Below are 57,671 nucleotides of genomic sequence, written 5' to 3' on the forward strand. Positions count from 1 at the left end.
CGCCGGCCGAGCGCCGGCCGCCGCGCGCATAGCGCAGCCCGATCTGCCATTCGAACGGGAGTTTCAAGCGATTTCCTTTCAATTCGATACGAACCACGTCGAGCCGCGCATTCTAGCGAACGCGGCGCGAGTGTGTGTAGAGGTCAGGGGGCGGGCGGAGTGGCTACCCGACCGGCCGGTCATTCGCCTGCGTTGCGCGCCGACACACCGATATTTCCATCGTTTCGGCTCTGACCCATAATGTCGGCCAGCATCCGGTCGAACAAAACATTCCAAGCATTTACGGCGCAACCAGGGCCGCGCCGTCACAGACCAATAAATCTCGGGGTACGTCGCCGCAGCCGGCAGCACGTCCTTGACAAGGAAATAACAAAATGGATTTGCTGCGTTTCCTGCTGCTCCTGCCGATTCGCGCGGCGGGCTTCGTCTGGCGCCTGCTCGGCCGCGTGCTGCGGCCGCTGGTCGGCGACGTGTCATGGACGGCGCCCGCGTGGGCGGGCATCACCGCCGCGGCCGTGCGCCGCCGCCCGTGGCATGCCGGCGGCATCGTGCTGCTCGCGGCCGCGCTCGGCTACGGCGGATACTGGTTCAAGCATCGCCCGAAGCCGCCCGAGCCCGAAACCGTCGGCTTTACCGTGAAGGCGCCGGCGATCACGACCTACGAGGTCGACGACAGCGACAAGCCGAAGATCACCGTGCATCCGCTCGAAGTGGCGTTCTCCCGCTCGGCCGCGCCGATCGAACTGGTCGGCAAGCCGGCCGGGCAGGGCATCGAGATGACGCCCGCGCTGAAGGGCGCGTGGGAGTGGGCCGACGACAAGACGCTGCGCTTCACGCCGGCGGCCGACTGGCCGGTCGGCGCGCACGTCGAGGTGCGCTTCGCGGTGCGCCAGGTGTTCGCGCCGCAGGTGGTGATGCAGGACGACCATTTCGCGTTCGACCTGCCGGCCTTCACCGCGCAGTCGGGCGACAACCGGTTCTACCAGAATCCCGACAATCCGGCGGAGAAGCAGGCGCTGCTGCAGTTGCGCTTCAACTATCCGGTCGATCCGGCCGAGTTCGAGAAGCGCGTCGGCCTCGTGCTGGTCGGCCGCGATGGCAAGACCGTGTCGCCGCTGCGCTACACGGTCAACTACGACAAGATGAAGACGAGCGCGTGGGTCTATTCGCAGCCGCTCGAGATTCCGCGCGATCCGCTGTCGGTGCGGCTCGACGTCGACAAGGGCGTGAAGAGCGCGCGCGGCGGCGACGGCACGCCGGCCGTGCTGCACGCGTCGGTCGGCGTGCCGGGGCTCTACAGCCTGACCATCGGCAACGTCGCGCCGACGCTCGTCGACAACGAGCGTTACGAACCCGAGCAGGTGCTCGTCGCGGAAACGTCCGACGGCGTGCGCAGCGCCGATCTCGCCGCGCGCGCGAAGGCGTGGGTGCTGCCGAAGCGCAAGCCGGGCGTCGATCAGTCCGACGACGATCCACCGTACGAATGGACCGTGGCCGACATCAGCGATGCGGTGCTCAAGCAGTCGAAGCCGCTGCCGCTCGCAGCGGTGCCGACCGAGAACGACTTCGCGACGCTGCAAAGCTTCAAGTATCACGCGACGCCGGGCGAGCGCATCGTCGTGCGTTTCGAAGGCGACCTGAAATCGGCTGGCGGCTATCTGCTCGGCGCGCCGGTGACGACCGCGTTCACGGTGCCCGACTACCCGAAGCTGCTGCGCTTCATGGCCGACGGCTCGCTGCTGTCGATGAGCGGCAGCAAGCGGCTGTCGGTCGTGTCGCGCAACCTGCCGGGGATGAAGGTCGAGATCGGCCGCGTGGTGCCCGACCAGCTCCAGCATCTGGTGAGCTTCAACAACGGCACGTACGCGCGGCCCGAGCTGTCGTATTCGTTCAGCGAGGATCACATCGTCGAGCGTTTCGTGCAGAAGCGCGCGTTCCCGGCCGGCGACCCCGGCAAGGCGCATTACGAAGGCATCGATCTCGGCCAGTACCTGAAGGGCGGCAAGCGCGGCGTGTTCCTGCTGCACCTGTCGAAATACGACCCGGCGGCCGAAAAGAAGAAAGCCGACGATGCGAAGGATAACGATGCATCGTCGGGCGACGGCAGCCAGGATCAGTCCGACAACGCCGATTCGGGCGACAGCAACGGCAACGGCGACGACAGCGACAACGCGCTCGGCGACACGCGCCTGATCGTCGTGACCGATCTCGGGATGCTGGTCAAGCGCGGGCTGGACGGCAGCCAGGACGTGTTCGTCCAGTCGATCCGCAACGGCCGCCCGGTTGCGGGCGCAACCGTGTCGGTGCTCGCGGTGAACGGCCAGACGCTGTTCTCGCAGACCACCAGCGCCGACGGCGTCGTGCATTTCCCCGCGTTCAAGGGGCTCGACCGCGAGAAGCGTCCGCAACTGTATGTCGTGAAGAAGGACGGCGACCTGTCGTTCCTGCCGGTGGCCGGCCGCGATCGCCAGCTCGATTTCTCGCGCTTCGACGTCGACGGCGAACGCAACGCGACGGGCCAGGGGCAGCTGTCCGCGTACCTGTTCTCGGATCGCGGCCTGTACCGGCCCGGCGATCCGTTCCACATCGGCCTGATCGTGCGCGCGGCGAGCTGGGCGCGCAGCCCGGCCGGCGTGCCGCTGCAGGCGGAGATCGTCGATCCGCGCGGGATCACCGTCGAGCGCAAGCCGGTGACCGTCGATGCGACGGGCTTCACGGAGCTCGGCTATACGACGGCCGAAACGTCGCCGACCGGCACGTGGACGGTCAACCTGTACATCGTCAAGGATGGCCAGCCGGGCGCCGAGCCGATCGGCAGCACGACGGTGCAGGTGAAGGAATTCCTGCCCGACCGGATGAAGGTCGACGCGAAGCTGTCGCAGCAGGTCGTCGAAGGGTGGGTGAAGCCGAAGGGGCTGAAGGGCATCGTCGATGCGCAGAACCTGTTCGGCACGCCGGCCGAGAAGCGTCGCGTCGCGGCGACGCTGACACTGCGCCCGGTATGGCCGTCGTTCCGCAGCTGGCAGGGCTATCGCTTTTTCGATGCACGCCGCGCGAAGGAAGGCTATACGACGACGCTGCAGGACGGCACGACCGACGACCACGGCCACGCCGAATTCGACCTCGATCTCGACAAGTACGCGGACGCGACCTACCAGCTCTACTTCCAGGCGAAGGCGTATGAAGCGGAAGGCGGGCGCAACGTTGCCGCGAACGCGCAGACGCTCGTGTCGAACAACGACTGGCTCGTCGGCTACAAGTCGGTCGACGATCTCGGCTACGTGAAGCGCGGCAGCCCGCGCACGGTGCGGCTCGTCGCGATCGACCCGGGCGCGAAGGCGATCGACGTGAAGGACCTGCGCGCGCAGCTCGTCGAGGAACGCTACGTGTCGGTGCTGACCAAGCAGGATTCCGGCGCGTACAAATACGATTCGCGGCTGAAGGAAGTGCCGGTCGACGAGAAGCCGCTGACGATTCCGGCGGCCGGGCTCGACTTCGCGCTGCGCACCGACAAGCCGGGCAGCTATGCGCTCGTGATCCGCCGCGCGGACGGCACCGCGGTGAACCGGATCGAGTATTCGGTGGCGGGCGACGCGAACGTCACGCGTTCGCTCGACCGCAACGCCGAGCTGCAGGTAAGCCTCGCGAAGCACGACTACAAGCCGGGCGAGCAGGTCGAGATCGCGATCCGCGCGCCTTACGCGGGCAGCGGCCTGATCACGATCGAGCGTGACAAGGTGTATGCGCACGCATGGTTCCATGCGGACACGACGAGCTCGATCCAGCACATCACGGTGCCGGCCGGCTTCGAAGGCAACGGCTACATCAACGTGCAGTACATCCGCGATCCGTCGTCGGACGAGATCTTCATGAGCCCGCTGAGCTACGGCGTCGTGCCGTTCTCGGTGAACCTCGACGCGCGCCGCAATGCGCTCACCGTCGACGCGCCGGCGCTCGTGAAACCGGGGGAAACCGCCACCTTCACCGTGCATTCGGCGAAACCCGCGAAGGTCGTCGTGTTCGCCGTCGACGAAGGCATCCTGCAGGTCGCGCGCTACAAGCTCGGCGATCCGCTGAAGTTCTTCTTCCGCAAGCGGATGCTCGAAGTCGGCACGTCGCAGATCCTCGACCTGATCCTGCCGGACTTCGAGAAGCTGATGGCGATGGCCGCGCCCGGCGGCGACGCCGACGATGCGATCGGCCGCCAGTTGAACCCGTTCAAGCGCAAGCGCGACAAGCCGGTCGTCTACTGGTCGGGGATCGTCGACGTGAATGGGGACGCTCGTTTGAGCTACACGGTGCCCGATTACTTCAACGGGAAACTGCGTGTGATGGCCGTGTCGGTGTCGCCGGACCTGGTCGGCACGTTCGAAGGCGCGACGACGGTGCGCGGCGATTTCGTGCTGTCGCCGAACGTGCCGACGACGCTCGCACCGGGCGACGAGGCCGACGTCAGCGTCGGCGTCGCGAACAACCTGACGGGCGTCGGCAGCCAGCCGGTGCCGGTCGCGGTCACGCTGAAGACGGGTCCGCAGTTGCAGGTGATCGGGCCGGCGACGCAGAACGTCGCGCTCGCGCCGCAGCACGAGGGCGTCGCGCTGTTCCGCGTGAAGGCGACCGACACGCTCGGCTCGGGCATGCTGTCGTTCGGCGCGCGCTACGGCGCGAAGGGCGCGCAGCAGCGCGTCGACGTGTCGGTGCGGCCGGCCGCCGCGTTCCGCACGCAGCTCGACATCGCGCGGCTCGATCCGGGCAAGAAGGCGAGCGTGCCGAACCTGCGGCCGATGTACGACGCGTATGCATCGCGCGACGCGAGCATCTCGACCGCGCCGCTCGTGCTGTCGGAGGGGTTGTCGTCGTACCTCGTCAACTTCGACCACACCTGCAGCGAGCAGATGGTGAGTTCGGTCGTGCCGCGCGTGTTCGCGTCGAAGTGGTTGTCGGTGCGTGCGCTGACGAGCGCGATGCATGCGCCCGAAGCCGGCGCCGACGCGGCGAATGCGAGCGCGATCGTGCAGTTCCTCGGCGTGCTGCGCAGCCGGCAGAATGCGCAGGGCGGTTTCGGCCTGTGGAGCGCGACGCCCGATGCCGATCCGTTCGTGTCCGCTTATGCGATGCACGTGCTGCTCGACGCGCGCGAGCGCGGCACGGCCGTGCCGAAGGACATGCTCGACGCGGGCAACCAGTATCTGCAGAAGCTTGCGGCGAACGATTCGCTCGGCTCGCTCGACCTGCTGCGGCAGCGCGCGTATGCGGTGTACCTGCTGACGCGCCAGGGCAACGTGACGACCAACAGCCTCGCGGCCGTGCAGAAGCGTCTGCAGGATGCGTATCCGAACGACTGGAAGAGCGATCTCGCGGCCGCATGGCTCGCCGCGTCGTATCAACTGCTGAAGCAGGACAAGGAGGCCGCCGCGCTGATCGCAGGCCCGCAGGCGCTGCTCGAACGCAAGCGTGCTTCCGACGGCGGTTACGCGACCGGCTACTACATCGATCCGCTGACGCGCGACGCGAGCGTGCTGTACCTGCTCGCGAAGCACTTCCCGGAGCGCGTGCGCAAGCTGTCGCCGCGTGCGATGGACAACATCGCCGCGCCGCTGGTCGACAACCGCTACAACACGCTGTCGTCGGCGATGACGATCCTCGCGCTCGATGCGTATGCGGCGTCGAACGCGGGCCAGCTCGATCAGCTCGCGATCAACGAGGCGCGCGGGGGCGCCGTGCCGAAGGACGTGTCGTCGATCCAGGCGAACCTCGTGCGCTCGGGTACGTGGGCGGCCGGCGCGTCGCGCGTCGACTTCGTGAACGGCAGCGCACTGCCCGCGTGGTGGGTCGCGAGCCAGTCGGGCTACGACCGCGGCACGTCGACGAAGGCGATCAAGAACGGGCTCGAGATCGTGCGCGACTACACCGACACGAACGGCAAGCCGCTCGCCAGGATCACGCTCGGCCAGGAGATCGACGTGCACCTGAAGATTCGTGCGACGGGCTCGGCGAACGTCGGCAACGTCGCGATCGTCGACCTGCTGCCCGGCGGCTTCGATCCGGTGCTCGCGCCGCCGCCCGCGACCGACGCGCAGGACGGCGAAGGCAATGGCGACGGCGGCGCGTCGGCGCCTGCGGCCGATGCGCCGTGGCGCTCGCCGATCGGCGTGACGGGTTCGACGTGGCAGCCGCAGTTCGCGGACGTGCGCGAGGATCGCGTGGTGATCTACGGCACCGCGACGACCGACGTGCGCGAGTTCGTCTACCGGATCAAGGCGAGCAACGCGGGCCGTTTCGTCGCGCCGCCTGCGTATGGCGAGTCGATGTACGACCGCCGCGTGCAGGCGCAGGCGCCGGGCGGCACGGCGCTGACGGTGGAGCGCGTGCGATGACGGTGCGCTTGCATTGGCCGTGCCGGGCGGCCGGAGTGCCCGCGCGTGGCTGACGCATCCGTGCTCCGGCGCGCGCTGCACGGCGCCGGTCGCTGGCTGCATCGCTGGCAGAACTGGATCGCCGGCGCGCTGCTCGTGTTCGGCGCGCTGGCCGCGTGCCGGTTGTGGCCGCATCCGCCGCTGCGCGACTGGAAGCCGTCGTCGGTCGCGGTGGTCGACGCGCACGGCCGGCTGCTGCGCCTGACGCTCGCGAAGGACGACCGCTACCGGCTGTGGGTGCCGCTCGACCGGATGTCGCCGCAGCTCGTCGAAGCCGTGATGCTGCACGAGGACCGCTGGTTCCGGTGGCATCCGGGCTTCAACCCGTACGGGCTCGCGCGCGGCGCGTGGATCACGTACGTGCGCGGCGGCAATCCGCAGGGCGGCTCGACACTGACGATGCAGCTCGCGCGCTCGCTGTGGCGGCTGAACACGCGCACGCCGGCCGGCAAGCTCGAGCAGGTCGCGCGCGCGGTGCAGCTCGAACTTTTCTACTCGAAGCGGCAGATCCTCGAAGGCTATCTGAACGATGCGCCATACGGCCGCAACGTCGAAGGCGCGGGCACCGCGAGCGTCGTCTATTTCGACCGGATGCCCGACGCGCTGACGCTGCCCGAGGCGCTCGCGCTCGCGGTGATTCCGCAGGACCCGGCGCGACGCGTGCGCGGCGGGCAGGACGAGATCAACCGCGCGCTGGCCGCGTCGCGCAACCGGCTGTACGCACGCTGGCTGACGAAGCACCCGCGCGATGCGTCGCTCAAGCCGCTGTTCGCGTTGCCGCTCGCGATGCGGCCGCTGTCGGCGCTGCCGTTCGATGCGCCGCACGCGGTCGACCAGGCGCTCGCCGTGCGCAGCGCGTGGCGCACGACATCGGGCAACGCCGACGACACGAACGACGCCGGCGCGCGGCTCGTGACGACGCTCGATTTCGATCTGCAGCGCACGCTCGAACGGCAGATCGCGCGCTACGTCGCTCGCAACGACACGCGCGGCGTGCGCAACGCAGCCGCACTGCTCGTCGATACGCGCGACTTGGGCGTGAAGGCGCTGGTCGGCTCCGCGAACTTCTTCGATCGCACGATCGACGGGCAGGTGAACGGCACGCTCGCGCGGCGCTCGCCGGGCTCGACGCTCAAGCCGTTCATCTACGCGCTCGGCTTCGACCAGGGCGTGCTGCATCCGCAGACCGTGCTGCGCGACGTGCCGACCGCATTCGGCCCGTATGCGCCGGAGAATTTCGATGGCCATTTCCTCGGGCCGATCACCGCGACCGATGCGCTGAACCGCAGCCGCAACGTGCCGGCCGTGTGGGTCGCGTCGCAGCTCAAGTCGCCCGATTTGTACGGCTTCCTGCAGGAAGCCGGCGTGCGCCGGCTCGCGAGCGCGCAGCACTACGGGCTCGCGCTCGTGCTCGGCGGCGGCGAAGTGACGATGCAGGATCTCGCGGCGCTCTACGCGATGCTCGCGAATCGCGGCGAGTTCAGGCCGCTGCGGCTGCGCGCGGACCAACCGGCCGCGCCCGGCCGGCGCCTGCTGAGCGCGGAGGCCAGCTACATGACGATGGACATGCTGCGCCAGCACCTGCGCCCCGACGAGACGAGCGGCGCACAGCCGTCGGGCGTGCCCGTCTACTGGAAGACCGGCACGTCATGGTCGTTCCGCGATGCGTGGACGGCCGGCGTGTTCGGCCCGTATGTGCTGGTCGTGTGGGTCGGCAATTTCGACAACTCGACCAACACGGCCTTCGTCGGCGTCGATGCGGCCGCGCCGCTGTTCTTCCAGATCGTCGACGCGCTGAACGCCGAGCGCACGCTCGTCGAGCCGCCGCGCGCGGTGCCGCCGCACCTGAAGCGCGTGCGGATCTGCCTTGCGAGCGGCGACTTGCCGAACGAATGGTGCCCGCAACAGGGCTGGACGTGGTTCATTCCGGGCACGTCGCCGATCCGCGTGAGCACCGTGCACCGGCCCGTCGTGATCGACGATGCGACGGGGAAGGCCGCGTGCCCTCCGTACGACGGCAAGCGCACGCATACGGAGATCTTCGAGTTCTGGCCGTCGGATTTGCAGCAGGTGTTCGCGCAGGCCGGCATTCCGCGCCGGCGGCCGCCGCAGAATGCGGACTGCCGCGATGCGGGGCAAGTGGACGGCGACCCGCCGCGCATCACGTCGCCGCTGCGCGGCAGTACTTATGCGATGCGCGTGAAGAGCGCGGACGATACGCGTATCGCATTCAACGCGACGGCCGATGCGAGCGCGCATGCGCTGTACTGGTTCGTCAACGATGCGTATGTCGGCCGCAGCGTGCCGGGCGACGCGCTGTTCTGGCAGCCGCGCACGGCCGGCAGCTATGCGGTGCGGGTGGTCGACGATCACGGGCGCAGCGATCAGCGGCCGCTGGCGGTCGGGCTCGAGCAGTAGGGGCGCGCGACGACATCGATCGCGGCGATCTCGCCCATGCGGCAGACGAACGCGGTGAAGCGGGTCGGGGCGCCGGAGCGGGCGGTCGCTGGTGCGATCCGTCCGGGCCGGCGCTCCGTGCGCTGCGCGGGCGGCCCGCTAGCGCCGATTCACGCGCTGTAGCCGATCCTCAGGACACCCCATTGCCGTCCGCCGACAACGATGGGCGCGGAGACGTCCTTCATCAACGCGAAGTTGCCGTTGCCCATGTCGCGCCGATAGGTCTGCAGCAGGAACGGCTTGGTATGCGACACGGAGGTGCGCGCCGTCCGGTCCGTGTAGATCCGGCGGTTCCGGCAGTTCGCCGCGTTCCACGCGGCGTCTGCGCGCTGGGGCAGCGAGAACTTCCGGTTGTGGGTCGGCAGGTAGCACTGCCGGTCGAAGCTGGCGCAATAGACGATGCGTTCGTCGATTTCGAGCACCGGCTCCTGGATGGCAGGCAGCACGCGATCGGTGAAGGCCGTGAAGCGCGTCATGAACTGCTGCGGGTCAGTGCCGGGAATCGGCACGTAGTTCGAATCGAACAGCGCGTCGAGCGCGATATCGCCGCGCGCGACCGCATCGTCGAACAGGTTGCTGATCGCAGCGGCCGTGTTCCGCGCGGTGTCGATGAAACGCGTGTCGGGCGATTCGATGCCGGTCGCGGCCGTGAGTTCGATGAGCGTCTCGGAGACGGAGAGCAGGTTGCCGAGCCGGTCCTTGGCCTGCGAGAAGTTGTCGCTCGAATCCTCGACGCCGGTCGCCATTTCGCCAACCTGTTCCTCGAGACGGTGGCACTGCGTCTCGATCTCGTCCGTCAGCGACGCGATCTGTTCGGCTTCGCCGGCGAGTTCGGTGATCGCGTGCCCCGTCGTGTGCACGACCTCGCCGATCGTGCGCGTGCCCTCGCGGACGCGATGGGCGCGCGCGGCGTTGTCGGTTCCTTCCGCGATCAGGTGTTCGGTCTGCTCGGCCAGGCGCGCGAGGGTCGTCTCGATTTGGGCCGTCGCCTGCCCGGTTTTCGCGGACAGGTTCTTGACCTCGGCCGCGACGACCGCGAAGCTGCGGCCCGACTCGCCGGCGCGCGCGGCCTCGATCGCGGCGTTCAGCGCGAGCAGGTGGGTCTGGCGGGCGATGACGGAGATCTCCTCGGACACGGCCCGCACGTGATCGAGCGCGTCGCGCAGCGCGCCCATCTGGCTGCCGATCGAGGTGACGCCCTCGACGAGGCCGTGGATGTCGGCGAGCGATGCCTCGATCGTCTGTTGCGACTTCTGGACCGCGCTCGACGCATTGGCGCTGACGGCGCGCACCTGCTGCGCGGCCTCGGCGATCCGGTGGTTGCCGCGCAGCGTGACGGCGGCCGATTCACGCAGCGTGTGGCAGACCTCCGCCTGCCTGGCGACGCGGGCGGCGACTTCCTCGACATGGCCCGAGACGTCGCAGATCTCGATGCCGAGCTTGCCGGCCTGCTCGGCGATGTCGCCGACGAGCGCGCGCGATGAACGGCGGCCGCGGCCGATTCCGAAGAGGTTCACGTTGCTGGGTCTCCTTGAGGGCACGCATTCCCGGTCGTTGACGGATGCTGGGTGTGCGCACCTGACTTGACGGCAGCGTGGCCGCCGACTTGAGATCGGGTAAACGTCAGGTTCGGAAATCGGCGGGCCGGCGCCGCGCGTTTCCCGTCTTTGCGGCGACCGTCTTCTGACGCGGGAGCCGGACGAGCGAATGCCGATCGCCCGTCCGGATGGGCCGCGTCAGAACACGTGGTGGATGCCGACGTTGGCGCCGACCGTCGTGCCGGGCAATCCGAACAACGCGCCGCCCGTGATGCCGAGGCCCGTATTCATCGCGCCGTGGTTGTTGACGACGCCGACTTGCGCGTAAAGGCCGGTTCGCTTCGACAGGCTGTAATCGGCGCCGACCGCGGCGAGCAGCGAATGATTGTGCGAATCGTTGCGATCGGTCGTGTACCACGCGCCGGTGTTCAGGTCGAGGGCCGGCGTGACGCGATAGTCGAGGCCGGCGCTATACACGTTGTTGCTGAACGAGCCGGCGACCTTGTAGCTCGTGAACGACGCCTTGCCGGTCACGGGCCCGAACGTATACGCGGTGCCGATCGTGCGGCCGACGAACGCGACCGTGCTCGACACCGGCGTCGGCGACGTGCCGCCGTTGCCGTCGTAGAGCGCCGCGTTGAGCATGAAGCCGCCGTTCGTATAGGTGAGGCTGCCGGAATACTGGCGTCCCGCCTGGAAGTCCCCGGCCTTGCCGCCGAATCCGAACATCGCGCTGCCCGTCAGCCCGCCGATCGTCGGGCTCGTGTACGAAATCGCGTTCGGGTTGAAGAGGCCGGTGACGAGCACGTTGTCGACGTACGGGATCAGTGCGGCGCCGAAGTGCGAGATATTGCGGGGGTCCGAGCCGAGCACCGCGAGCACGAACGGCGAGAATTGGAGGCCGACCTTCGTCTCGCCGAAGTCGCCGCCGAGCCCGACCCACGCCTGGCGGCCGAAGAAGTTGCCGTTCGAATGGCCGAACGCGCCGTCCGTGATGTTGAAGCCGCTCTCCAGCTTGAACTTCGCGTGCAGCCCGCCGCCGAGATCCTCGGTTCCCGTCATGCCGAAGTTGGTCGGCGTCATGCCCGTGTCGGTCAGCGCGAACTGGCGGCCGGCATTGGCGCCGGTCGCCGAGTTGAGCGACCGGCTCGTGTAGAGCAACGCCGCGTCGAGGTCGCCGTACAGCGTGACGCTGCTCTGCGCGAAGCCGTTCGTGCTTGCCGCCGCGCCGAGCAGCGCCGCGCAAATCGTCCATGTCCTGCTCTTCATCGTCTGTCTCCGTTTTTGTCAAGTTTTGTAATACGTACGACTAATCAATGCTGCGACGGCGGAATCGATGCGTGCCGTCTGTCTGCCGTGCTGTCGGGGAACGCACGGCGGTGCGTCGTGCTGCGCCGGAATGCGGCCGCGTGCCCGGCATGGAGAGCAGGCACGCGACCACGCTCCGGCGCCGCGGTGAAGCGGAGCGCCCGGCGGAGCGGGCGGTGTTACATCGAACGGTTCAGTTGATCGAGGATGGCCGGGTTCTCGAGCGTGGACGTGTCCTGCGTGATCGCCTCGCCCTTCGCGAGCGAGCGCAGCAGGCGCCGCATGATCTTGCCCGAGCGTGTCTTCGGCAGGTTGTCGCCGAAGCGGATGTCCTTCGGCTTCGCGATCGGCCCGATCTGCTTGCCGACCCAGTCGCGCAGCGTCTTCGCGAGCGCCGCCGCTTCCTCGCCTTCCGGACGCGAACGCTTCAGCACCACGAATGCAACGACCGCCTCGCCCGTCGTATCGTCCGGCCGGCCGACCACGGCCGCCTCGGCAACGAGCTCGTGCGACACCAGCGCCGACTCGATCTCCATCGTGCCGAGCCGGTGGCCCGACACGTTCAGCACGTCGTCGATCCGGCCCATGATCGTGAAGTAGCCGGTGTCCTTGTCGCGCACGGTGCCGTCGCCGGCCAGATAGAGCGTGCCGCCGAGTTCTTCCGGGTAATAACTCTTCTTGAAACGCTCCGGGTCGCCCCAGATCGTGCGGATCATCGCCGGCCACGGGCGCTTGACGACGAGGATGCCGCCTTGCCCGTTCGGCACGTCCTGGCCCGTCTCGTCGACGACGGCCGCCATGATGCCCGGCAGCGGCAGCGTGCACGAACCGGGCACCGTCGGCGTCGCGCCCGGCAGCGGCGTGATCATGTGGCCGCCCGTCTCGGTCTGCCACCACGTATCGACGATCGGGCAGCGCTCCTGGCCGACGTGCTTGTGGTACCACATCCACGCTTCGGGGTTGATCGGCTCGCCGACCGTGCCGATGATGCGCAGGCTCGACAGGTCATAGCTCTTCGGGTGCACCTTGTCGTCGGCGTCGGCCGCCTTGATCAGCGAGCGGATCGCGGTCGGCGCGGTGTAGAACACGCTGACCCTGTGGTCGCCGATCATCTTCCAGAAGCGCCCGGCGTCCGGGTAGGTCGGCACGCCTTCGAACACGACCTGCGTGCCGCCACATGCGAGCGGGCCGTACGTGATGTACGTGTGGCCAGTCACCCAGCCGATGTCGGCCGTGCACCAGAACACGTCGGTCGGCTTCCAGTCGAAGGTCCACTTCATCGTCTGCGCGGCCCACAGCAGGTAGCCGCCGGTGCTGTGCTGCACGCCCTTCGGCTTGCCGGTCGAGCCCGACGTATACAGGATGAACAGCGGATGCTCGGCGCCGACCCATTCCGGTTCGCAACGATCCGACTCGCCGTCCGCGATCTCATGCATCCACAGGTCGCGGCCCGCATGCCAGTCGATCTTGCCGCCGGTGCGGCGATAGACGATCACGCTCTTAACGGCCTCGCAGCCGCCCATCGCGATCGCTTCATCAGCGATGCTCTTGAGCGGCAGCGTCTTGCCGCCGCGCGCCTGCTCGTCGGCGGTGACGAGCGCAACCGCGCCGACGTCGACGAGCCGCTCGTTCAGCGATTTCGCGGAGAAGCCGCCGAACACGACCGAGTGGGTCGCGCCGATGCGCGCGCAGGCCTGCATCGCGACGATGCCTTCGATCGACATCGGGATATAGATGACGACACGGTCGCCCTTGCCGATCCCGCGTTTTTTCAGCGCATTCGCGAAGCGCGACACGCGCGCGAGCAGATCGGCATAGGTGACGCGCGTGACGGTGCCGTCGTCGGCCTCGAAGATTACCGCGACGCGCTCGCCGTGGCCGGCTTCGACGTGACGGTCGAGGCAGTTGTACGACGCGTTCAGCTCGCCGTCGTCGAACCACTTGTAGAACGGCGCGTTGCTCTCGTCGAGCACCTTGGTGAACGGCTTGTGCCACGCGAGGCCCTCGCGCGCGAGACGCGCCCAGAAGCCTTCGTAATCGCGCTCGGCCTCGGCGACGAGCGCGCGATAGGCCGGCATGCCGGAAATGGCCGCCGCCTGCTCGAGCGCCGCGGGCGGCGCAAACTGGCGGGTTTCGTGAAGAACCGATTCAATCGTGGACAAGAGTGTCTCCATACGTTCTTGTGATACCGGGTTGCGTTCGAGAAAACGCAACATGCATGCCAGCGGCGGCGATCGATGTGCGCATTCGGTGAAAGCCGCGGCAGCCGTGCGTTTTTCTATCGACCGGGGAGAGCGGGCGGGGGCGCGGACAGCGGCGTGATGCAGATCGTCGTTCAGATATGCAGCACGTTGTGTTGCAGTCCTCAACAGCCGGTGTATGGCGGCGAGGGTGGTCGGCCGGCCGATTCGGTTCGCGATCGGGCGGCAGGGCAGCACGGCCGCGTCAGGCAATCAGCGAACGAAGCGCCGGCGCGTGCCTGAATTGCCTGATCCGTTCGAGCGCCGCCGCTTCGATCTGGCGAACGCGTTCGGCTGACAGGTTCAGCTGTCGGCCGATCTCGCGCAGCGAATACTCGCTTTCGACGTCGATGCCATACCTCAAGCGAAGAATCCATGCTTCGCGCGCCGGCAGGTTGTCGATCAGCGTCGCAACCGCGGCGCGAAGCTGGCCGGCGCTCGCGGCTTCTTCCGGGGTCGGCGCATCGTGGTCGATCACGACGTCGCACAACGTGAGGTCGTGATCGGGCGAAACGGGCGTGTCCGCGGAGACCGGCTCGTGCACGATACTCATCAGGTCGCGGACCTTGCCGACGGGGACTTGCAACTGCGCGGCGAGCGCGGGCGCATCGGCGACGCCGCCGGTTCGCTGCCGGTGCGTTCGCGCGAGCCTCGACAGCTTGTTGATCGCGTCGACCGTATGCGCGGGCACCCGTATCGTGCGGCCCTGATCGGCGATCGCATGCGTGATGGCCTGCCGGACCCACCAGGTCGCGTACGTCCCGAACTTGAAGCCGCGCCGGTGGTCGTAGCGCTCGACCGCCTTCATCAGCCCGATATTGCCTTCCTGGATCAGATCGAGGAACTGCAGGCCGCGATCGGGATATCGTTTGGCGATCGACACGACGAGCCGCAGGTTGCTCTGAAACAGCTTCTTCCTCGCGGGCTGCATCGCACGATCGATGCGCGACAGGCGCGCGTCGATCGCGATCGCGATGTCGAGCGGCAGGCCCGGCTGGCCGGCAAGCTGCGCAAGCGCGGTGCGCGCTTCGAGCAGCACCGGTGCGTGCCGGGCGAGCGCGGTGCCGCAGCCGGGATGCGCGGTCGTGCATGCGTCGAGCCATGCGCGGACGTCGTCGCACGGCGCGAACAGGCCGTGGTGCGGCGCATCGGCGAGGATGCCGGCTTCGGCCAACGTTGCCGTGATGCGTTTCTCGAGCCGGCGGGCTTGCGTCGCGCGTTCGCGAATTGCGCTGCCGATGCGCTCGATCGCCCGCGCGGTAAGGCGGATTCCGCCGGTCAGCTCGGCTGCCTCGCGCATCAGCGACCGATAGCCGGCGGATGCGAAGCCTGCGGTGCGCAGCGTTTCGCTCATCCGCGATGCCAGCGCGGCGGCGCGGTCGAGCGATTCGGCGACGGCATCGCGCGATGCGGTGTCGTCCGCCGACTGGTCGGATTCGTCGTCCAGCGGCGACGAATCGAAATCCGGATCGGGTGCCGCGTCGCTCGCGGGCGAGTCCGCGGGCATTTCCGCGTGCGTGTCGGAATCGCGGACGAACCCTGTCACGTAGACCGAAGCTGCTGCCTTGCCCGCGCGGATGTCGGCGGCAATCGACGCGATGGCGCTCAGCGCGGCCGGATCGCGGCTCATCGCTGCGATGCAGGCCGCGCGACCGCTTTCCAGTTGAAGCGCGAGCGTGATCTCTTCTTCGCGTTCGAGCAGCGGCGTTGCACCCATTTCACGCAGATAGATTCGCACGGGATCGTTCGTGCGGCCCGCGAGCAGATCGGCGGTCGCGAGCGGCGGCGATGCATCGGCGAGCGGCGACGTCGCGGCCGTCGCTCGCGCGAAATGACGATCGAGCGTCCATGCGCTTCGCGAGTCGACATGCTCGCGCATCTCGATCCCAAGCTCGCCGAGCATCGACGCGGCCGCGTCGAAATCCGCGTCTTCGGCCGCTTCGTCGGGCAGCGCATCGACGATTTCGCCGCGTGTCACGTAGCCGCGATCGATGCCGAGCGTGATCAGCGCATGCAGATGCGCGGCGCGTTCGGCGTCCGCGCCGCGATGCGGCGCGGCATCGCCAGCGCGATCAGGCACGTTTCGCATAGACGTTGCACCAGCCTTCGGCGGCGACCGTCTTGCCCGCGAACATCGGGCACGTGCCGGAGGAGTCGCCTTCGGCGCCCTTGTAGAAGCGGCAGTTCGCGCACGTCTGGCCTGCCTGATACTTCGGGAACTTGGCCGCGTCGACGGTCGTCGCTTTCGCGCGGTAGCCGAGCGTCTTCGCGGCGGCGTCGTTTTCGTCGACGGGCGGCGCGGCCGCAAATGCGCGGGTTCCGGCCGCGAGCGCGGCACACAGGCCGGCCGTCTGAATCATGAAGGTTCTGCGATTGCGGGAGATCATGTCGTTTTCCTGAATGAAATGAAAAGATAAAATCTGCCCCGCGCGCCGGGAATACTTCCCGGCGCGGCGGGTGGACCGAAACGAAGGGGACGGAAGCGTTACTTGCGCGGCCCGGCGATGAGCGGCGCCTTCGACGCGTTGGCGGCATCGGCGGTCAGCTTGGTTTTCGACGCGTCATAGCCGTTCGAGTAGAGCAGGAACGCCATCAGGTCCGAGTATTCCTGTTCGGTCATCTTGCCGGGGCGATCGGCCGGCATGTTGCTCGACATGTACTGGTAGATGCCGCCGATCGTGATGTGCGACTTGCCTTCGGGAGCAAAGGATTCACCGCTCAGTGCGGGGGCGGTATTGCCTTCGAGCTGGTCGCCGTGGCATTTCGCACAGGCATCGGCATAGATCTTCTTGCCGTGCTGCACCTGCGCCTGCTCGAACGGCGGTACGTCGTTGCCTTCGCTGGTCGAAACCTTGATGAAGCCGCTCCTTACCGGCTGCGCGGATGCGACCGACCCGTCGAGAAATCGGCCGGGTGCATGCGTACCCGTCGCTTGCGCGACCGTTTCCGGAAGTGCCCAGCCGCGCGTGAGCACCGCGAGACGGCCGTTGCCGCTCATTCGCGACAGGGCCGCGTCGATGCGCTTCCGGAGGTCTTCCTTGCCCGGCCCGAATGCGAAAGACAGTTGCCAGTCCGAGTACGGCGACGCCGTCGCCGCGATCCGGAACTGCTGTTGCGGGTGCGCGCGCTTGTACGCGACGACGCTCGGATACCAGACGATGGCGCGCTGCGCTCGGCCGGCGGCGAGCGCGCCGATCGTTTGCTCGCTGGTGTTTTCCAGATCGAAACGGGCGTTGGCCTGTTGCGCGGCGATCAACTGCGAAGGGCTGCCATACGTGGCCGCGATCGTTTCCTTGGCGCCGGACGTTGCTCGCGCGTCGCGCAGCGACACGCTGACGTAGCCGGAGCGCAGATAGCCCTGCGAGAACATCATTCTGGACCCCGATCCATCGGCGATCTCCGAGCGCGGGAAGCCGGCGATCACGTCGCAGTCGCGTTCGAGCGATTTCTTCAGCTCGCTGGCGGAGATGCCGTCGTCGCCGCCGTCGTCGTCGACACCGCGCTTGTTGAACGATGCGGCGATGCCCGCGGTGCGGAACACTTCACGCGCAACGGATTGGTCGAGCGCCGTGGTCGGGCTGCCGGGCAGCGTGCAGATGCGCACGCCGGCCGACGCGGCTGCCGGTGTCAGCGCCACGCCCACGGCGAGCAGACTGGCGACGGTAACGGGAGTGAGGCGAGTATTCATGATCGTGTTTCCGGTTGAAGCAGTTGGGGCGTCGCGCCCGCATCGGGCGCATGCGGGCGCGACCGTGGCTTGCGCCTGATCAGTCGAGTGCGAACACGTAGAGCGTGCCGCCGCGCGGAACGTCCTTCGCGATGTCGGCCATCGGGCCGCCCCAGATCGGGTTCGCGCCGCCGTAGCCGGCGAGCACGGCGACGTACTCCTTGCCGTCGACCTCATACACCGACGGCTGCGAAATGATGCCGCTCGCGAGTTGCGGGCTTTCCCACAGCACCTTGCCGGTCGCGGTGTCGAACGCGTACAGGTGGCCGTCGAGCGAACCGCTGAACGCGAGGCCGCTCGCGGTGGTCGCGACGCCGCCGTTCCACGGCTTCTTCGACCAGTGGCTCCACAGCTTCTTGCCGGTGTTCACGTCGATTGCCGTCAGTTCGCCGTAGCCTTCGCTACCCGGTTCGGGCTTGATCTCGAAGCCTTCGCCGAGATACGGCAGGCCTTCCTGGTAGCTGACCGACTTGCCGGTCAGGCTCATGCACGCGTGCAGCGCAGGCACGACCGCGATGTTGCGATCCTGGTCGTACGAGATCGACCACCAGTTCTTGCCGCCGAGGAAGCTCGGGCACGTTTCGATCGTCGTGCCGGCCTTCGGGAACTTCGATTCGTCCTGGATCGGCTTGCCGTCGGCCGTGTAGCCGGTGACCGAGGTCGCCTTCACGAACGGCGTCGCATAGATCAGCTTGCCGGTCGTGCGATCGATCGCATGGAAGAAGCCGTTGCGGTCCGCGTGAATGATCGCGTCGTAGTCCTTGCCTTTGTAGCGGATGTCCGCGAGGACGGCCGCGTTCACGCCGTCGTAGTCCCACGTGTCGTTGCTCGTGTACTGGTAGTGCCACTTCAGGTTGCCGTTCTTCGCGTCGAGCGCGAGCAGCGAGTCGGAATACAGGTTGTCGCCGGGGCGCAGCGCCGCGAGCCACGGGCCGGGGTTGCCGACGCCCCAGTACAGCGTGCGGGATGCCGCGTCGTAGGTGCCGGTCAGCCACGCGGCGCCGCCGCCGTGGCTCTGCATGCCGTCGGGCCAGGTCTCCGAGCCTTTCTCGCCGGAACCGGGGATCGTGTAGCGTTTCCAGACCTCCGAGCCGTCGTCCGGATTCAGCGCGGCGATGTAGCCGCGAATGCCGTATTCGCCGCCTGACGTACCGACGACGATTGCGCCTTCGAGCGCGAGCGGCGCGAGCGAGAACGCATAGCCGAGGCCCGGCTCGAACATCTGCTTCTTCCAGACGAGATTGCCGGTCTGTGCGTCGAGCGCCGCGACTTCTCCGTTCAGCATCGCGATATAGACGTTCTTGCCGTACAGCGCGACGCCGCGGTTGACCACGTCGCAGCATGCGGTCTTGAACGATGCCGCGCCGAGCTTCGGCTCGTATTTCCACAGTTGCTTGCCCGTCTTCGCATCGAATGCGTAGACGTTGTCCTTCGGCGTTGTCACGAACAGGTAATTGCCGTTGACGATCGGCGTCGCCTCGAAACCCTGCTTCAGTTCGGCTGGGAACTTGTAGGCCCACACCTGTTTGAGCGCCTTCGCATTCGACGTGTCGATCTGCTTGAGCGGCGAATGCGAGCGGCCGTTGTAGGTGCGGTAGTAGGTCAGCCAGCCCGGATCCTGTTGCGCGTCGGTCAGCCGCTGGTAGGTCACGGCCGGGTAGTCCGCGGCCGCTTCGACGAGTCCGGGGTTCAGCGCGACGGCCGCTGCCGCCGCGATGCCGATCGTCGCCAGCCGGCTCGCTGAAGCCGAGAGTTTCTTCATGATTGTCTCCTGAGTCATTGTGATCGCACCGCCGCGAACGGTTCGTCGCGCCGGCACGGGTGGGGTTCCGGGCCGAATGCGATGCCGTTCACGCAAGTCGCATGCCATCGCGGCGCGAGGGCCGCGCGGTGCGGCGTCGGGCCGCAGCGCGCGCTGCGACGGTGTCAACGAAGGTGTTGCATTCAGGTACACCGCCGTGTGCGAGGTGTTGCCAAACATGACAGGTGGCGTGGCACTCGTGACAGATGGGCGACCTCACGCGCGCATGCCGAACGGAGATGGTGCGCGGCCTGCGCTGCGACGCTTGCGCGCGCTGAACCTGCGGTGCTGGCACGGTTATCGCAAGCTCGCTTCGCGACAAACATATCGCCGCTCGGTTGGAGCACGCGCCACGGCGGAACACAAGGACGGAGACAACGGAAATGATCAGGAGGCCAAAGGCGGTCGGGCGAGGTAATGCGATGCGACGCGGCTGGCGCGCGTGGTACGCCGGCGCGATTTTCAGCCCGATTTTTGGCTCGACCCTCGGCGCGATCGCGCTGTTCGGCCTGTCGACGGCGGGCGTGCATGCGCAGCCGAATGCGGACGGCGCGACGGACGGAACGGCGGCGGCGGGTGCCACCGCGCCGCCTGCCGCTGCCGCTGCCGCTGCCGCCGCCGCCGCCGCCGCTGCCGCACCGCCAGCGTCGGCCGACATGCTGCCCGCGATCGTCGTCGTCGGCACGACGCCGCTGCTCGGAATCGGCACGCCGCTGTCGGAGGTGCCGGCGAACGTGCAGACGGTGCGAGCGGCGGACCTTGACGCACAGCATCGCGCGACGCTGACCGACTTCCTCGCCGCGAACCTGCAGAGCGTGACGATCTCGGACGCGCAGGGCAACCCGTACCAGACGGACGTCAACTATCGCGGCTTCACCGCGTCGCCGCTGCTCGGCACGCCGCAGGGGCTGTCGGTGTTCGTCGACGGCGTGCGCGTGAACGAGCCGTTCGGCGACATCGTGAACTGGGACATCCTGCCCGCGCAGGCGATCGACCGGATGCAGCTGATTCCGGGCTCCAACCCGGTGTACGGACGCAATACGCTCGGCGGCGCGCTCGCGATCACGACGAAGAACGGCAAGTCGAATCCGGGCGGCGAAGCGGAAGCGTCGGGCGGCTCGTGGGGCCGCAAGACCGCCGACATCGAGCAGGGCGGCACGCTCGGCTCGAACCTCGACTACTACGCGACCGCGAACGTCGCGAACGACGGCGGCTGGGCCGACCACAACGCGAGCCGCGTGCGGCAGGCGTTCGGCAAGCTGCGCTACACCGACGCGGACACGACGCTGTCGATCGCCGCGGGCGGCGCCGACAACGCGCTGTACGGCACCCAGACGATCCCGCGCTCGTTCCTCGACAACCGGAAGCAGGCGTACACGTATCCGGACCTGAACCGCAACAGTGCCGGGTACCTGACGCTGTCGGGCGACCGCTTCTTCGGCGAGCACGTCGAACTGAGCGGCAACGCGTACTACCGGCACCTGCGCAATTCCAACCTCAGCAGCAACAACAATACCGACTACGGATCGGTCGGCGCGGACGGCACGGTCGACACGGCGCAGGGTACCAATGCGCAATCGACGATCGTCACCGACAGCTACGGCGGCAGCCTGCAGCTCACGCTGCTCGGCAAGCTCGGCGGGATGTCGAACCAGCTGATCGCGGGCGTCGCGGCGGACTTTGCGAACTCGAGCTACGTCGCGTCGTCGCAGGACGCGTATTTCACCGACACGCGCGCGGCGATCGGCATCGGCGATTTCGTCCGGCAGACGAATGCGAAGACGCGCAATGCGAACCTCGGCGTATACCTGAGCGACGCGCTGTCGCTGACGCCGCACTGGACCCTGACGCTGTCGGGCCGCTACGACTGGTCGAAGTCGCAGATCGGCGACGAGAGCGGTTCGCAGCCGCTGCTCGACGGCAACCATACGTTCTCGCGCTTCAACCCGGCGGTGGGGCTCAACTGGAACCCGGTCGCGGGCTTCACCGCGTACGCGACCTACAACGAAGGGATGCGCTCGCCGACCGCGATCGAACTCGCGTGCGCGGACCCGGCCGCACCGTGCTCGCTGCCGAACGACTTCATCGCCGACCCGGCACTCAAGCCGGTGATCTCGAAGACGTTCGAAGTCGGTGCGCGCGGCCGCATCGGCGCGGCGACGACCTGGAGCGCCGCCGCCTACCGCACGACGCTGACGGACGACATCCAGTTCATCAGCAGTCCTGCGAGCGCGCAGGGCTATTTCCGCAACGTCGGCGACACGCGGCGCCAGGGTATCGAACTCGCGGGCCGCACGCAGTTCGGCCCGGTCGGCGTCGGGCTGTCGTACAGCCATGTCGACGCGACCTATCGCTCGTCGTGGACCGAACACAGCCCCGCGAACTCGACCGCCGACGCGAACGGCAACGTGGCGGTCAAGGCCGGCGACCGCATCCCGGGTATTCCCGCGCACACGGTGAAGCTGCGGCTCGACTACGCGGCGACGCACGCATGGGACATCGGCGCGAACGTCACGTGGCGCAGCGGCGTGTATGCGCGCGGCGACGAGAACAACCAGGACGCGAACGGCAGGATCGCGGGCTACGTGCTCGTCGATCTCGACATGCGGTATCGGATCACGAAGCGCTTCGAGGTGTTCGCGAGCGTGACGAACCTGTTCGACAAGCGCTACGCGAGCTTCGGCGTGCTCGGCCAGAATTTCTTCAACGGGCCGAATCACACGTTCGACGGCGCGAATCCGGTCAACGAACAGTTCGTCGGACCGGGCGCGCCGCGCGGCGCGTGGGTCGGCGTGCGTTATGCGTGGGATTGAGTGTTATATGGCTGCGCCTGCTGTCGCATGACGACGTGAGCCGGCGCCGGCCGTGCCCGACATGCGCCGTCACGTGAACGGCGCCGCCGCGAACATCGCATGCACCGCGCGGGCGACGCTGCGCGCCAATGCCGGGTCGCTCGCCAGATGCCCGGCAGGCACGCGTTCGATTTTGGCGCCGGGCACGGCACGAGCGAGACGGGCGACGTTGTCGACCGGGCAAACGGGGTCGTGCATCCCGTGCGCGGCGAACAGCGGCACGCCTTCGCCAGCGGCCCGCCGCGCGAGTGCGAGCACGCGGCGCTCGCCGAGCCAGCAATCGCGTTGCAGGTAATGCGCCTGGATCCGGTACTTGTCGATCAGCCGGCTGACAGTCTTGTGCGAGCGGATCGCGTGCGCGGGCGAGCGGCGCGTCTGCGACGACGCGAGGACGGCGTTTTCGTATGCGCGCCACGCGAGGGCCACCGCGCGCTGCCGCGCCGCGCCCGCGCCGGGGCGCAGCCGCCGCGCGCAGCACGACAGCAGACGATCCGGCCGGGCGCAGACGGCCGCCGCACACAGGCGCTGCCATTCGCCGGGGGCACGCGTGCGCGACGTCGTGAACAGGCGGCGGACTTCGCGTGGCGACGTCAGGAACAGGCCGCGCAGCACGACGCCGGTCACCCGTGCGGGATGCGTGCCCGCATACGCGAGCGCAAGCGCGGCGCCCCACGATCCGCCGACGACGCCCCAGCGCGCGATGCCGAGCTGCTCGCGTACGGCCTCGAGATCGCCGATCAGCCGCGCGGTGCTGTTGTGGCGCGTGCCGCCGCGCGGCGACGACGCGCCCGCGCCGCGCTGGTCCACGAGCACGACGCGTGTGCGCGTCAGGTCGAACAGGCGCAGGATGCCGGCCTGGCTGCCGCTGCCGGGCCCGCCGTGCAGCACGACGACCGGGTGGCCGTCCGCGGCGCCGGCCATGGTGAACGCGATCGACTGTGCGTCGCGGCGCAGGCGCCGGTGAACGGGGGCGGCGGGCATGACGGGTGATACAGGTGCGCGAGGCCCGGCAGGCGAGACCGGCATGGCGGGCGACGGCGTGAGTCGAATCGGGGTAGGCGTCATGTCGACGTGGCTCGGGCGGAATTGGGGACAACCGTCACTCGGCCGCGTATGCGCCGGGGGCGACTGCTGTGCTTGACCTGAGACAAAGCCAGAACCGCGCCAGGCGCGAAGATCGGGATTCGCACGGGTAGCCGCGAGCCGGGCAATCGCGGTATTACGAAGGCCGAACTGTCCGGCGGCACGATCTCGACCGATCGTTGCCTTGCATCCGGCTTTCAATTCGCGACGCATGACCGAGATCGGACGGCCCGTCCACGCCGCGCCGCTCGCGTGGCCCGATGCTTGCTTGTCATGACGGCAAAGAGTCCGGCAGATGACCGGAAGGATCCCCGGAGGAGACAATGCGCGATGACGTAGATCAGGCGGCCCGGACTCGGGCCGCGCATCCCGCCGGCTGGCCCGCGCCGTCGATCCAGAAAGCCCATGAGCGGTCCGAGACGTTCGGCCTGCAGGTATCGGCACGCCCCGACTACGACGTGCTGTCGAGCGCGGCGCTGGTGCTGAAGCGCGAGCAGAGCCGCGTGCTTTGCGTGCACGCGATGCCGGTGATGGAGACGCTGCACGAGCAGATCGTCAACACGCAGAGCATGATCGTGCTGACCGACGCGGAAGGGCTGATCCTGCATTCGATCGGCGACGACGATTTCCTGCAGCGCGCGGAGAAGGTCGCGCTGCGCCCGGGCGCGAACTGGGCGGAGAGCCGGCAGGGCACCAACGCGATCGGCACGGCGCTCGCCGAGCTGTGCCCGATGGTGGTCCACGGCGACCAGCACTTCCTGGCCGCGAACCGCTTCCTGACCTGTTCGAGCGTGCCGATCCTCGACCCGTACGGCGACGCGATCGGCGTGCTCGACGTGACGGGCGACCACCGCAGCTATCACCAGCACACGATGGCGCTCGCGAAGATGTCGGTGCAGATGATCGAGAATCACCTGTTTACGACGACCTTTCAGGAAACGCTGCAGGTGTCGTTCCATGGCCGTCCCGAGTTTCTCGGCACGCTGATGGAGGGGATCGTCGCGTTCACCGCCGACGGCCGCTTCCTGTCGGCCAATCGCAGCGCGCAGTTCCAGCTCGGCATGCCGCTCGCGGTGCTGCGCGCGCATACGCTGTCGTCGCTGTTCGACATCACGAGCGCGCAGCTGATCGACCGCATGCGCGCGAGCACCGACCGGCACCTGATGCTGAACCTCGGCACCGGCGCGGTGGTCTGCGCGCGCGTGCACTTCCGGCGTGCGACGCTCGCGGAAGGCAGCCGGCCGACGGACGTCCACGACGCGGGCGCGCCGGCCGTGCGCGCGAGCACGGTGCCGGCGCCGGCGGCGGGCACGTCGGCGGGCCTGTCGCGGCTCAACTATCTCGACACCGGCGATCCGCAGGTTGCGTGCGTGATCGCGAAGGTGCGCAAGGTGATCGGCAAGGACATTCCGATCCTGATCACCGGCGAGACCGGCACCGGCAAGGAACTGCTCGCGCAGGCGATCCACAACGACTCGCCGCGTCGCGACGCGCCGTTCGTCGCGGTCAACTGCGCATCGATTCCGGAGACGCTGATCGAATCCGAGCTGTTCGGCTATGAGGAGGGCGCATTCACCGGCGCGCGCCGCAAGGGGGCGATCGGCAAGCTGCTGCAGGCAAACGGCGGCACGCTTTTCCTCGACGAGATCGGCGACATGCCGTATCCGCTGCAGGTGCGGCTGCTGCGCGTGCTGCAGGAGCGCCTCGTCAACCCGCTCGGGTCGACGAAGACGATCGCCGTGGACATCTCGATCATCTGCGCGACGCACCGCGACCTGCGCGACATGATTGCGCAGAACCGCTTCCGCGAGGATCTCTACTACCGGCTGAACGGCCTCGTGGTGCGCCTGCCGCCGCTGCGCGACCGCACCGATCTCGCGGTCGTCGTGCAGAAGATGCTGCAACGCGAAGCATTCGCGGGCTCCGACCGCCCGCCGCTCTCCGTCGCGCCGGATGTGATGGCGCTGTTCGTGCGCTGCACGTGGCCCGGCAACTTCCGCCAGCTCGGCAACCTGCTGCGCACGGCGGCGGCGATGGTCGACGACGATGGCGAAATCCGGCGCGAGCACCTGCCGGACGATTTCTTCGACGACCTGCGCCGCGGCGATGCGCCGGCCGAGCCGGCCGCGCAGCACGATCCGGCCGCCGCACCGTGTGCCGTGGAGGCGTTCCCGCCTGCCGACGCGCGCTTGCAGGACGTCGCCGCGTCCGCGATCGCCGCCGCGCTGGCCCGTCACGGCGGCAACGTGTCGGCCGCGGCGCGCGCGCTCGGCGTGTCGCGCAACACGATCTACCGGAAGATGCCGGCGGCCGACGCGGAGCGCCAACCGTCCGAGGAAAGCTGACGCGCGGGCCGCGCGATCGCGGTTGCGCGGCCCGCGATCCGCCACTGCCGGTGTGTCAAGTTGCAACACCCGTTGCAACACCGGTGTTCAACGATTCAACACCTGTCACCGCCCCCGCGCATCGTGCCGCCGGGGCGGCGAATCGCATCCGCGCGAATCGTGTCGGCTAATCGTAAGGATTTCGTCCCGATGCCTGCGCGACGGCCATGTGCCGCCGTCGCGCAGGCAAAGTGCGGCTTCGGCACGCTCCTTGCTGAAGAGGAACCGACCGCCAGATTGCCGCGGTTGTCGGACTCACCGACACGACTTACCAACCCAACCAGGAGACACATCATGCAGTGGACGACCCCGTCTTACACCGACCTGCGCTTCGGCTTCGAAATCACGATGTACATCGCCAACCGCTGATCGTCGCGATGCGCCGTCCGTGCCGCGATGCGCGGCGCGGACGGCCTCGGGAGCTGACGCCCATGAAGATCAAGATACTCGGCTCGGGAGCCGGCGGCGGCCTGCCGCAATGGAACTGCAATTGCGCGAACTGTCGCCGCGCGCGCAGCGGAAGCGGCCATGTGCTGCCGCGCACGCAGTCGTCGCTCGCGGTCAGCGCGGACGGTATCGACTGGATTCTCGTCAACGCGTCGCCCGACATTCTTTCCCAGTTGCGCGCGAATCCGGACCTGCAGCCGGCGCGCGCGATCCGCGACAGCGGCATCGCCGCCGTCGTGCTGTGCGACGCGCAGATCGATCACGTGACCGGCCTGCTGATGCTGCGCGAGCGTTCGACGCCGCTGCCGCTCTACGCGAGCGCGCCGGTGCTCGACGACCTGTCGACCGGGCTGCCGCTCGTGCCGCTGCTCGGCCACTACTGCGGCGTCGATGCGCACACGATCGCGCTCGGCGAGCCGTTCACGGTGCCGGCGGCGCGCGGCATCCGCTTCACCGCGATTCCCGTCGACAGCAAGGCGCCGCCGTATTCGCCGCGGCGCGCGTCGGCCGCGCCCGGCGACAACATCGCGCTGTCGATCGAAGACGTCGCGAGCGGCCGGCGCGCGTTTTATGCGCCGGGGCTCGCGGCCGTTTCCGACGACGTGCGCGCAGCGATGGACGGCGCCGACCTCGTGCTGGTGGACGGCACGTTCTGGACCGGCACCGAGATGATCGACCTCGGCCTGTCGAGCAAGCACGCGGCCGACATGGGGCATCTCGCGCAGTGCGCGGAACACGGGCAGCACGGCATGATCGACTGGCTCGACATGCTGCCCGCGCGCACGCGCAAGGTGCTCACGCACATCAACAACACGAACCCGATTCTCGACCCGCATTCCGTCGAGCACGCGCACCTGCGCGCGCATGGCATCGACGTCGCGCACGACGGCATGCAATTCCAGGTCTGACCATGAACGCACCGATCCCCGCTACGGCGTTGCACGCGACGCCCTGGACCGCGACCGAATTCGAGGCGCGCCTGCGCGCGCTCGAATCGCGCTATCACATCCATCACCCGTTCAACCGGCGGCTCAACAGTGGCGCGTGTTCGCCCGCGCAGATCCGCGGCTGGGTCGCGAACCGCTTCTACTACCAGATCAACATCCCGCTCAAGGATGCGGCGATCCTGTCGAACTGCCCCGATCGCGACACGCGGCGGCGGTGGATCCAGCGGCTGATCGATCACGACGGGCAGGGCGACAACGAAGGCGGCATCGAGGCGTGGGTTCGGCTGGGCGAGGCGTGCGGTCTCGATCGCGCCGAGCTGTGGTCGCTCGAACACGTGCTGCCCGGCGTGCGCTTCGCGGTCGACGCGTATGTGAATTTCGCGCGGCGCGCGCCGTGGCAGGAAGCCGTGTGCTCGTCGCTGACGGAGATGTTCGCGCCGCAGATCCATCTCGACCGGCTCGCGGGCTGGCCGTCGCACTACCCGTGGATCGAGCCGGACGGGCTGCATTACTTCCGCAGCCGCGTGCCGCTCGCGCAGCGCGACGTCGAGCACGGGCTTGCGGTCACGCTGCAGCATTTCACGACGCCGGATGCGCAGCAGCGCGCGCTCGGCATCCTGCAATTCAAGCTCGACATTCTGTGGTCGATGCTCGACGCCGTCGAAAAGGCCTACCCCGTATGAACGCGATCGATGCCGCCAGCGGCGTGCCGCTGCGCCCCTGCCTGAGGGGCATGTACCGCCTGCAGTGGGAGGTGGCCCAGGATGCCTACGTGCTTCTCTATCCGGAAGGAATGGTCAAGCTCAACCCGAGCGCGGCCGAGATACTCGTGCGCTGCGACGGCACGCGCGAGCTCGACGACATCATTGGCGAACTCGAGTGCCTGTTCAGCACGTCGGACCTTGCCTCCGACGTATACCGTTTCCTCGATCACGCGCGGCTGCGCGGCTGGCTCGACTGACATGGCGCCCGACACTTCCCGTCCGTCCGCGCCGCTGTGGCTGCTCGCGGAACTCACGTACCGCTGCCCGCTGCATTGCGCGTTCTGCTACAACCCCGTCGACTTCGCGACGCACGGCGCGGAACTCGACACCGATGCGTGGCGCGCGGTGATAAGCGATGCGCGCGCGCTCGGCGCCGCGCAGATCGGCTTCTCGGGCGGCGAGCCGCTGCAGCGCGGCGACCTCGAGGCGCTCGTCGCGCATGCGCGCGGGCTCGGCTTCTACACGAACCTGATCACGTCGGGCATCGGGCTGAACGTCGCGCGTATCGAGCGGCTCAAGGCAGCCGGGCTCGACCACATCCAGTTGTCGCTGCAGGATTCGACGCGCGAGCTGAACGATTTCCTGACCAGCACGCGCACGTTCGAGCTGAAGCGCGACGTCGCGCGGCTGATCAAGGCGCACGGCTACCCGATGGTGCTCAACTGCGTGCTGCATCGCTACAACCTGCCGCACGTGGGGCAGATCATCGAGATGGCGCTCGATCTCGGCGCCGATTACCTGGAGCTCGCGAACACGCAGTACTACGGCTGGGCGATGCTGAATCGCGACCAGCTCATGCCGACCGTCGAACAGGTGCGCGAAGCCGAGGACACGGTGAATCGCTATCGCAAGCTGGTCGGCGAGCGCTGCCGGATCCTGTTCGTCGTGCCCGACTATTTCGAGGCGCGCCCGAAAGCGTGCATGAACGGCTGGGGCTCGGTGTTTCTCGGCGTCGCGCCTGACGGCACCGCGCTGCCGTGCCATGCCGCGCGTTCGCTGCCGGGGCTCGCGCTGCCGAACGTGCGCGACCGGTCGCTGAAGGAAATCTGGTACGACAGCGACGCGTTCAACGCGTTTCGCGGCGATGACTGGATGCGCGAGCCGTGCCGCACGTGCGACGAGCGGCATACGGATCACGGCGGCTGCCGGTGCCAGGCGTACCTGCTGGCCGGCGACCCGAAGGAAGCCGATCCGGTGTGCGCGAAGTCAGCGCATCACGGCCAGGTCGAGCAGGCGGTGCAATTCGCGCGGCGACCGGCGCCGCGCGACGAGCAGCCGCTGGTGTTTCGCAGCAAGGAGAATTCGCTCGCGCAATGCGGGACGGCGTGCGACCGCTGACGAGATGCGGCGACGACGGCTTCGTCACCGACCCAGCGTCCGCGCGGCAACCGTCGCGCCAGTAGCGCAAGAAATGCCTTCCCGCAGCCAGCGAAACCCGAAACAGACGTGAACGGGCGCTGACGCCTGCCGCCGCGCGCTCGCCTATCCGCATCCGGATGCAACACCGGTGGCGACGAGATCGATCGTCGCCACCCGCGTGCTGTGGTGCCGGGTCAGCTTCGTTCCCGGCCGACTTCAAGCCGCCCGGCCGAGCGAACGAAAGCGAACGAAATCGAACCGCGACATCACCCGTCGTCGGCCTTCGCCTGCAGATCCTTCAACCCCTGAATCACGACCAGCAGCGCGCGCCCGTGCTCGTCGGAGCCGTCCCATGCGTCGACGATCGCGTCGCGCAGCAGGTCGTTATAGCGGCGGCGCGACGGCCCGGTATCGACACCATAGAAACTGCATAGCTTATTGAATGGCGCGCTGCGGCGCAGCCGATGCCCGTTCGACAGCCTCAGGCGCGACACGGTTGGCTGGCTGACCCCGGAAAGTCGCGCGATTTCGCTGGACGAGCGTGTATCTGCCATCAGGCGGCGCAACAGGTCTTGAACGGGAAAATCTTGGTCCGGGGCTTCCATGCGATGCATTATACCTATACAGTTACGGCTGTTGAATGGGCTTCCTGTCACCAGCGAGGCTGTATCCCGAGAAAGTTGATGACGCTGAAACACCTCCCACCCACGTTCTGCTGGACCAAGATCGGCACCGAGTCCGGCGAGGAACTGCCGACCGTCGTGCTCCGCAAGGAATGGGAGCGCCGGCTCGGGGGCGGGCGTTTTCTGTGGGGCATCAACCAGCCGCTCGGCAGCAGCGCGCAAGTCGCCGCGCATCGCACGGGTTCGCTGCTCGCGCTGTTTTCGCCGGTCGCATCGCGCCCGCGCGCGGGCGAGCGCAAGGACGCGCTGCTGTGGAATGCATGGGTCGACGCGAGCGGTCAGGTGCGGCCGCTTCCGCCGCACACGTTCATCGCGAGCCGCTCGACGCTGCCGTCGGGCCGTCGCCGCGAACAGCACTACGCGCTCGTGTGCGCGTCGTCCACCGCGCTGACGGTCGGCACGCAGTTGCGCGTGTTTCCCGATCACCTGCGCAGCGTGAGCACCGGCAGGCCGCTTGGCGCCGCACAGGGCGCGGCCGTGGTCGATTGCGTCGGGCGCGCGAAGGAGCAGACGGGCAAGAGCTATCCGCTCGCGCTGTCGGTCGAGCTCGAAGCGCCGTATTTCGTGCGGCTCGCGCAGCCGTGCGTGCTTAAGGCGCGCGATCTCGCGGAAGTGAACAAGGCGACGCGCGCAGGCGATTTCGATCGCTTCGTCGAGCTGGTTGCGCGCTTGCGCGGCCGTTCGCCGACGGATGCCGTGCGCGGCGTCACGCGCGACCTGTTCGACGTACCACCGATCGAAACCGCGGCCGCGTATGTCGCACCCGCGCATGCGGCGCGATTGCGCAGCCGGCCGGCGGTCGAGCATCCGCGCGATCTCACCGGCGATCTGTTCGACCTGTCGCCGGGCGAGGCTGCTGCGTTCGGTGGCCTCGCGCATCCGCGCATCGGGCGCGCGTGACGACGAGCGCGGAGAAGGTTGCGCAAGAATTTGTTGCAATCTCGCCGTAGCGGATCGGCGAGCGCAGGGGGACAATCGGCACGAAGCGCGCTGCGCGGCGGCCGATGCGTCGACGATCGATGGATCGTGGTTCACGCCGCCGACATGCGTGCCACGCACACTGAGCGTCGGCTTGCTTCACACTGCAATCCTGAGGGAGAAGTGTCGATGTCGACCCATATCTGTTCGCGGGAAGCCCGGGCCGCGCAACGCTTCGTCGAAGCGACGCGCAACGTCGATCAGGCCTTTCGAGCGGTACGCGGCGAAAGCGACGACGACGTCTCGTCGGCCGAATACGCACGCGCGATGTCGCGTCTCGATCGCGCGCTCGACGAGCTGGCGCGTGCGCAGGAAGTCTTCGATCGCGTGGTGAGTGCCGACGCGTCACACCAGGTCTGAACCAGGCGTTTCCGCTTTTGTCGCGTCGATCGGCGCGCTTCCTTTCCGTTGCCGGGCCGCTGTTCGGCCCGTCGGTCGTTTATCCCGTCCGCATCGAATCGATATCGCTGGATCGCGCGGCGACACTGCGCGCGTCAGCCCGCGCGCGTCATGCCCGGCGCAGGGTTCGCGGGATGGAACGCGTAGCCGCGATGCTGGAACGACGCCGCGAAGAACCGCATCTGGTAGCGGATCGCATTTGCCCAGTAATCCCAAGTATGGCCGCCGGGCCGCTCCGCGTAGTCGTGCGGCACGCCGAGCGCGACGAGCCGTTCGTGCAGCGTGCGGTTGGAACCGACGAGCGCGTCGTCGCGGCCGCAATCGATCGTCACGTCGAGATGAGCACGCACGAACGCGCGCGCGCTTTCGACGATCGCATTGCGGTTCCAGAACGACGGATGGCGGCCGGGATCGCCGAATACGTGGTCGATGCCCGGCTCGTCCTCGCAGCAGCGCGGATCGACCGCGCCGCTGATGCTGCCGACCGCGCCGAACGTGTCGGGCCGGTCGAGCGCGATGCGCAGCGCGCCGAAGCCGCCCATGCTGAGCCCGGTGATCGCGCGGGCGCGCTGCGTCGCGATCGTGCGGAAGTGCGAATCGACGTAGGACACGACTTCGTCGCCGACGAAGGTTTCGTAGCGGCTGCCCGAATCGAACGGGCTGTCGATGTACCAGCTTTCGTGTCCGCCGTCAGGCATCACGAGGATCACGCGGTAATGGTCGGCCAGCGCGGCGATATGCGTGTTCGACGTCCAGTCGGTATGGTCGCCGCCCGAGCCGTGCAGCAGATAGACGACCGGATAGCGTTCGCCGTTGCGGTTGGCGCGTGCGTAGTCGTCGGGCAGCACGACGGTCGCCCTGAGCGTCTCGCTCATCGCGGCGCTCGGGATCGCGACGACCCGCGCATGAAATGCGAACGCAGGGCTCGTGACGGCGAGCAGCAGAAGCAGCCAGAAGGCGCGTGCCAGGTGCATCGATCCTTGCATGTGTCGACCCTGTCCGGCGCCGGGGCACCGGGAAAACCCTGTTCGGACGACTCTAGCAACCGCACCTTTCAACCATATTTCGACGAATCCTACGGGTTTGTCAGGCGGGCGGCGCGTCGGTGATGCGCTCGACTGCCTCGCGAAACGCGTCGGGCCGCTCGGCCGGCATCAGGTGCCCGCAGCGTTCGATCGTGTCGAAGCCGGCGCAGCGCGCGAGCGCCCAGTCCGGCACATGCCAGCCCGCGCGCGAACGTTCGCCCGCGACGAGCCAGACCGGATGACGCTCGAACACCTGAGCGAGCGCTTGCAGGTAGCCCGGAACGCCCGTCGTCGCGACCACCGAGCGGCCCATCGCGCGCAGCGTCGACGCCGGCTGATGCGCGAGCCAGCGGTGTGCGTCGTCGAGCATGCGCGGCGACGGATCGTCAATCGCGCCACGCAGCCAGTCGAGCGGATCGGCGCGCAGGCGGTCGAGCATCGCGTCGGCTTCGCCGGGCGTCATGCGGCCGACCGACGCCGACCAGAACGCATCGTCGAGCGTGAAATTGCCTTCGACGTTGACGATGCGCCGCACGCGCTCGGGGTGCGCATGCGCGAACAGCATCGCGATCGCGCCGCCGACCGAGTGGCCGACGACATCGACCGGCTGCGGGCCGAAATGCGCGTCGATGGTTTGCCGGACATGCTCGACCTGCGCGGCGAGCGTGATCGCGTCGAACGGCGTCGCGCGATGCGCGCCGTAGCCGAGCAGGTCGGGAACCAGGTGCGGGCCGTTCCATCCGTGCACGTCGAACGTGCCGATGAAACCGTGAATGAAGACGACGGGGGCAGGCAGGGTCATTGCGCGGGCGCGAAAGAAAGGGGCGGCAACTCGAGTTCGGCGAGCAGTTCGTCGAGTTCGAGCACGTGCGTGCGGTCGTGGTCGAGCAGTTCGCGCACGAGCTCGTCGAGCGACATGCGGCGGATGCCGTCGCGCAGCCCGCAGCGCGCGAGCTGAGCGGGTTCCAGCGCGGCGGCCGTTGCGCACAGCGCGGCGCGGCCGGTGCGGAATGCCGCGACGGCACGGTCGAGCGGCTGCGCGAGATAGTCGCGCTGCGCGGCGAGCGCGGTGCCGTCGACCGACGCGATCACCGGCAGTTCGACCGTGCGCACCGCGTCGATGCGTTCCGCGAACACCGCATCGAGGTCGCGCAAGTGGCACGCATGCTCGACCAGCGAAAAGCCGGTGCCGGCCGGGCGGCGCGCCCACAGCGCGGCCGGCACGTGCGCGGCATACGCGGCGAGCCGGTCGGGCATGCGGGCCAGCGCAACAACGACGTCGGCGAACGGCAGCGTTTGCGGATACGCGCTGAACACCGCGCCATAGCTGAACAGCGAGCCGCCGAGCCGCCCGCGCGCCTGCACGACGTCGTGGCCGTGGCGGCGCATGACTTCCGCGACCATCGCGCCGCAGAACTGGCGGGCTGTCGTGTCGGCTTCGATTTCGGGGAAATTGCGCGCGATCTCGTGCTGGATCGCGCCGATCGCGGCGACGCCGACGCGCGACAGCGCCGCGAATTCCGGATAGCGCTCGGGCTGTGCGATCAGTGCTTCGAGCTGGGTGCCGAGTGCGGTGGTGCGGAAACGGTCGAAACGGGAATGCATGACGAACAGACCCTGCCTGGTAACGTATCAAAACGATACGTTACCAGGCAGGGTTACGTCAACCGGGCGGCGCGACCCACCCGGTGCGGCGCTAGCCGGCGAGCACCGCGAGCAACGGGGTCCGCATGATTGCGGTCGCCGGCGGCCGATGGCCGAATTCATGCCGCCCGATGCGACGCCGCCACGTCGCGCCGGGAATCGACTTCACGAACGGCAGCGGATCGTCGCTCCATGCCCGGGCGGCGCACCGGCTCCGCTCCCGCCCGCCGCTCAGGACTTCTGCCGGGCGTCGATTTCCGCACGTATCCGCGCTTCCTGCTCCTGCAGCTCGGGCGTGAATTCCGCGCCGAAATCCTCGGGCGAAAACACCTGGCGGATCTCGATATCCGATTCGCCCGGCATCGGGTTCGGGCAGCGCTTGACCCATTCGACGGCTTCTTCCATCGAGTTCACCTGCCACAGCCAGAACCCGGCGATGAGTTCCTTGGTTTCGGCGAACGGGCCGTCGGTCACCGTCCGGTCCTTGCCGGCGAAGTGCACGCGTTTGCCGCGTGAACTCGGGTGCAGCCCTTCGCCGGCGAGCATCACGCCGGCCTTCACGAGTTCCTCGTTGTACTGGCCCATCGCGGCCAGCAGTTCGGTGTCGGGCATCTTGCCGGCTTCGGAATCGGCGGTTGCCTTGACGATTACCATGACGCGCATTGTCGTATCTCCTTGAACGGGAATCGGGGGTTGCCGCTGGTCGTGCCGACGGCAAAACGATCGGTTACGACAATACGACGCGCGAGAATGGCGCGAATCGACATCGTGCACGAAGAATTTTCGATGACGGGCGAACCGGCGGGCGCTGCCGCGGAGCGCCCCGCCAAAACTGGTATGCTGAACCTCACCACGTTTACGCGGAGGGTGCCATGGCTGCTAAAGAAGTCTCGAAGAAGAAATACCTGAAGATCCTGAACAAACGCTTGCGCGCCGAGCCGTCCGCCCCGGACGGCGCGTCGTTCGTGTTTTTCCCGCTGGGCGCGAAGGCGAAGCACGCGACGGGCGTCGTGTCCTCCGACACGCGCAGCAAGCGCGAGCTGGCGGTGATGGCCGCGGTCCAGCGCAAGGCGGCCGAAGAGTTCGTCGTCACCGGCGCCTGACCGGCATTCGTCATACCACCTCTTGCGTCTCCGCCCGCGTGCGTTACGCGGCGGCCTCGCAATGCGCGATTGCACCGGCCAGCATGCGCGGGATGTCGTGCGTGATGGCCGGCCCGTGCATCGGCAGGATGATGTCGAGATCGAGCGACTGGATGCGGCGCAGCGCGCTTGGCAGGTGCGCGAGCGACGGCAGGTAGTCCGAGCGCGCGATCGCCGCGACGTACCAGGAGCTGCACGAACCGGTGCCTCGATGCAGTCTGGCAGCGTCGATCCGGACGCGAAGCCCGTCGATTCACGCAGCGACCGGGAACGGCGCCGAACGCCTTCCCGGCCTGAAGGAAAACCGCGATCCGATTCGCGGATCAGGACACCTCGTCCGCCGCCGCCGGATACCGGCCGCCGCCACCGGCTTCGTCGCCCGCCGCCAACTGCTCCAGCGCGAGCCCCTTCGTCTCGATCCCGAGCGTCCACACGGCAACTGCGGCCGCGATGAACGACAGCGCGCCGAGCGTGAACACGCCGCCCTGGCCGAACACGGGCAGCACGACACCCACCACGTAAGGCCCGATCAGCGAGCCGATGCGCCCGATCGCCGACGCGAAGCCCGAGCCGGTCGCGCGCGCGCCGGTGCCGTACAGCTCGGGCGTGTACGTGTACAGCGCGGCCCACATCCCGAACAGGAAGAACTGCATCGCGAGGCCCGTACCGATCAGCAGCGCCATGCTGCCGCCGTACAGCGCGCTCTGGCCGTATGCATACGCCATCGCGCCACCGCCGATCAGCGACGCGATGCAGGTCGGCTTGCGCCCCCACCGTTCGACGAGCCACGCGGCGCACAGAAAGCCCGGCACGCCGCCGAGCGAGATCAGCACCGTATAGAACACCGATTTCGTGACCTCGAAGCCGGCCTGCTGCAGCAGCGCGCCGAGCCACGACGTGAGGCCGTAGAAGCCGAGCAGCGCGAAGAACCACAGCAGCCACACCATCACCGTGCGGCGGCGATACACGCCGCTCCAGATCTCGCGCAGCGCGCCGCGGCCGCGTGCGGCCACCGGTTCGGCGAGCCGCAACGGCGGCGGCAGCGTCGCGACGCCGGCCGAGCGCATCACCTTCGCTTCGATCGTGTTCATCACCGTGTCGGCTTCCGCGTGCCGGCCCGCATGTTCGAGCCAGCGCGGCGATTCGGGCACGATGCGGCGCACGACGAGCACGAACACCGCGGGAATCGCGAGCAGCGCGAACACCGTGCGCCAGCCGAACTGCGGCAGCACGAAGTACGCGACGACGCCGGCCGTGATGAAGCCGAGCGGCCAGAAGCCGTCCATCAGCGCGATCAGGCGGCCGCGCTTCTCGGTCGGCACGAATTCGGACAGCAGCGTCTGCGCGACCGGGAATTCCATCCCCATCCCGATCCCGAGCAGCACGCGGTAGACGATCAGCGCGTCGACGCTCTGCGCGGTCGAGCACAGGTACGACGCGGCGCCCCACAGCACCATGCTCCACTGGAACACCGGCCGGCGGCCGAAGCGGTCGGCGAGCAGGCCGGCGACGGCCGCGCCGAGCACCATCCCGAAGAAGCTTGCGCTCGCAACGAGGCCGGCGGCCGCGGTCGACAAACCGAACTCCTTGCGGATCGAGCCGAGCACGAACGTCATCGTGCCGAGGTCGACCGAGTCGAAGAAGAACGCGATCGCGATGATGAAGAAGATCCGCTTGTGATAACCGGAGAACGGCAGGCGTTCGAGCCGGGCGGCGGCGGAGGCGGGAGCGGTGGCGGCGGGCATTGGCGTCCTCTGAAATGAAAAGGGGCCTCGCAGCGCATGCTCCAAGGCCCCGATGCTTCGGTATTCAGTAGACGCGACCACAAAGTGCCGCATCAGAGGAAAAGCGCCGCCTGCTTGCCCAAATGCGTCATCGGCGGGCGGCGCCGGGTGCGTCGGTTTGCGTCAGTTTTTCAGCTTGTATCCGGTGCGGAACATCCACGCGACGATCGCGAGCAGGATCACGAGGAACAGCCCGGTCGCGGCGAGGCTGATCCACACATGCACGTCGGCGAGCCCGTAGAACGACCAGCGGAAGCCGCTGACCAGATACACGATCGGGTTGAACAGCGTGATGACGCGCCATGCGGGCGGCAGCATGTCGACCGAATAGAAGCTGCCGCCGAGGAACGTGAGCGGCGTGATGATCAGGAGCGGCACGAGCTGCAGCTTTTCGAAGCTGTCGGCCCAGATGCCGATCACGAAGCCGAACAGGCTGAACGTGACCGCCGTCAGCACGAGGAACAGCACCATCCAGAACGGATGCAGGATGTGCAGCGGCACGAACAGGCCGGCCGTCGCGAGGATGATGACGCCGAGCAGTATCGACTTCGACGCGGCCGCGCCCACGTAGGCGATCACGATCTCCCAGTACGACACGGGCGCGGACAGGATCTCGTAGATCGTGCCCGTGAAGCGCGGGAAGTAGATGCCGAACGACGCGTTCGAGATGCTTTGCGACAGCAGCGACAGCATCACGAGGCCCGGCACGATGAACGACCCGTAGCCGATGCCGTTCACGTCGCTGATGCGCGAGCCGATCGCGGAGCCGAACACGACGAAATACAGCGACGTCGAGATCACCGGCGCGATGATGCTCTGCATCAGCGTGCGGCGCGTGCGGGCCATTTCTGCGCGGTAGATCGCGCGGATTCCATGAAGATTCATGCGCGTCAGGCTCCTTGTGCGCCGTTGCGGCGGTTGTCGATCAGGCTGACGAAAATATCCTCGAGCGAGCTCTGCGTCGTATGCAGGTCGCGAAAGCCGATCCCGGCCGAGCCGAGCGCGCTGATCAGCGTCGCGATGCTCGCGTCGTCGCGCTGCGAGTCGTACGTGTAGACGAGCGCGGCGCCGTCGTCCGCGCGTTCGAGCCCGAACGGCGCGAGCGCGGGCGGCACGTCCGCGAGCGGCTGCTCGAGCTGCACGGTCAGCTGCTTCTTGCCGAGCTTGCGCATCAGCTCGTGCTTTTCCTCGACGAGCACGAGCTCGCCGCCGAGGATGATGCCGATCCGGTCGGCCATTTCCTCGGCTTCCTCGATGTAGTGCGTGGTCAGCAGGATCGTCACGCCGCTTTCGCGCAGCGAATCGACGAGCTTCCACATGTCGCGGCGCAGCTCGACGTCGACGCCGGCCGTCGGCTCGTCGAGGAACAGGATGCGCGGCTCGTGCGACAGCGCTTTCGCGATCATCACGCGGCGCTTCATCCCGCCCGACAGCGTCATCAGCTTGCTGTCGCGCTTGTCCCACAGCGACAGCGCCTTCAGCGTCTTCTCGATATGCGCGGGATCGGGCGCCTTGCCGAACAGGCCGCGGCTGAACGACACGGTCGCCCACACGGTTTCGAACGCGTCGGTGGTCAGTTCCTGCGGTACGAGGCCGATCATTTCGCGGGCCGCGCGGTATTGATCGCGGATGTCGTGGCCGCCGACCGTCACGCGGCCTTCGGTCGGCGTGACGATGCCGCAGATCGAGCCGATCAGCGTCGTCTTGCCGGCGCCGTTCGGCCCGAGCAGCGCGAAGATCTCGCCGGGGCGGATGTCGAGGGTCACGTGCTTCAGCGCCTGGAAGCCGGACGCGTAAGTCTTGGAGAGGTCGGAGACGGAAAGGATCGGTTGCATGCTCACGGATGGCACGGCCGGCCGGCGCGACGGTGTGTGCCGCGCGTGCCCGGTATCGCCGCCGCTGCGAAGCGGCCGGGATCGGGGACGGCATGGCGAACGGGCGTCATGTCGAACGGCGTTGTGGTGCGGGATCGCGGGACCGCCATATTAGCAATCGGTAGATGGAAATGCATTTCGGTGGAAAGGCCGGGCGTTGTTGGTGTCGGATTTGCTCGAAATGCTTGAGTGTCGCTCAATAAAGCTGTGCTTTGTTTGAGTTGTTCGAACAATTTTGGATATTTTCGGCGAGCCGGACGGCGATCGCGTTTTCTCGCCACCGCGCGGAGGCCGGCCCGCCGACTGTGCCGCCCGAACGCCTCTGCGCCGTACCGGGACGGCATGCCTGGCGCTCGCGATAATGCGTTCCTTTCACGGTTCACGGAGCGGGGCGAATGTCTTTGATCGATTTCAAATCCGTTGCGGCCGCGCAGGCCGCCGCATGGAAATCCACGATCGTCGGCGAGGTCGGGCCGGCCAGGATCAAGGTGTTGCGCATGGATGCGCAGCCGTACGAAGCGGAAGTGCACGACTACAACGAAGGGCTGCTGGTGCTCGACGGCCGGCTGATGCTCGAAGTTGGCGCGGAAACGGTCGTGGTCGAGGCCGGGCAGATGTATCTCGCGCTCGCCGGCACGCGCCACGCGGTGCTGCCCGGCAGCCACGGTACGCTCGCGATCATCGACGTGTAAAAGGTTGCGCGCCGCATTCACGAGGCCGCCTGCGAGCCGGCTCGCCCGCCCGGCGCGGAAAGCGGCCTGCCGCGCAAGCCCGTCGCGCGGCCCATCTATTTGTCTGAGCAAATAAAATGAAGGTCGTTTGAAAAATTGTCAAACTCCGTGAAAACACTAGGATCGCGCGGTTCCGTTCGTTTGGAACTCTGCATCCATTTACTTGTTTGAATGGTCCGATCATAGTCTCGTCAAACGACGCATCACGATAACGAATCAAGCGTACGTACGGAGACCAATTCAATGCGACGCGTATCCGCGGGGCCAACCGGACTGCCGTTTCCCAGTTTTTCGCTGAATGCAGGCGCGACATACGTCGTCAGCCTGCGTTGCCGCATCGCCGTGTAGCGGCGCACCACTTTCCGTTTCGATCGTTCCGACGGCGCCGTGCCGCATGACGGCGCCGCGGGAGCGCGCTTGTCTGCCGCCGCGGCTTTCGTCGTATTTGCATGAGCTGAAGGGCGGTCGCATTGCGAACACCATCATGCGCCGCGCGCTCGTGCGGCGGCGCGATACCAACCGGCGAGCCATGCAGCCCGTCCGGACGAGACTCGTCGTACCTGTAAAGGAGGGGTTGATGATTTGCATTCCTGAATGGCGGAAGGTGATCCTGTCGTGCGCGGTGTTGGCGCTGCCGTTCGTCGCCGGTTGCGGCGGCGGCGACGATCCGGGGCCGATCAACGTGCCGCAGTGCTCGGGCAGTGCATGCGGGCCGAGCGGCGCGATCACGCAACCGCCCGTCGTGACGAAGCTGTGTCCCGATTCGCTCGATTACACGACGACCTACACGGGTGGCGCCGGCAGCGGCGAATACGTGAAGGTGAAGTTCGACACGACGAAGCTCACGTATCAGATGCAGTTCATCGAATCGTCGGTACCGACGTCGGCGGGGCAGGTCAACGACACGCGCGCGGGCCTGACGATCAGCGGCGCATTCCATCATCCGACCAACCTTCCGACCGCCGAGCAGAACCGCTGCGCGTTCGTGCTCGACAGCGGCGCGACGAGCGACGGCGCGTATTCGGTGACGATCAAGCGTACCGATCCGCCGATGCTGTTCGTCGGCAATGGCGTGGTTGGCGGCGGAATTCCGGGGGCGACGATCGCGTTCCAGGGCATTGAGCCGATTCCGGGTTTTGTCCTTGGCGTGGTGCCGTCGCGCACATTCGATTTCTATCCGTTCATCGGCTTTGTCGAAACGGAAACCGACTTCACGAAGGTCGCTGGCAACTACAACGAAGTCGGTATCCATTTGTCGCCGGTCGGCGGTACCGCCCAGAATGCGAACGGGGCTGTCGGCTGGGAGCCGGACGTCGTCAACTGGAACCAGACGTTCAATGCGGACGGTTCGTGCACGATCACGCAGGGCAGCGACTACTCATGCCAGACGACCGGGTCGCCGTGGACGCTGCGCAAGAACGCGGACGGGTCGGCGGACAACGTGTTCGTGAGCAATGCGGTGGCGAACCCGTTCGGTACGGTTGCGTATCCGGTCGCCGGGCAGGCGCCAGGCCTCGTGATCGTGACGCCGAGTCAGGCGAAGGGCATCATGATCGTCGGCAAGCTGAACGGCGTACGGGTGCCGATCGTGATTCGCGTCGGCTATACCCATGTGGATGCGAGCAATCCGCTCGCGTCGGTCGCCGATGCCGAAGTCGGGATCTCGATGCTCTCGTCGTCCACGGCGATTGCCGCGAACTCGCTGAAGGGCGGTTACATCGGCGCGACGAGCGCATCCGCATGCGGTGTCGTGACATCTACCGGTGTGGGGAACACCATCGCGCAGTCCGGCCCGAGCTTCGATAACCAGGTGCCGCACCCGGATCTGCCGGGCACCTTTGCCAACGGCTTCTTCATGGCGGAAGCGGGTAGCTGCAACGACGGCACTGCCGTGTCGACGATCTCCGCGAACTACACGTCGACGTTGTTCCAGGGCGGCACCGCGGCATTCATCGATCCGCAGACGTCTTCGGTAACGTCGCAGTTCGTGCTCGACTACACGCAGGCAACGCCCGGCAAGGTCAAGGTCACGGCCAACAGCGATTTCAACGCGAAGGGCGCAAGCGGCAATGTCGCGATCTTCAAGAAGGGCGACACGGGCTGGATCGTGACGGCCGGCAACGTCTACGCAATGGTCGTCAACAACAGCCAGGTCAACCCGTTCTTCACGGTCGGCGCGTTCGTCCAGTAACCGCGTACCGAACAAGTCACACCGGCGGCGCATGCGTCGCCGCCGGCGAATCTAATTTCAAGAGGATTCCTATGAATGTGAAGCATTGGATGGCCGTGGCGTCGCTCGCGCCCGTGCTGGCTGCGTGCGGCGGCGACGGCGACCCGCCGCCCGCGCCGGTGGTCCGGCTGTGCCCGCAGGCGATCGACTACAACACGGTGTTCATCGGCGGCTCCGGGTCGGGCGAGCTCGTGAAAGTGCAGCTCGACACCACGAAGATGACGTTCCGGATGACCTACCTCGCATCGCCGGTGCCGACTGCCGCGGGCACCGTGCAGCCGACGCGCGACACGGCGCCGGCCAACGTCGTCGACGGCACGCTGGCCGACGAAACGGGCTTGCCGACGGTGAAGCTGAACCAGTGCACGTTCCGGATGCAGAACGCGAGCCTCGATCCCGGCCGGCCCGCGCGGCTGTTCCTCGGAGAAGGCGTGCTGGGCGGCGCGATTCCTGGTGCGACGATCCAGTTCGACGGCGTGATCGGCGTCGGCAAGATTCCGAAGACGACGTTCCCGTATTACCCGTTCATCAGCTTCTCGTCGCTGGAGACCGACCTGACGAAGATCGCCGGCACCTACAACCAGCTCGGTTATCACCAGGTTCCGTCGCAGAACTTCCAGCCGGTGGCGCTCGATCAGAAGGTGACGATCAACGCGGACGGCAGCTACGTCGAGACCGACAACTTCGGCAAGAAGAACGGCGGGCAGCCGCTTGCATCGAGCACGACCGTGAACCAGCCGTTCACGCTGCGTCCGGATGCGCCGGCGTTCCAGTCGCTCAACTACCAGCCGCAGATTCCACCGACGCTCGCCGCGCTCGATCCGGCGAAGGCCGGCAAGGGGATCCTGATCGTCGGCAAGCTGCGCAACCAGCTCGTGCCGATCTTCATCCGCACCGGCGCCGCGAACGCGGACCTCACGCAGGGCCCGCCGAGCGCGGACGACGAATCGGGCATCTCGTTCCTGAGCCCGCAGACGGCGATTGCGCCCGGCTCGCAGAACGGCGAGTACACGGGTGTCGACAGCGCGTTCAACTATCGCGCGACCGCGCTCGTCGGCGCGCAGGCCACGCTGCTCGATCCGTTCAACGCGTCGCAGGCCGCGCTCACGCGCGCACTGAACCTCGACTTCACGCAGAAGGTGCCGGGTGTCGTGACGACCGTGCATGCGGATGCTGCGTCGGGGCCGGCGACCGGAAAGTTCGTGTTCACCGGCGGCGTATTCGGGTTCCTCGACATGGCCGATACGAGCAATCCGTACTTCACGGTCGGCGCGTTCGTGCAGTGACCACACCCGGACGGAGACACGGCGGCGTCGCGCGCGGATGCGCGGCGCCCGGACAGAATGAGAGGGGAGACTTCATGAAGAAGCTGATTGTCGCGGGTGTCGTCGCAGGCGTGTCGACACTCGCATCGGCCCAGCAGGCGGGCGACAACGTCGCGACGCTGGGCTGGCTGCACATCATGCCGCAGGATTCGACCAATGGCCTGACGACGAATCTCGCGAACATGCCGATCAACGGGCCGCTGCGGCTGCCCGGGTCGTTCACGTCGCCGGGCACGAGCCTGACGGTCAACAACGCCGATACGGTCGGCCTCACGCTCACGCACTTCTTCACCGACCATATCGCGGTGACGTCGGTGCTCGGCGTGCCGCCCGAGTTCACGCTGACCGGGCACGGCGTGATCCGGCCGCCGGGCCCGGCCGGCTCGCTCGGTTCGGTCGACATGGACAAGACGTCGAACCAGCCGGCCGTGAAGAACGCGCGGCAGTGGAGCCCCACGATCATTCTGCAGTACTACTTCAATGCGCCGACGGCGAAGTTCCGCCCGTTCGTCGGGATCGGCGTGGCCTACAGCTGGTTCAGCAACATCGAGCTGAACGGCAACTTCGCGAAGGACATCAACGAGAACCTCGGCAGCGTACTCGCGGCCGGCGCCGGCAAGCCGGGGGCGACGTCGGTGGAGGGCAAGGCGTCGTCGTCGTTCACGCCGGTCTACAACGTCGGCGCGAGCTATGCGATCGACAAGCACTGGGGGCTCACCGCGACGCTGACCTACATGCCGCTGAAGACGTACTCGTCGCTCGTGATCAAGGCGGCCGACGGTTCGACGCTCGCGACCACGCGCACGCGGCTGAAGGCCGATCCGCTGATCACGTTCGTCGGGATTTCCTACAAGTTCTGAGCCGACCGGCGCGCATGACGCGTGCCGGCGGCTTCCTGCGACCGGCTGGCCGGGCTCTTTCGGCCGGACGGTTGCGTTCCTGGCGGCGTGCCGCCATTTGTGAAGAGAGGGGGCAGTTCAAATGAGCATTCGCAAAATCGTATCGCTTGTTGCTGCAGTGGCATTCACCGCGGTTTCGGCCGCGCCTGCTTTCGCGGTCACCGTTTCGCGCGCTGACGGGCAGCCGATGAACCCGAACGGCGAGCCGTTCTCCGTATCGGGGCTCACGACGCTCAGCAAGGGATCGATCAGCGCAAACTGTACCGCGACGTTCAACGGGACGATCACGTCGACCGGCATCGTCCACATCACGTCGACGCAGTTCGCCGGAGGCGCCACGTGCGGACTGATCAGCGGCAGCGCGAGCAGCACGTCGCCGTGGACGGGCCAGGCCGACAGCACGACGCAGTTGTCGATCAACAACGTGCAGGTGAACGTCGCGCTGCTCGGCGCGTGCGGCCCGAGCAAGGTGGTAACGGCTTGGAACGACCCGAACTCGTCGCTGACGTTCAATAACGCTGCATTGACGCCGAATTGCACGGTGTCCGGCACGGTCACGACGTCGCCGAAGTTCCACGTGCAGTAAGCGTCGCGGATCGAAGCGGGGCGTCCGCCGTGCGCGAGGGCCGCGCGGCATGCGCGGCGGGTGTCCGCAGCTTCGATGCATTCGTGCCGTCGCGCGTATCGGCGCGACGGCCGATGGGCCGCCCGTGTCGCGATCCGATGCGGGCGGACCTGCAAGGTCGGCACGGTGTACCGCGCGGACCGAAACAACATTATTCCAATTGGCCAGAACACTCCCGGACGACCCATGCTCACCGACCCAGCGAAGTATGGTGATGCCCGCGGCGCGACGCCTGACCGGCTGCGCACGGCCGCGTGGCTGCAGTACCTGATCGAACATCTCGACGCCGCCGCTTGCGCGCCGGCGGCGGGCGACGCCGGCGACACGACCGTCGTCGCGTCATACGCGATACGCATGCGGGTGGGCGCGAGCCTGTCTCGTGACGCAGCGGCCGTTCTTCACGGGCTTGCGCCGTGGATCGCAACGGATGGCGGCGGCTGCGCTTGCGACCCGACCGACCCGCTCGGCGCATGCTCGCATGTGCCGTCCGCGCAGCAGCTTGCCGAAGCCGAACGCCGTTGCCCCGGCTCGAGCGCAGTGTTCGACGCGGCGCACGGCGTGATCGACGCGTGCGCATTCGACGATCAAGATGTCGGCTGGGCCGCGCTCGCGCGGATTGCCGGCGGTGTCGAATGCAACGGCGCAGACGTTGGCGAACGTACCGCACATGAAAGAGAAGAGCAGGGTGAGACGCCGCCTGCGAAGAACCTGAGAGAAAAGCTGGCCGTCGTTGCGGCGACGACTGCGGAAACATCGGCCCGTCCCGGCGCCATCATCGACGCGATCGTGCTGCGCGTGTGGGGCCCGCGCGACGATGCATCACGCATCGACGAGATGGCCGCGCTCGCGATGTTCTCGGCCGCGCTCGCCGCCGGCAACGGGATTTCCGTTGCCGCGTACGGCGGTCAGCACAACCTCGTCGCGCGGGCGATCCGTGTGCATCGCGCCGATCTCGCGTCGGTGGACGGGTTGCTTGCCGCGCTGTCCGTGTGCCGGCTCGATCGACTCGTCGGCGCGGGCAGCTTCTGGGCGTACTACCTGCTGGCGGGCATCGTGATCGCCGCGCCGGACGCGGTGCGGGAAATCGGCGGTCGTTTTCATGGCGATACATGGCAGGCGTGGCTCGATCACGTGCTCGCGTGGCCGGCGGTCAGCCGCTTCGGGCCGAAGGAGGATGTCGCGTTCGATCACCTGCGCGACGCGATGAGCCTGACGTCGCGATGGAACCCGATCGTCCGCGCAAAGCGGATGCGGACGCGGGCCGTGGCGACGGCCCGGTTCGGCGAAGACGCAGAGAAGGCCCGCTGACACTCGGCTTTGCCGACATGAAACGACATGACCTGCGCGCGAGCACCCGCTCGCGCTGAAATACGGCACCCCATTCGCGCGCGCGAGTGGGGCATGAAGCAGCGGCGCCCCTCGTCGTCACGCACGGTCGGCGTCTCCCGCCGACCGCGCGCCATGCCACCCTGACTGACAGCGCGGCGGCAGCAGATCCGAGCCGCATCGACCGGACGCAGTATGATTCCGCAGGCAATGCCGGCGATCGATTCGGGGTACCCGACCGCCCGCACCGCCGAAGATCCGCCAAGCTTGTTGAAAGCCGGACGCGAGACGCAGTCGCGTGAGAGCGCCGCTGCCGAACCCGCGTCCGGATCACCTTCATCGAAACGGTCAGTCAGATGTCAAAGCACAACAAAAAAATTCTTCTCCTGAGCGTCAGCGCGGGCGCCGGGCATACCCGCGCGGCCGAAGCGATCCGCGCATTCGCCGGCAGCCATCCCGCCGGCATCGAAGCCACGCACCTGGACGTGATGGATTTCGTGTCCACCGGCTTTCGCAAGCTGTACACCGACCTCTACATCAAGCTCGTCAGCAGCCAGCCGGCGCTGTGGGGCTACCTGTACCAGAAGACCGACGAGGTCGATCCCGCCGCGCCGTCGCAGAAAATTCGGCGTGCGATCGAGCGGCTCAATTGCCGGCAGCTGCTCGCGGAAATCGGACGGCAGCGCCCGGACGCGATCATCTGCACGCACTTCCTGCCGGCCGAACTGCTGTCGCGCGAGATCCGCAAGGGGCGCGTCGACACGCCGGTGTGGGTGCAGGTCACCGATTTCGACCTGCACAGCATGTGGGTCGTGCCGAACATGCGCGGCTACTTCGCGGCCAACGACGAGATCGCGTGGCGCATGCACGCGCGCGGCATGGCGCCTGAAACGGTGCATGTCAGCGGCATCCCGATCATGCCGGCGTTCGGCCAGCCGCTTGACCGCGCGGCCTGCGCGGCCGAATTCGGCCTCGATCCCGCGCGACCGACGTTCCTGATGATGTCCGGTGGTGCGGGCCTCGGCGGACTCGACGTGCTGGCGACGCGGCTGCTGGAGATGGACGCCGATTTCCAGTTGATCGCGCTGGCCGGCAAGAACCAGGCGATGCTGGCGTCGCTGCAGGCGCTCGCTGCGCGGCATCCGGGCCGGCTCTTTCCGCAGGGCTTCACGCAGCAGGTCGAACGCCTGATGGCCTGTGCCGACCTCGTCATCACGAAGCCGGGCGGCCTGACGACGTCCGAATGTCTCGCGATGCAGCTGCCGATGATCGTCAACTCGCCGATTCCGGGCCAGGAAGAGCGCAATGCGGATTTCCTGCTCGAACAGGGCGTTGCGCTGAAGGCCATCGACGACGATGCGCTCGTCTACCGGATCCGCGCGCTGCTGCAGACGCCGGAGCGCCTGGCCGACATGCGCCGCCGCCTGGCCCCGCTCGGGCGGCCGCTGGCCGGACGCTTCGTGCTCGATCGCGTGCTTGGCCTGGAGCCTGCCGCATGAGCGTCGCGCGTTTTGTGCCGACGCGCCATACGTTGTTCGTCGTCGCGTGGGTCATGTTGCTCGCGTTCTTTTTCGCGAACGTCGAGATCCAGATCGAGGGCAGCGCGGGCTGGGCCGCCAACCTGCCGACCTGGCGCATCGACAAGCACTGGCTGCTCGATATCTTCTGGGGCGGGCGCCCGATGACCGGATACCACGCGTGGGTGTTCCCGTTCGTCGCGCTGTTCTTCCATCTGCCGCCCATCTTCAACGCGTGCTGGTCGTGGCGCATCGAAGCCCGCATCATCGCGTGCATCATGGTGTTCTGGCTGACCGAGGATTTTCTGTGGTTCGTGCTGAATCCGGCCTACGGCCTTGCCCGCTTCAACCCGGCGCACGTGCCTTGGCATGTCCACTGGCTGGGCGTGGCGCCTACCGACTACTGGACGATGAGCGCCGCCGCGATCGTCCTGTTCATCCTGTCGCGCGAGCGCAAGCGCGCATTCCACTGAACACCGAACCAACATGAAAATCGCCTTCATTGCCGCGATCGCCGTTACGCTTGCCGGGCTCGTGCAGCCGGCCCATGCGGACCCGGTGTCCGGCGTTTCCTCACGCCCGATCCAATGGGCGCAAAACATTGCCGATGCGCGCGTGAACAACCTGCATCGCATCACGCCGACGCTGTACCGCAGCGCGCAGCTTTCGCGGGAAGACGTGCCGGAATTGCAGAAGCTCGGCATCCGCAAGGTCATCAGCTTCCGCGCATTTCACGCGGACGACAGCATCCTGGCCGGCACGCAGATCACGATGCAGCGCATCCGGATCAATACGTGGTACATCCGCGACGAAGACATGGTCGCCGCGCTGAAGGCGCTGCGGACCGCCGACCAGGACGGTCCGGTGCTGATCCATTGCCAGCACGGCGCCGATCGCACCGGGCTCGTGTCGGCGCTGTACCGGATGGTGTACCAGGGCTGGACGCGCGAGCAGGCGCTCGACGAACTGCAGCACGGCGGCTACGGGTTCCATCCGATCTGGCAGAACATCACGAATTACCTGAAGCACGTCGACGTCGAGCATTTGCGGCAAGAGGTCAACAACGGTTGAGCCGGAAATGAAAAACGCCGCCGACGGTAATCGTCGGCGGCGTTTCTCGTGGGCGTTCGGGCAACGCGCCCGCAACCGTCAGACTGTCTCCGGCTGCCTTGCCGCCTTCGCGACGAAGTAACGCACGACGACGCACGCGAGCGGCTTCCTGCCGCGAATCTGAAGTGTGGTCATGATTGGCGCCTTGTGGCCCGACAGACTTCCTTTCATTCCAATCGCATTTCAGGACTCGTTCAATTTAATTCTTAAGGTATGCAGAACAAGATCGTCCCGGGTTGTTTCGCAAACGTTTGAGAGGGCGAGGATCCTTGGCCCCGAGCAGCGTTCTTGTCGTTCCATCCGCACGTGCGGGCGTCGACATCCACCAGTCCTGCAGTCTGGGCATGCCTTAGGCGAAGAGCGCCGCGCTCGCGGACATCTTTGCCTTCGAAGGTGCCAGCGGCATGAGCGAACCGACGAAGTACACGATCCGGTTCACCCATCCCGTGCACTCGTGCAACATGGGATCCGACCTCCGCACTGCCCCGGATAGTCCGCGCAGCCGGAGCGGTCTGATCGGCCGCTTCTTTGGCGTGGAGCTGCTTAACTCCATTATATTGTGGTTATTGTCGTAATTTTACCGATAAGGCGTGAAATTTAGGAATTACGCCTCTTGAGCCAAGGTGACGTTAATTCTATAATTTTGGGTGCTAACTGGCATAGAAGGGGGTAGATACACACTATGTTGGATTTAAGCTTTAGCAAACCGAGTGAGGTCGTCAAGCGCCTCTGCGATCGCTTGCGCACAGAGCGTTTGGCTCTGGGCATGACTCAGTCGGATCTGGCCGGGCGTGCCGGCATTGGGGCCAACACCGTGTCCAACCTGGAGGCCGGGCGCAATGTCGGCTTCGAGGCCGTGGTCCGGGTGGCGATGGCGCTCGGCCGAATCAAGGAGTTCGAAGGTCTGTTCCAGCCAAAGCTGGACAGCATCGAGGACATTCTGCGCTACGAGAAAACAGCCAAGCGCCTCCGTACAAGGAGGAAGTCCAGCAATGCCTGAGCAAGTGAATGTCTTCTACGAGGGCTGGGGGGAGCGATGGCATTGGGGCACGCTGGTCTCCACGACAGCCCTGACCGGTCGCCCACTGATCGTGTTCGAGTACAGCAACGAGGCCCGGCAAAGGGGCCTGGAGCTGTCTTCGTACACGCTGCCGCTGGAGGGCCCTCAGTTGCGGCGAGATTTCCCAGGCCATCAGTTGCAACTTCCGGGGCCTGTCTATGACGCCTTGCCAGACGGGTGGGGCATGCTGCTGATGGACCGTATGTTCAGGCGCCGTGGACTCAACACGGCCCGCATTGGCGCCCTGGAGCGGTTGGCCTATATCGGTAGCAACGCGATGGGGGCCATGACGTTTGAACCCGTCGCACCCGAAGGAGAGGCGCCGGACGTCCACATCCCGCTGGAACGGCTTGCTGCCGAAGTGCAGGAAGTGCTCCATGGTGAAGGTAGTGAGTTCCTGCAGACGTTGCTGCTGGTGGGCGGCTCGCCCCAAGGTGCAAGGCCCAAGGCCCTGGTCTATCGCGATCCGCAAACCGGTGGGCTTACCACGGCCGTCACGCCGGGCTTCGACGCCTGGCTGGTCAAGTTCCCGGGCGGAGAAGAGCATGCCGAGGTGTGCGCCATCGAGATGGTCTACGCCGAATGTCTGCGCAGATGTGGCATCGAGACCCCGGACACGCAGTACTTCGGTTTGCCCAATGGGCTGGCGGCGTTCGCCAGCAAGCGCTTTGATCGGCATGATGGATTGCGCGTCCCCATGCAGAGTCTCGCGGCGTTTACGGGGGCCGATTACCGGATTGCGGGGTCGTTGGACTACTTCAACTTCTTGCGGGCGACCCAGATCTGTACCAACGACGTGCGAGAGATGGGGAGGGCCTTCGAGCGCGCCGTCTTCAACGTCGCGTTCAACAACCGAGACGACCATCCCAAGAACTTCTCCTACGTCATGGCGCCAAATGGTCAGTGGAGACTGGCGCCGGCCTACGACGTGACCTTCTGCGAGGGACCCGGTGGATATCACCAAATGGACGTGATGGGTGAGGCACTGGAGATTTCCCGCGCGCACATGCTTCGGCTTGCCGAGGAAGCCGAAGTGCCCCAGGCCGTTGCCGGCAGAATGATTGACGGCATTTGCGAAGTGGCCAGCCAATTCTCGGACATGGCCGAGAACATGTACCCGCGGATTATTACTCGAGATACCTTGCGCACGATCCAAGGCCGCATCAACGAGAACGTTGCCCTGCTACGCCAGGGTCCCGCGGGCCGCGCTCACCGGTGAAGATGAACCGGCCGGCGAACGGTTCAGAAGTCCTCCAGCCGTTCAAAACGCGTGCGCCCGCGAACTCATCCGGCCGATGTGATCACATGGCTGCAAGTCGGGAACTCGCTTCCGCGCAAGTCACCGTAAAAGAAACGAAAACGCCGCCAACCATCACTGCCGGCGGCGTTTCGTCAGTATGCCGATGAGCGGGCAGCACGCCCGCCGTCGTCAAACCGTCTCCGGCTGCCTCACGGCCTTCGCGACATCGCGCGCGAGCGCGCCGTTCGCGACGAAGTAAGGCACGTCGACGCGCGCGAGCGGCTGCTTCCCACGAATCTTGTCGGCGATCTTTTCCGCGATCATGATCGTCGGCGCGTTCAGGTTGCCGGTCGTGATGATCGGCATGATCGATGCATCGACGACGCGCAGGCCTTCCAGCCCGTGCACGCGACCCTCTTCGTCGACCACCGCCATGTCGTCGTAACCCATCTTGCACGAGCACGACGGATGGAACGCGGTCTCCGCACGAGCACGCACGAACGTGTCGAGCTCCTTGTCGCTCTTGCAGTCGGCGCCCGGGTTCAGCTCGCGGCCGCGATAGCGGTCGAGCGCGGGCTGCCGCATGATCTCGCGCGTCGCGCGGATCGCATCGCGGAACTCGCGCCAGTCGAGCGCTTCGGCCATGTAGTTGAACAGGATGCTCGGATGCTGGTTCGGATCGCGCGAGCGCAGTTTCACGCGGCCGCGGCTCGGCGAGCGCATCGAGCCGACGTGCGCCTGGAAGCCGTGCATCTCGATCGCGTTCGAGCCGTTGTAGTTGATCGCCACCGGCAGGAAGTGATACTGGATGTTCGGCCAGGGATCGTCGTCGCGCGTGCGGATGAAGCCGCCCGCCTCGAAGTGGTTGCTCGCGCCGAGGCCGGTGCCGTTCAGCATCCATTCGAGGCCGATCTTCGGCTGGTTCCACCACTTGAGCGCCGGGTACAGCGACACGGGCTCCTTGCACTCGTACTGGATGTACATCTCCAGGTGGTCCTGCAGGTTCTGGCCGACACCGGGCAGGTCGAGCACGACGGGAATGTCGAGTTCCTTCAGCCACGCGCCGGGGCCGACGCCCGAGCGCTGCAGCAGTTGCGGCGATGCGATCGCGCCGCTGCACACGAGCACTTCGCGGCGCGCATGCGCGGTCGCGCGCTCGCTGCCGCGCAGGTACGTGACGCCCGATGCGCGCTTGCCGTCGAACAGGATGCGGTCGGCGAGCGCGTGCGTGACGATCTCGAGGTTCGGCCGCGCACGCGCCTGGTCGAGATAACCGCGCGCGGTGCTCGCACGGCGGCCGCGCGGCGTGACGGTGCGGTCCATCGGGCCGAAGCCTTCCTGCTGATAGCCGTTCAGGTCGTCGGTGCGCGGATAACCGGCCTGCACGCCCGCGTCGACCATCGCCTCGAACAGCGGGTTCACGCCCGGCTTGCTGGTGGTGACCGACACGGGGCCGCTGCCGCCGTGATAGTCGTTCGGGCCGACGTCGCGCGTCTCGGCTTTCTTGAAGTACGGCAGGCAGTCGAGATACGTCCAGTTCTCGAGGCCCTTGTGCGTCGACCAGTTGTCGTAGTCGAGCGCGTTGCCGCGGATGTAGCACATGCCGTTGATCAGCGACGAGCCGCCGAGCCCCTTGCCGCGGCCGCATTCCATCCGGCGGTTGTCCATGTGCGGCTCGGGGTCGGTCTCGTACGCCCAGTTGTAGCGGCGGCCCTGCAGCGGATAGGCGAGGGCGGCCGGCATCTGCGTGCGGAAGTCGAAGCGGTAGTCGGGGCCGCCCGCTTCGAGCAGCAGCACCGTGACGTCCGGATCTTCCGTCAGGCGCGTTGCGAGCACGTTGCCCGCGGAACCTGCGCCGCAGATGATGTAGTCGTATTCGCGTGTCGTCATGACGGTCAATCTCCTTAAAACACCGGGTTATAGCGGCCGAGCTCGACCTGCACCGACTTGATCCGAGTGTAGTGCTCGAGCGTCGTGATGCCGTTCTCGCGTCCGACACCGGATTGCTTGTATCCGCCAACCGGCATTTCGGCCGGCGATTCGCCCCATGTGTTGATCCAGCAGATGCCGGCTTCCAGGCGATGGATCGTGCGGTGCGCGCGCGACAGGTTCTCGGTCACGACGCCGGCCGCGAGGCCGTAGTGCGTGTCGTTCGCGCGAGCGATTACTTCGTCCTCCGATTCGAAATCGAGGATGCTCATCACCGGCCCGAAGATTTCCTCGCGAACGATCTTCATGTCGTCGCGGCAATCGCCGAACACCGTCGGCGCGACGTACTGGCCGCTGCCGAAGTGGCCGTCGGTCAGGCGCGTGCCGCCTGCCAGCAGCTTCGCGCCTTCGGTCTTGCCGCTTTCGATGAAGCCGAGCACCTTGTCGAGCTGCGCGGCCGACACGAGCGGGCCGAAGTTGGTATCGGCATCGGTCGGCTTGCCGACGCGGATGCGCTTCACGCGTTCGAGCACGCGCTGCGTAAACGCGTCCTTGATCGAGCGGTGCACGAACACGCGCGTGCCGTTCGTGCAGACCTGGCCCGAGCTGAAGAAGTTGGCGGTCACCGCGATGTCGGCCGCGCGGTCGAGGTCCGCATCGTCGAACACGATCAGCGGCGACTTGCCGCCGAGTTCCATCGTCACTTCCTTCAGCGACGATGCGCCGGCCAGCGACATCACCTTCTTGCCCGTCTCGACGCCGCCCGTGAACGACACCTTCGCGATGTCAGGGTGGCCCGTGAGCAGCGCGCCGACGGAACCGTCGCCCTGCACGACGTTGAACACGCCGGCCGGCACGCCGGCTTCCGTATAGATTTCCGCGAGCTTCAGCGCGGTCAGCGGCGTGACTTCGCTCGGCTTGAACACCATCGCGTTGCCGGCCGCGAGCGCGGGCGCCGTCTTCCAGCACGCGATCTGGATCGGGTAGTTCCATGCGCCGATGCCCGCGCACACGCCGAGCGGTTCACGGCGCGTGTAGACGAACGAATCGGCGCGTAGCGGCACCTGCAGCCCTTCGATCGCGGTCGCGAGGCCCGCGTAATACTCGATCACGTCCGCGCCGGTGACGATGTCGACCGCGAGCGTCTCGCCGATCGGCTTGCCGGTGTCGCGCGTTTCCAGCGCCGCGAGCTCGTCGTTGCGCTCGCGCAGCAGGTCGACCGCGCGGCGCAGGATGCGCGAGCGCTGCATCGCGGTCATCGCGGCCCATTCGCGCTGGCCTTCCTGCGCGGACGCAACCGCGCGGTCGACGTCGGCCGCGCTCGCCTGCTGCACCTGCGCGAGCAGTTCGCCGGTGGCGGGATCGAAGGTGTCGAAAGTCTTGCCGCTCGTGGCGTCGACGTAACCGCCGCCGATGTAGAGGCGCTGCAAACCGAATACGGACATGAGGATCTCCTTGAGGGCGACTGTGTGCGCGTCAGTCGGACGCGAGCAGCAGGTCGATGTAATCGTGGGCGAGCTTCAGCGTCGCCCGGGTGTCGATGGGGCCGCCGGCGAGCGCGCCGCGCAGCCACAGGCCGTCGATCAGCGCGGCGAGGCCGCTGGCGGCTTCGCGCGCCTTCGTGCGCGGCAACGCCTTCGCGAATTCCGCGCACAGGTTCGAATGGAGGCGCCGCGTATTGACGTGCTGCAGGCGCTTGAGCATCGGGTCGTGCATGCTCTGCGACCAGAACGCGAGCCACGTCTTCATCACGGGCGCGCTGACCTGCGTCTCGTCGAAGTTCGCGGCGACGACTGCACGCAGCCGCGAACGCGGATCCTTGCGCGCCGCCGCGCGGCGGCGCGTGGTGGCCGACCACAGGTCGCGCAGCACGTGCCGCATCGTCGCTTCGAGCAGGCCGTCCTTGTCGCCGAAGTAGTGGCTGACGATGCCCGTCGAGATCTTCGCGCGTTGTGCGACCGATGCGAGCGTCGTGCCGGGCAGGCCCGCTTCGTCGATCGAACGCAGCGTGGCGTCGATCAACTGTGCGCGGCGTATCTCCCGCATTCCGACTTTCGGCATCGCGACTCCCTTCGCCCGGACGGGCCATCCATGGAAGTCGAGAGCTTAGCGGTTTTTTATTGAACGATCAATCAACAAAAAATCGGGGTCTGACGATGGCAGGGTGTTCTGCAGGGGGACGGATCGATCGCTTGCCGCGATGTGCGAATGCGGAAAAACGAATTGAAAGAAGGTTAATTAAGCTGGAGTTTGTTTAAAACGGTTTGTGAAAAGATGGTGCAATGCACCGGAAAATTTCCAGTAGCGTTTCTATTACAAAACGAAAGAGTATGGATGCCTGTAATATTCTTCACGATGTGGAATGGCGGGTGCGGATGGTGAAGATAGGCAAATTCCGGAAATCCGTTTAAATCAGTCGATTTAAATGACGTATCGTATTGAATTTGAAGGAAAATATACGATTAATTTTCGCCGGAGAGGATGCCTCGCAAACGATTGCCAGTGCTTTTGTGGCGATCCCTCATACCATATAAATTGATAAAAAAATTTGAATCCGATGTATTCCCGGGGCGAATAGAGGGAATCGTTGGAGTGACTTGAGTCAGTAATATTGTCCGTATTAGTATGGCGCCGCACTACGAGGAATGAATGGGCGCCGCCGGTATTTGCCGCGGTGCGTCGGCAATGGGCGCGGCGACAGGTCGCGCCAGGGCCGGCACCCGCCATTGCGCACCTGCAGCATGCCGCGACGTCGAGACGCCGCATCCACCGGAGAACGACGATGCCGACCGAAAAACACGTGGTCCCGCTGCCGAATGGTCTGAAGGTCTACGTCGAACGGAACGTGTTCGACCCGGCGTTCGACACTGCGATGCTCGTCAACGGCGCGCTCGCGACGACCGCGTCGTTCGGGCAGACCGTCCAGTATCTGGGCGAGCGGATGAACACGATCTGCTTCGACCTGCCGTACGCGGGGCAGTCGCGCCAGCACAATCCGGGCTGCTTCATCCTGACCAAGGACGACGAAGCCGCGATCCTCCAGCATCTGGTCGAGCGCTTCGCGCCGGCATTCCTCGTGTCGGTGTCGTGGGGCGGCGTCGCATCGCTGTTCGCGCTCGCGCGCGGCTGCCCGAGCGTGCGGCGCGCGGCGATCTGCTCGTTCTCGCCGTTCCTGAACGACGCGATGGTCGACTACGTGACGCGCGCACGCGATCACATCGCGGCCGGCGAGAACCTGAAGGCCGCGCAGCTGCTGAACGACACCGTCGGCCGCTACCTGCCGCGCATCATGAAGCTGTACAACTACCGGTATCTCACGCGCCTGCCGCGCGACGAGCAGGACCAGGTCGCGTTCCACGTCGACCAGATCCTGTCGCTGCAGCCCGAGCGCTACTTCAGCGAATTCTCGAACATCGGCTGCGAGCTGCTGTTCCTGAACGGCGAGCGCGACGAATACACGACGCCGGCCGATGTTCGCCAGCTCGGTGCGCACGTGTCGCGCGCGCGGTTCGCGACGGTGCCGGACGCCGGCCATTTCCTCGACATCGAAGGCCGCGCGCAGCGCGAACACACGCGTGCGGCGCTGCTCGACTTCTTCTGCGACGGGTCGCCCGTCGCGGCCGGCATCGCGCACGCCGCCGCGCATGCGTGCGTGCCCGCGCCGCTGCACGCGCTGTCGTCGTGACGCCGCACGTCGTGCCGCGGGCCCGGCCCGCGCACCCGAATTCCCATCCCAACGAGGCAGGCCAGCCGTGAATATCGTTCAGACCATCGCCATCGTCGTTCCCTGGGCCGCATGGCTCGCGTACTGGATCGCCACGTCGCAGGGCGTGAAGACGACCGTGCGCAAGGAAGCGTCGCGCTCGCGCACGCTGCAGTCGATTCCGCTGATCGTCGGCGGCGCGCTGATCATCCTGCCCGATCCGTCCTGGCAGGCGCTCGTGCCGGACTGGCAGCGCTTCGGCCTGCAGGCACAGTGCGGGCTCGCGGTGCTGGTCGCGGGCCTGCTGTTCTCGGTGTGGGCGCGGCTGCATCTCGGTACGAACTGGAGCGTGTCGGTCACGCTGAAGGAAGACCACGAACTCGTGCGCACGGGGCCGTACGCGCTCGTGCGTCACCCGATCTACACGGGCTGCCTGCTCGCGCTCGTCGGCGCCGCGCTGATCGGCGGCGAATGGCGCGGCGCGATCGGCGTGCTGCTCGTGTTCGCGTCGCTTGCGTACAAGGTGCGCGTCGAGGAGAGCTGGCTGACCGGGTATTTCGGGTCGGCGTACACGCAGTACCGCCGCGAGGTCGCGGCGCTGATTCCCGGTTTCTACTGATACCGCGAGGCGCGCGATGGCGAAGATGATCGTGACCGCGATCGGCTCGGCGGGCGACGTGCATCCGTTGCTCGGCGTCGCGCGCACGCTCGCGGCGCGCGGTCACGCCGTCGTGTTCTGCACGCACGCGCCGTTCGAGGCGGCCGTGCGCCGTTGCGGTTTCGCATTCGTGCCGGTCGGCACTGCGGCCGAATACGAGGCCGCGATGGCGAACCCCGCGCTGTGGGATCCGCGCACGTCGTTCCGCACGCTGTGGCAGGTGATCGCGCCGATGCTGCGCCCGCATTACGACGCGCTGCATGCGCTGACCGACGACGATACGGTGCTCGTCGGCACGCTGTGGGCGTTCTCCGCGCGCTTCATGCAGGAGCTGCACGGCACGCCTTACGTGTCGGTGCAGGTGTCGCCGTCGACGCTGCTGTCCGCGCATGCACCGCCGACGCACCCGCGCCTGACGATTCCCGCGCGCTGGCCGCTGCCGGTGAAGGCGGCGCTGATGACGCTG

46 protein-coding genes (2 of these 46 cut by a window edge) are annotated in these 57,671 nt (G+C 67.0%); 26 read left to right on the plus strand and 20 right to left on the minus strand.

The window, feature by feature from the left end:
- On the minus strand, positions 1 to 67 hold the 5' end (the start) of the coding sequence (locus tag ACM6JT_RS35205; RefSeq protein WP_414858205.1) for a lipoprotein-releasing ABC transporter permease subunit. Its footprint begins 1,187 nt before the window's first position; 67 of the gene's 1,254 nt are visible here — the first part of the coding sequence; its start codon is at positions 65 to 67; the stop codon falls past the left edge of the window.
- A 307-nt stretch (positions 68 to 374) separates the two neighbouring features.
- Here ACM6JT_RS35205 and ACM6JT_RS35210 point away from each other — a divergent pair, with 307 nt between their 5' ends.
- Positions 375 to 6,377: an MG2 domain-containing protein gene (locus tag ACM6JT_RS35210; protein WP_414858206.1), complete on the plus strand. Its 6,003-nt coding sequence runs from the start codon at positions 375 to 377 to the stop codon at positions 6,375 to 6,377.
- Between the two features lie 45 nt (positions 6,378 to 6,422).
- Positions 6,423 to 8,834, plus strand: coding sequence for a penicillin-binding protein 1C (gene pbpC, locus ACM6JT_RS35215; RefSeq protein WP_414858207.1), 2,412 nt, complete (start codon positions 6,423 to 6,425; stop codon positions 8,832 to 8,834).
- Positions 8,835 to 8,983: 149 nt separating this feature from the next.
- On the opposite strand, the gene ACM6JT_RS35220 is transcribed toward pbpC, so the two are convergent.
- The 7 genes from ACM6JT_RS35220 to ACM6JT_RS35250 form a co-directional block, all read right to left on the minus strand.
- Positions 8,984 to 10,390, minus strand: a complete 1,407-nt coding sequence (locus tag ACM6JT_RS35220; RefSeq protein WP_414858208.1) for a methyl-accepting chemotaxis protein — start codon at positions 10,388 to 10,390, stop codon at positions 8,984 to 8,986.
- A 219-nt stretch (positions 10,391 to 10,609) separates the two neighbouring features.
- Positions 10,610 to 11,680 (minus strand): porin, encoded by a 1,071-nt coding sequence (locus tag ACM6JT_RS35225; protein WP_034180795.1) that lies wholly within the window; start codon positions 11,678 to 11,680, stop codon positions 10,610 to 10,612.
- Positions 11,681 to 11,898: 218 nt separating this feature from the next.
- Positions 11,899 to 13,881: an acetate--CoA ligase gene (acs, locus tag ACM6JT_RS35230; protein WP_414858209.1), complete on the minus strand. Its 1,983-nt coding sequence runs from the start codon at positions 13,879 to 13,881 to the stop codon at positions 11,899 to 11,901.
- Positions 13,882 to 14,164: 283 nt separating this feature from the next.
- A complete protein-coding gene (locus ACM6JT_RS35235; RefSeq protein ID WP_414858210.1) occupies positions 14,165 to 16,048 on the minus strand; it encodes a sigma-70 family RNA polymerase sigma factor in 1,884 nt (627 codons plus the stop codon).
- On the minus strand, positions 16,032 to 16,346 hold the full coding sequence (locus tag ACM6JT_RS35240; RefSeq protein ID WP_034180793.1) for a high-potential iron-sulfur protein: 315 nt from the start codon (positions 16,344 to 16,346) through the stop codon (positions 16,032 to 16,034). Before ACM6JT_RS35240 ends, ACM6JT_RS35235 begins: the two co-directional genes overlap by 17 nt.
- 98 nt (positions 16,347 to 16,444) lie before the next feature.
- Positions 16,445 to 17,647: a c-type cytochrome gene (locus ACM6JT_RS35245; protein WP_414858211.1), complete on the minus strand. Its 1,203-nt coding sequence runs from the start codon at positions 17,645 to 17,647 to the stop codon at positions 16,445 to 16,447.
- A 79-nt stretch (positions 17,648 to 17,726) separates the two neighbouring features.
- On the minus strand, positions 17,727 to 19,322 hold the full coding sequence (locus ACM6JT_RS35250) for a methanol/ethanol family PQQ-dependent dehydrogenase (RefSeq protein ID WP_407972602.1): 1,596 nt from the start codon (positions 19,320 to 19,322) through the stop codon (positions 17,727 to 17,729).
- Positions 19,323 to 19,870: 548 nt separating this feature from the next.
- Between ACM6JT_RS35250 and ACM6JT_RS35255 the strand changes: the two genes are divergently transcribed.
- The gene (locus tag ACM6JT_RS35255) at positions 19,871 to 22,300 is read left to right on the plus strand and encodes a TonB-dependent receptor (protein WP_414858212.1); all 2,430 of its coding nucleotides are present in this window, start codon (positions 19,871 to 19,873) and stop codon (positions 22,298 to 22,300) included.
- A 69-nt stretch (positions 22,301 to 22,369) separates the two neighbouring features.
- On the opposite strand, the gene ACM6JT_RS35260 is transcribed toward ACM6JT_RS35255, so the two are convergent.
- On the minus strand, positions 22,370 to 23,320 hold the full coding sequence (locus tag ACM6JT_RS35260) for an alpha/beta fold hydrolase (RefSeq protein WP_414858213.1): 951 nt from the start codon (positions 23,318 to 23,320) through the stop codon (positions 22,370 to 22,372).
- Between the two features lie 425 nt (positions 23,321 to 23,745).
- On the opposite strand from ACM6JT_RS35260, the gene ACM6JT_RS35265 reads away from it, so the two are divergent.
- The 6 genes from ACM6JT_RS35265 to pqqE all read left to right on the plus strand — a co-directional run bounded on the left by ACM6JT_RS35265 (position 23,746) and on the right by pqqE (position 29,302).
- Positions 23,746 to 25,767, plus strand: coding sequence for a sigma-54-dependent Fis family transcriptional regulator (locus ACM6JT_RS35265; protein ID WP_414858214.1), 2,022 nt, complete (start codon positions 23,746 to 23,748; stop codon positions 25,765 to 25,767).
- A 333-nt stretch (positions 25,768 to 26,100) separates the two neighbouring features.
- On the plus strand, positions 26,101 to 26,175 hold the full coding sequence (gene pqqA, locus ACM6JT_RS35270; RefSeq protein ID WP_006485436.1) for a pyrroloquinoline quinone precursor peptide PqqA: 75 nt from the start codon (positions 26,101 to 26,103) through the stop codon (positions 26,173 to 26,175).
- A gap of 62 nt (positions 26,176 to 26,237) precedes the next feature.
- A complete protein-coding gene (pqqB, locus tag ACM6JT_RS35275; RefSeq protein ID WP_034180787.1) occupies positions 26,238 to 27,161 on the plus strand; it encodes a pyrroloquinoline quinone biosynthesis protein PqqB in 924 nt (307 codons plus the stop codon).
- Between the two features lie 2 nt (positions 27,162 to 27,163).
- Positions 27,164 to 27,883: a pyrroloquinoline-quinone synthase PqqC gene (gene pqqC / locus ACM6JT_RS35280; RefSeq protein WP_034180786.1), complete on the plus strand. Its 720-nt coding sequence runs from the start codon at positions 27,164 to 27,166 to the stop codon at positions 27,881 to 27,883.
- The gene (gene pqqD, locus ACM6JT_RS35285; RefSeq protein ID WP_034180785.1) at positions 27,880 to 28,161 is read left to right on the plus strand and encodes a pyrroloquinoline quinone biosynthesis peptide chaperone PqqD; all 282 of its coding nucleotides are present in this window, start codon (positions 27,880 to 27,882) and stop codon (positions 28,159 to 28,161) included. Before pqqC ends, pqqD begins: the two co-directional genes overlap by 4 nt.
- Position 28,162: 1 nt before the next feature.
- Positions 28,163 to 29,302: a pyrroloquinoline quinone biosynthesis protein PqqE gene (gene pqqE, locus ACM6JT_RS35290; RefSeq protein ID WP_034180784.1), complete on the plus strand. Its 1,140-nt coding sequence runs from the start codon at positions 28,163 to 28,165 to the stop codon at positions 29,300 to 29,302.
- Between the two features lie 287 nt (positions 29,303 to 29,589).
- Here pqqE and ACM6JT_RS35295 read toward each other — a convergent pair whose 3' ends face one another.
- Positions 29,590 to 29,928 (minus strand): helix-turn-helix domain-containing protein, encoded by a 339-nt coding sequence (locus ACM6JT_RS35295; protein WP_034180783.1) that lies wholly within the window; start codon positions 29,926 to 29,928, stop codon positions 29,590 to 29,592.
- Between the two features lie 78 nt (positions 29,929 to 30,006).
- Between ACM6JT_RS35295 and ACM6JT_RS35300 the strand changes: the two genes are divergently transcribed.
- Both ACM6JT_RS35300 and ACM6JT_RS35305 read left to right on the plus strand, forming a co-directional pair.
- On the plus strand, positions 30,007 to 30,906 hold the full coding sequence (locus tag ACM6JT_RS35300; RefSeq protein ID WP_034180782.1) for a hypothetical protein: 900 nt from the start codon (positions 30,007 to 30,009) through the stop codon (positions 30,904 to 30,906).
- Between the two features lie 207 nt (positions 30,907 to 31,113).
- Positions 31,114 to 31,344, plus strand: a complete 231-nt coding sequence (locus ACM6JT_RS35305; protein WP_034180781.1) for a hypothetical protein — start codon at positions 31,114 to 31,116, stop codon at positions 31,342 to 31,344.
- Positions 31,345 to 31,478: 134 nt separating this feature from the next.
- Here ACM6JT_RS35305 and ACM6JT_RS35310 read toward each other — a convergent pair whose 3' ends face one another.
- The 4 genes from ACM6JT_RS35310 to ACM6JT_RS35325 all read right to left on the minus strand — a co-directional run bounded on the left by ACM6JT_RS35310 (position 31,479) and on the right by ACM6JT_RS35325 (position 34,715).
- The gene (locus ACM6JT_RS35310) at positions 31,479 to 32,357 is read right to left on the minus strand and encodes an alpha/beta hydrolase (protein ID WP_414858261.1); all 879 of its coding nucleotides are present in this window, start codon (positions 32,355 to 32,357) and stop codon (positions 31,479 to 31,481) included.
- A 112-nt stretch (positions 32,358 to 32,469) separates the two neighbouring features.
- A complete protein-coding gene (locus ACM6JT_RS35315) occupies positions 32,470 to 33,210 on the minus strand; it encodes an alpha/beta fold hydrolase (RefSeq protein ID WP_414858215.1) in 741 nt (246 codons plus the stop codon).
- Positions 33,207 to 34,013 carry a DinB family protein gene (locus tag ACM6JT_RS35320; protein WP_175747078.1) on the minus strand — a complete coding sequence of 269 codons (807 nt, stop codon included), beginning with the start codon at positions 34,011 to 34,013 and terminating at the stop codon, positions 33,207 to 33,209. The genes ACM6JT_RS35315 and ACM6JT_RS35320 overlap by 4 nt, the downstream gene beginning before the upstream one ends.
- Positions 34,014 to 34,283: 270 nt before the next feature.
- Positions 34,284 to 34,715, minus strand: a complete 432-nt coding sequence (locus ACM6JT_RS35325) for a YciI family protein (RefSeq protein WP_034180779.1) — start codon at positions 34,713 to 34,715, stop codon at positions 34,284 to 34,286.
- A 209-nt stretch (positions 34,716 to 34,924) separates the two neighbouring features.
- On the opposite strand from ACM6JT_RS35325, the gene ACM6JT_RS35330 reads away from it, so the two are divergent.
- A complete protein-coding gene (locus tag ACM6JT_RS35330; protein WP_175747082.1) occupies positions 34,925 to 35,155 on the plus strand; it encodes a hypothetical protein in 231 nt (76 codons plus the stop codon).
- A gap of 362 nt (positions 35,156 to 35,517) precedes the next feature.
- Here ACM6JT_RS35330 and ACM6JT_RS35335 read toward each other — a convergent pair whose 3' ends face one another.
- The 3 genes from ACM6JT_RS35335 to ACM6JT_RS35345 form a co-directional block, all read right to left on the minus strand.
- Positions 35,518 to 36,939 (minus strand): MFS transporter, encoded by a 1,422-nt coding sequence (locus ACM6JT_RS35335; protein WP_414858216.1) that lies wholly within the window; start codon positions 36,937 to 36,939, stop codon positions 35,518 to 35,520.
- Positions 36,940 to 37,101: 162 nt separating this feature from the next.
- A complete protein-coding gene (locus ACM6JT_RS35340; protein ID WP_021160316.1) occupies positions 37,102 to 37,863 on the minus strand; it encodes an ABC transporter permease in 762 nt (253 codons plus the stop codon).
- Positions 37,864 to 37,868: 5 nt separating this feature from the next.
- A complete protein-coding gene (locus ACM6JT_RS35345) occupies positions 37,869 to 38,813 on the minus strand; it encodes an ABC transporter ATP-binding protein (protein ID WP_217590275.1) in 945 nt (314 codons plus the stop codon).
- Positions 38,814 to 39,247: 434 nt separating this feature from the next.
- On the opposite strand from ACM6JT_RS35345, the gene ACM6JT_RS35350 reads away from it, so the two are divergent.
- From ACM6JT_RS35350 to ACM6JT_RS35400, 11 genes are all read left to right on the plus strand, one after another.
- Positions 39,248 to 39,544 carry a cupin domain-containing protein gene (locus ACM6JT_RS35350; RefSeq protein WP_034180775.1) on the plus strand — a complete coding sequence of 99 codons (297 nt, stop codon included), beginning with the start codon at positions 39,248 to 39,250 and terminating at the stop codon, positions 39,542 to 39,544.
- A gap of 616 nt (positions 39,545 to 40,160) precedes the next feature.
- On the plus strand, positions 40,161 to 41,774 hold the full coding sequence (locus tag ACM6JT_RS35355) for a DUF2957 domain-containing protein (protein WP_105391724.1): 1,614 nt from the start codon (positions 40,161 to 40,163) through the stop codon (positions 41,772 to 41,774).
- Positions 41,775 to 41,845: 71 nt separating this feature from the next.
- The gene (locus tag ACM6JT_RS35360; RefSeq protein WP_414858218.1) at positions 41,846 to 43,099 is read left to right on the plus strand and encodes a DUF2957 domain-containing protein; all 1,254 of its coding nucleotides are present in this window, start codon (positions 41,846 to 41,848) and stop codon (positions 43,097 to 43,099) included.
- A gap of 74 nt (positions 43,100 to 43,173) precedes the next feature.
- On the plus strand, positions 43,174 to 43,998 hold the full coding sequence (locus tag ACM6JT_RS35365) for an OmpW/AlkL family protein (RefSeq protein ID WP_006752708.1): 825 nt from the start codon (positions 43,174 to 43,176) through the stop codon (positions 43,996 to 43,998).
- Positions 43,999 to 44,119: 121 nt separating this feature from the next.
- Positions 44,120 to 44,623 carry a hypothetical protein gene (locus tag ACM6JT_RS35370; RefSeq protein WP_034180772.1) on the plus strand — a complete coding sequence of 168 codons (504 nt, stop codon included), beginning with the start codon at positions 44,120 to 44,122 and terminating at the stop codon, positions 44,621 to 44,623.
- Positions 44,624 to 44,848: 225 nt separating this feature from the next.
- On the plus strand, positions 44,849 to 45,970 hold the full coding sequence (locus ACM6JT_RS35375) for a hypothetical protein (protein WP_414858219.1): 1,122 nt from the start codon (positions 44,849 to 44,851) through the stop codon (positions 45,968 to 45,970).
- A 374-nt stretch (positions 45,971 to 46,344) separates the two neighbouring features.
- Complete coding sequence (locus ACM6JT_RS35380; protein ID WP_414858220.1) at positions 46,345 to 47,487, plus strand: MGDG synthase family glycosyltransferase; 1,143 nt, start codon at positions 46,345 to 46,347, stop codon at positions 47,485 to 47,487.
- On the plus strand, positions 47,484 to 47,978 hold the full coding sequence (locus tag ACM6JT_RS35385; RefSeq protein ID WP_414858221.1) for a hypothetical protein: 495 nt from the start codon (positions 47,484 to 47,486) through the stop codon (positions 47,976 to 47,978). The genes ACM6JT_RS35380 and ACM6JT_RS35385 overlap by 4 nt, the downstream gene beginning before the upstream one ends.
- A gap of 13 nt (positions 47,979 to 47,991) precedes the next feature.
- Complete coding sequence (locus tag ACM6JT_RS35390) at positions 47,992 to 48,576, plus strand: dual specificity protein phosphatase family protein (protein ID WP_034180768.1); 585 nt, start codon at positions 47,992 to 47,994, stop codon at positions 48,574 to 48,576.
- Between the two features lie 724 nt (positions 48,577 to 49,300).
- Positions 49,301 to 49,615 (plus strand): helix-turn-helix domain-containing protein, encoded by a 315-nt coding sequence (locus ACM6JT_RS35395; protein ID WP_347814854.1) that lies wholly within the window; start codon positions 49,301 to 49,303, stop codon positions 49,613 to 49,615.
- Entirely contained in the window at positions 49,608 to 50,894 is a 1,287-nt protein-coding gene (locus ACM6JT_RS35400) for a type II toxin-antitoxin system HipA family toxin (protein ID WP_414858222.1), read from the plus strand. The genes ACM6JT_RS35395 and ACM6JT_RS35400 overlap by 8 nt, the downstream gene beginning before the upstream one ends.
- 210 nt (positions 50,895 to 51,104) lie before the next feature.
- Here the strand turns inward: ACM6JT_RS35400 and betA are convergent, their stop codons facing one another.
- From betA to betI, 3 genes are read right to left on the minus strand one after another with little or no spacing between them, the layout of a single operon-like run.
- On the minus strand, positions 51,105 to 52,805 hold the full coding sequence (gene betA / locus ACM6JT_RS35405; RefSeq protein WP_034180765.1) for a choline dehydrogenase: 1,701 nt from the start codon (positions 52,803 to 52,805) through the stop codon (positions 51,105 to 51,107).
- 14 nt (positions 52,806 to 52,819) lie between these two features.
- Entirely contained in the window at positions 52,820 to 54,289 is a 1,470-nt protein-coding gene (gene betB / locus ACM6JT_RS35410; protein ID WP_414858223.1) for a betaine-aldehyde dehydrogenase, read from the minus strand.
- Positions 54,290 to 54,320: 31 nt separating this feature from the next.
- Positions 54,321 to 54,905 (minus strand): transcriptional regulator BetI, encoded by a 585-nt coding sequence (gene betI / locus ACM6JT_RS35415; protein ID WP_034180763.1) that lies wholly within the window; start codon positions 54,903 to 54,905, stop codon positions 54,321 to 54,323.
- A gap of 721 nt (positions 54,906 to 55,626) precedes the next feature.
- Between betI and ACM6JT_RS35420 the strand changes: the two genes are divergently transcribed.
- The 3 genes from ACM6JT_RS35420 to ACM6JT_RS35430 all read left to right on the plus strand — a co-directional run.
- The gene (locus ACM6JT_RS35420; RefSeq protein WP_105391717.1) at positions 55,627 to 56,529 is read left to right on the plus strand and encodes an alpha/beta fold hydrolase; all 903 of its coding nucleotides are present in this window, start codon (positions 55,627 to 55,629) and stop codon (positions 56,527 to 56,529) included.
- 67 nt (positions 56,530 to 56,596) lie between these two features.
- On the plus strand, positions 56,597 to 57,166 hold the full coding sequence (locus ACM6JT_RS35425; RefSeq protein ID WP_034180761.1) for a methyltransferase family protein: 570 nt from the start codon (positions 56,597 to 56,599) through the stop codon (positions 57,164 to 57,166).
- 16 nt (positions 57,167 to 57,182) lie between these two features.
- Positions 57,183 to 57,671 carry the start of a glycosyltransferase gene (locus ACM6JT_RS35430; protein WP_414858224.1) on the plus strand. Its footprint extends 795 nt past the window's final position, so only the first 489 of its 1,284 coding nucleotides appear in the window; the start codon lies at positions 57,183 to 57,185; the stop codon falls past the right edge of the window.

Origin of the sequence: Burkholderia sp. IT-111MI5, assembly GCF_949752865.1 — a bacterium.
Lineage (GTDB): Bacteria > Pseudomonadota > Gammaproteobacteria > Burkholderiales > Burkholderiaceae > Burkholderia > Burkholderia pyrrocinia_C.

What these genes read in the sequence shown, in the direction of transcription:
- ACM6JT_RS35365 (WP_006752708.1), top strand. Translation starts at nt 43,174, where the DNA reads ATGAAGAAGCTGATTGTCGCGGGTGTCGTCGCAGGCGTGTCGACACTC.
- ACM6JT_RS35390 (WP_034180768.1), top strand. Translation starts at nt 47,992, where the DNA reads ATGAAAATCGCCTTCATTGCCGCGATCGCCGTTACGCTTGCCGGGCTC.
- ACM6JT_RS35295 (WP_034180783.1), bottom strand. Translation starts at nt 29,928, where the DNA reads ATGGAAGCCCCGGACCAAGATTTTCCCGTTCAAGACCTGTTGCGCCGC.
- ACM6JT_RS35380 (WP_414858220.1), top strand. Translation starts at nt 46,345, where the DNA reads ATGTCAAAGCACAACAAAAAAATTCTTCTCCTGAGCGTCAGCGCGGGC.
- ACM6JT_RS35210 (WP_414858206.1), top strand. Translation starts at nt 375, where the DNA reads ATGGATTTGCTGCGTTTCCTGCTGCTCCTGCCGATTCGCGCGGCGGGC.
- ACM6JT_RS35300 (WP_034180782.1), top strand. Translation starts at nt 30,007, where the DNA reads ATGACGCTGAAACACCTCCCACCCACGTTCTGCTGGACCAAGATCGGC.
- pqqB (WP_034180787.1), top strand. Translation starts at nt 26,238, where the DNA reads ATGAAGATCAAGATACTCGGCTCGGGAGCCGGCGGCGGCCTGCCGCAA.
- ACM6JT_RS35235 (WP_414858210.1), bottom strand. Translation starts at nt 16,048, where the DNA reads ATGCGAAACGTGCCTGATCGCGCTGGCGATGCCGCGCCGCATCGCGGC.
- pqqD (WP_034180785.1), top strand. Translation starts at nt 27,880, where the DNA reads ATGAACGCGATCGATGCCGCCAGCGGCGTGCCGCTGCGCCCCTGCCTG.
- ACM6JT_RS35265 (WP_414858214.1), top strand. Translation starts at nt 23,746, where the DNA reads ATGCGCGATGACGTAGATCAGGCGGCCCGGACTCGGGCCGCGCATCCC.
- betI (WP_034180763.1), bottom strand. Translation starts at nt 54,905, where the DNA reads ATGCCGAAAGTCGGAATGCGGGAGATACGCCGCGCACAGTTGATCGAC.
- ACM6JT_RS35225 (WP_034180795.1), bottom strand. Translation starts at nt 11,680, where the DNA reads ATGAAGAGCAGGACATGGACGATTTGCGCGGCGCTGCTCGGCGCGGCG.
- ACM6JT_RS35360 (WP_414858218.1), top strand. Translation starts at nt 41,846, where the DNA reads ATGAATGTGAAGCATTGGATGGCCGTGGCGTCGCTCGCGCCCGTGCTG.
- ACM6JT_RS35310 (WP_414858261.1), bottom strand. Translation starts at nt 32,357, where the DNA reads ATGCACCTGGCACGCGCCTTCTGGCTGCTTCTGCTGCTCGCCGTCACG.
- ACM6JT_RS35315 (WP_414858215.1), bottom strand. Translation starts at nt 33,210, where the DNA reads ATGACCCTGCCTGCCCCCGTCGTCTTCATTCACGGTTTCATCGGCACG.
- ACM6JT_RS35345 (WP_217590275.1), bottom strand. Translation starts at nt 38,813, where the DNA reads ATGCAACCGATCCTTTCCGTCTCCGACCTCTCCAAGACTTACGCGTCC.
- ACM6JT_RS35260 (WP_414858213.1), bottom strand. Translation starts at nt 23,320, where the DNA reads ATGCCCGCCGCCCCCGTTCACCGGCGCCTGCGCCGCGACGCACAGTCG.
- ACM6JT_RS35305 (WP_034180781.1), top strand. Translation starts at nt 31,114, where the DNA reads ATGTCGACCCATATCTGTTCGCGGGAAGCCCGGGCCGCGCAACGCTTC.
- ACM6JT_RS35325 (WP_034180779.1), bottom strand. Translation starts at nt 34,715, where the DNA reads ATGCGCGTCATGGTAATCGTCAAGGCAACCGCCGATTCCGAAGCCGGC.
- ACM6JT_RS35245 (WP_414858211.1), bottom strand. Translation starts at nt 17,647, where the DNA reads ATGAATACTCGCCTCACTCCCGTTACCGTCGCCAGTCTGCTCGCCGTG.
- pqqC (WP_034180786.1), top strand. Translation starts at nt 27,164, where the DNA reads ATGAACGCACCGATCCCCGCTACGGCGTTGCACGCGACGCCCTGGACC.
- ACM6JT_RS35340 (WP_021160316.1), bottom strand. Translation starts at nt 37,863, where the DNA reads ATGAATCTTCATGGAATCCGCGCGATCTACCGCGCAGAAATGGCCCGC.
- betA (WP_034180765.1), bottom strand. Translation starts at nt 52,805, where the DNA reads ATGACGACACGCGAATACGACTACATCATCTGCGGCGCAGGTTCCGCG.
- ACM6JT_RS35240 (WP_034180793.1), bottom strand. Translation starts at nt 16,346, where the DNA reads ATGATCTCCCGCAATCGCAGAACCTTCATGATTCAGACGGCCGGCCTG.
- ACM6JT_RS35255 (WP_414858212.1), top strand. Translation starts at nt 19,871, where the DNA reads ATGATCAGGAGGCCAAAGGCGGTCGGGCGAGGTAATGCGATGCGACGC.
- ACM6JT_RS35350 (WP_034180775.1), top strand. Translation starts at nt 39,248, where the DNA reads ATGTCTTTGATCGATTTCAAATCCGTTGCGGCCGCGCAGGCCGCCGCA.
- ACM6JT_RS35370 (WP_034180772.1), top strand. Translation starts at nt 44,120, where the DNA reads ATGAGCATTCGCAAAATCGTATCGCTTGTTGCTGCAGTGGCATTCACC.
- ACM6JT_RS35355 (WP_105391724.1), top strand. Translation starts at nt 40,161, where the DNA reads ATGATTTGCATTCCTGAATGGCGGAAGGTGATCCTGTCGTGCGCGGTG.
- ACM6JT_RS35400 (WP_414858222.1), top strand. Translation starts at nt 49,608, where the DNA reads ATGCCTGAGCAAGTGAATGTCTTCTACGAGGGCTGGGGGGAGCGATGG.
- ACM6JT_RS35375 (WP_414858219.1), top strand. Translation starts at nt 44,849, where the DNA reads ATGCTCACCGACCCAGCGAAGTATGGTGATGCCCGCGGCGCGACGCCT.
- ACM6JT_RS35420 (WP_105391717.1), top strand. Translation starts at nt 55,627, where the DNA reads ATGCCGACCGAAAAACACGTGGTCCCGCTGCCGAATGGTCTGAAGGTC.
- ACM6JT_RS35330 (WP_175747082.1), top strand. Translation starts at nt 34,925, where the DNA reads ATGGCTGCTAAAGAAGTCTCGAAGAAGAAATACCTGAAGATCCTGAAC.
- pqqE (WP_034180784.1), top strand. Translation starts at nt 28,163, where the DNA reads ATGGCGCCCGACACTTCCCGTCCGTCCGCGCCGCTGTGGCTGCTCGCG.
- betB (WP_414858223.1), bottom strand. Translation starts at nt 54,289, where the DNA reads ATGTCCGTATTCGGTTTGCAGCGCCTCTACATCGGCGGCGGTTACGTC.
- ACM6JT_RS35335 (WP_414858216.1), bottom strand. Translation starts at nt 36,939, where the DNA reads ATGCCCGCCGCCACCGCTCCCGCCTCCGCCGCCGCCCGGCTCGAACGC.
- ACM6JT_RS35320 (WP_175747078.1), bottom strand. Translation starts at nt 34,013, where the DNA reads ATGCATTCCCGTTTCGACCGTTTCCGCACCACCGCACTCGGCACCCAG.
- ACM6JT_RS35385 (WP_414858221.1), top strand. Translation starts at nt 47,484, where the DNA reads ATGAGCGTCGCGCGTTTTGTGCCGACGCGCCATACGTTGTTCGTCGTC.